The 57,671-nt window shown below is 40.9% G+C and carries 56 protein-coding genes, 5 tRNA genes and 1 pseudogene (1 of these 62 running past the window's edge); 47 read left to right on the top strand and 15 right to left on the bottom strand.

The genetic code is table 11. The annotated features are described in order from the left end of the window. The 7 genes from H5232_RS04970 to H5232_RS04940 form a co-directional block, all read left to right on the top strand. Positions 1–94, top strand: the 3' portion of a protein-coding gene (locus tag H5232_RS04970) for a DUF3450 domain-containing protein (RefSeq protein ID WP_149982892.1). It extends 677 nt beyond the left edge of the window; the window shows 94 of its 771 coding nt (coding positions 678–771); its start codon lies beyond the left edge, outside the window; the stop codon is at positions 92–94. Positions 95–100: 6 nt separating this feature from the next. Beyond that, on the top strand, positions 101–1,465 hold the full coding sequence (locus H5232_RS04965) for a MotA/TolQ/ExbB proton channel family protein (protein WP_149982893.1): 1,365 nt from the start codon (positions 101–103) through the stop codon (positions 1,463–1,465). Further along, positions 1,465–1,989, top strand: coding sequence for a MotA/TolQ/ExbB proton channel family protein (locus tag H5232_RS04960; RefSeq protein ID WP_145241564.1), 525 nt, complete (start codon positions 1,465–1,467; stop codon positions 1,987–1,989). Before H5232_RS04965 ends, H5232_RS04960 begins: the two co-directional genes overlap by 1 nt. 14 nt (positions 1,990–2,003) lie before the next feature. Then, complete coding sequence (locus H5232_RS04955; protein ID WP_054205753.1) at positions 2,004–2,408, top strand: biopolymer transporter ExbD; 405 nt, start codon at positions 2,004–2,006, stop codon at positions 2,406–2,408. Further along, positions 2,408–3,025: an energy transducer TonB gene (locus tag H5232_RS04950; RefSeq protein ID WP_149982894.1), complete on the top strand. Its 618-nt coding sequence runs from the start codon at positions 2,408–2,410 to the stop codon at positions 3,023–3,025. The genes H5232_RS04955 and H5232_RS04950 overlap by 1 nt, the downstream gene beginning before the upstream one ends. Positions 3,026–3,036: 11 nt before the next feature. Continuing rightward, positions 3,037–4,296 carry a hypothetical protein gene (locus tag H5232_RS04945; protein ID WP_182717928.1) on the top strand — a complete coding sequence of 420 codons (1,260 nt, stop codon included), beginning with the start codon at positions 3,037–3,039 and terminating at the stop codon, positions 4,294–4,296. Positions 4,297–4,362: 66 nt separating this feature from the next. After that, positions 4,363–5,412 carry a hypothetical protein gene (locus H5232_RS04940; RefSeq protein WP_182767892.1) on the top strand — a complete coding sequence of 350 codons (1,050 nt, stop codon included), beginning with the start codon at positions 4,363–4,365 and terminating at the stop codon, positions 5,410–5,412. 16 nt (positions 5,413–5,428) lie between these two features. On the opposite strand, the gene H5232_RS04935 is transcribed toward H5232_RS04940, so the two are convergent. Next, on the bottom strand, positions 5,429–5,773 hold the full coding sequence (locus H5232_RS04935) for a TraR/DksA C4-type zinc finger protein (RefSeq protein ID WP_182830599.1): 345 nt from the start codon (positions 5,771–5,773) through the stop codon (positions 5,429–5,431). 71 nt (positions 5,774–5,844) lie between these two features. Continuing rightward, positions 5,845–6,801 carry a tRNA-dihydrouridine synthase gene (locus tag H5232_RS04930; RefSeq protein ID WP_149982898.1) on the bottom strand — a complete coding sequence of 319 codons (957 nt, stop codon included), beginning with the start codon at positions 6,799–6,801 and terminating at the stop codon, positions 5,845–5,847. Positions 6,802–7,015: 214 nt separating this feature from the next. Here H5232_RS04930 and H5232_RS04925 point away from each other — a divergent pair, with 214 nt between their 5' ends. The 9 genes from H5232_RS04925 (at position 7,016) to H5232_RS04890 (ending at position 15,535) form a co-directional block, all read left to right on the top strand. Beyond that, positions 7,016–7,522 (top strand): hypothetical protein, encoded by a 507-nt coding sequence (locus H5232_RS04925; protein WP_182830598.1) that lies wholly within the window; start codon positions 7,016–7,018, stop codon positions 7,520–7,522. A 117-nt stretch (positions 7,523–7,639) separates the two neighbouring features. Next, entirely contained in the window at positions 7,640–8,464 is an 825-nt protein-coding gene (locus tag H5232_RS04920; RefSeq protein ID WP_149982972.1) for a DUF692 domain-containing protein, read from the top strand. A gap of 1 nt (position 8,465) precedes the next feature. Further along, positions 8,466–9,215, top strand: coding sequence for a DUF2063 domain-containing protein (locus H5232_RS04915; protein WP_149982900.1), 750 nt, complete (start codon positions 8,466–8,468; stop codon positions 9,213–9,215). 73 nt (positions 9,216–9,288) lie between these two features. Beyond that, a complete protein-coding gene (locus H5232_RS24125) occupies positions 9,289–9,411 on the top strand; it encodes a hypothetical protein (RefSeq protein WP_257325665.1) in 123 nt (40 codons plus the stop codon). Positions 9,412–9,548: 137 nt separating this feature from the next. Continuing rightward, positions 9,549–10,094, top strand: a complete 546-nt coding sequence (gene apt / locus H5232_RS04910; RefSeq protein ID WP_149982901.1) for an adenine phosphoribosyltransferase — start codon at positions 9,549–9,551, stop codon at positions 10,092–10,094. A gap of 3 nt (positions 10,095–10,097) precedes the next feature. After that, positions 10,098–12,464 carry a DNA polymerase III subunit gamma/tau gene (gene dnaX, locus H5232_RS04905; protein WP_182830597.1) on the top strand — a complete coding sequence of 789 codons (2,367 nt, stop codon included), beginning with the start codon at positions 10,098–10,100 and terminating at the stop codon, positions 12,462–12,464. A gap of 55 nt (positions 12,465–12,519) precedes the next feature. After that, entirely contained in the window at positions 12,520–12,846 is a 327-nt protein-coding gene (locus H5232_RS04900) for a YbaB/EbfC family nucleoid-associated protein (protein ID WP_149982903.1), read from the top strand. 8 nt (positions 12,847–12,854) lie between these two features. Continuing rightward, positions 12,855–13,463, top strand: coding sequence for a recombination mediator RecR (recR, locus tag H5232_RS04895; RefSeq protein ID WP_149982904.1), 609 nt, complete (start codon positions 12,855–12,857; stop codon positions 13,461–13,463). A 170-nt stretch (positions 13,464–13,633) separates the two neighbouring features. Then, positions 13,634–15,535 carry an MFS transporter gene (locus H5232_RS04890; protein WP_182717932.1) on the top strand — a complete coding sequence of 634 codons (1,902 nt, stop codon included), beginning with the start codon at positions 13,634–13,636 and terminating at the stop codon, positions 15,533–15,535. 92 nt (positions 15,536–15,627) lie between these two features. On the opposite strand, the gene H5232_RS04885 is transcribed toward H5232_RS04890, so the two are convergent. Continuing rightward, complete coding sequence (locus H5232_RS04885) at positions 15,628–16,245, bottom strand: LysE family translocator (protein ID WP_182717982.1); 618 nt, start codon at positions 16,243–16,245, stop codon at positions 15,628–15,630. A gap of 306 nt (positions 16,246–16,551) precedes the next feature. On the opposite strand from H5232_RS04885, the gene H5232_RS04880 reads away from it, so the two are divergent. The 5 genes from H5232_RS04880 (at position 16,552) to ihfA (ending at position 22,148) form a co-directional block, all read left to right on the top strand. Beyond that, a complete protein-coding gene (locus H5232_RS04880) occupies positions 16,552–17,607 on the top strand; it encodes a DUF2066 domain-containing protein (protein ID WP_182717933.1) in 1,056 nt (351 codons plus the stop codon). Further along, positions 17,607–18,317: a DnaA inactivator Hda gene (gene hda, locus H5232_RS04875; RefSeq protein ID WP_179959227.1), complete on the top strand. Its 711-nt coding sequence runs from the start codon at positions 17,607–17,609 to the stop codon at positions 18,315–18,317. The genes H5232_RS04880 and hda overlap by 1 nt, the downstream gene beginning before the upstream one ends. 151 nt (positions 18,318–18,468) lie before the next feature. Continuing rightward, complete coding sequence (pheS, locus tag H5232_RS04870) at positions 18,469–19,449, top strand: phenylalanine--tRNA ligase subunit alpha (RefSeq protein ID WP_145241591.1); 981 nt, start codon at positions 18,469–18,471, stop codon at positions 19,447–19,449. Between the two features lie 15 nt (positions 19,450–19,464). After that, on the top strand, positions 19,465–21,852 hold the full coding sequence (pheT, locus tag H5232_RS04865; protein WP_182717934.1) for a phenylalanine--tRNA ligase subunit beta: 2,388 nt from the start codon (positions 19,465–19,467) through the stop codon (positions 21,850–21,852). Positions 21,853–21,854: 2 nt separating this feature from the next. Further along, on the top strand, positions 21,855–22,148 hold the full coding sequence (ihfA, locus tag H5232_RS04860) for an integration host factor subunit alpha (RefSeq protein WP_016707763.1): 294 nt from the start codon (positions 21,855–21,857) through the stop codon (positions 22,146–22,148). 58 nt (positions 22,149–22,206) lie between these two features. On the opposite strand, the gene H5232_RS04855 is transcribed toward ihfA, so the two are convergent. Continuing rightward, the gene (locus H5232_RS04855; RefSeq protein WP_149982909.1) at positions 22,207–23,007 is read right to left on the bottom strand and encodes a DUF2989 domain-containing protein; all 801 of its coding nucleotides are present in this window, start codon (positions 23,005–23,007) and stop codon (positions 22,207–22,209) included. Positions 23,008–23,183: 176 nt separating this feature from the next. On the opposite strand from H5232_RS04855, the gene H5232_RS04850 reads away from it, so the two are divergent. The 10 genes from H5232_RS04850 to H5232_RS04805 all read left to right on the top strand — a co-directional run bounded on the left by H5232_RS04850 (position 23,184) and on the right by H5232_RS04805 (position 35,430). After that, positions 23,184–24,626 (top strand): glyceraldehyde-3-phosphate dehydrogenase, encoded by a 1,443-nt coding sequence (locus H5232_RS04850; RefSeq protein WP_145241596.1) that lies wholly within the window; start codon positions 23,184–23,186, stop codon positions 24,624–24,626. Positions 24,627–24,835: 209 nt separating this feature from the next. Next, entirely contained in the window at positions 24,836–25,966 is a 1,131-nt protein-coding gene (locus H5232_RS04845; protein WP_149982910.1) for a carboxypeptidase family protein, read from the top strand. A 369-nt stretch (positions 25,967–26,335) separates the two neighbouring features. Then, positions 26,336–27,841, top strand: coding sequence for a sodium:alanine symporter family protein (locus H5232_RS04840; protein ID WP_182717936.1), 1,506 nt, complete (start codon positions 26,336–26,338; stop codon positions 27,839–27,841). A 181-nt stretch (positions 27,842–28,022) separates the two neighbouring features. Continuing rightward, positions 28,023–28,349, top strand: a complete 327-nt coding sequence (locus tag H5232_RS04835; RefSeq protein ID WP_149982912.1) for a hypothetical protein — start codon at positions 28,023–28,025, stop codon at positions 28,347–28,349. A 1-nt stretch (position 28,350) separates the two neighbouring features. Then, positions 28,351–28,632, top strand: a complete 282-nt coding sequence (locus H5232_RS04830) for a YeaC family protein (RefSeq protein ID WP_016707757.1) — start codon at positions 28,351–28,353, stop codon at positions 28,630–28,632. Further along, a complete protein-coding gene (locus H5232_RS04825) occupies positions 28,622–31,306 on the top strand; it encodes a DUF349 domain-containing protein (protein ID WP_182717937.1) in 2,685 nt (894 codons plus the stop codon). Before H5232_RS04830 ends, H5232_RS04825 begins: the two co-directional genes overlap by 11 nt. Positions 31,307–31,401: 95 nt before the next feature. Beyond that, on the top strand, positions 31,402–31,956 hold the full coding sequence (locus H5232_RS04820) for a DUF1439 domain-containing protein (RefSeq protein ID WP_182830596.1): 555 nt from the start codon (positions 31,402–31,404) through the stop codon (positions 31,954–31,956). Between the two features lie 253 nt (positions 31,957–32,209). Continuing rightward, on the top strand, positions 32,210–32,980 hold the full coding sequence (locus tag H5232_RS04815) for a hypothetical protein (RefSeq protein ID WP_182784861.1): 771 nt from the start codon (positions 32,210–32,212) through the stop codon (positions 32,978–32,980). 307 nt (positions 32,981–33,287) lie between these two features. Beyond that, positions 33,288–33,590 (top strand): H-NS family nucleoid-associated regulatory protein, encoded by a 303-nt coding sequence (locus tag H5232_RS04810; RefSeq protein ID WP_149982916.1) that lies wholly within the window; start codon positions 33,288–33,290, stop codon positions 33,588–33,590. 82 nt (positions 33,591–33,672) lie between these two features. Next, positions 33,673–35,430, top strand: a complete 1,758-nt coding sequence (locus H5232_RS04805; RefSeq protein WP_182740007.1) for a DEAD/DEAH box helicase — start codon at positions 33,673–33,675, stop codon at positions 35,428–35,430. 21 nt (positions 35,431–35,451) lie between these two features. On the opposite strand, the gene H5232_RS04800 is transcribed toward H5232_RS04805, so the two are convergent. Beyond that, positions 35,452–35,787 (bottom strand): ribonuclease E inhibitor RraB, encoded by a 336-nt coding sequence (locus H5232_RS04800; RefSeq protein ID WP_182717941.1) that lies wholly within the window; start codon positions 35,785–35,787, stop codon positions 35,452–35,454. Positions 35,788–35,961: 174 nt separating this feature from the next. On the opposite strand from H5232_RS04800, the gene H5232_RS04795 reads away from it, so the two are divergent. From H5232_RS04795 to H5232_RS04785, 3 genes are all read left to right on the top strand, one after another. After that, the gene (locus H5232_RS04795; protein ID WP_404936145.1) at positions 35,962–37,677 is read left to right on the top strand and encodes an autotransporter assembly complex family protein; all 1,716 of its coding nucleotides are present in this window, start codon (positions 35,962–35,964) and stop codon (positions 37,675–37,677) included. Next, positions 37,677–41,363, top strand: coding sequence for a translocation/assembly module TamB domain-containing protein (locus H5232_RS04790; protein WP_182830595.1), 3,687 nt, complete (start codon positions 37,677–37,679; stop codon positions 41,361–41,363). Before H5232_RS04795 ends, H5232_RS04790 begins: the two co-directional genes overlap by 1 nt. A 306-nt stretch (positions 41,364–41,669) precedes the next feature. Next, positions 41,670–42,551, top strand: coding sequence for a peptidylprolyl isomerase (locus H5232_RS04785; protein ID WP_182717944.1), 882 nt, complete (start codon positions 41,670–41,672; stop codon positions 42,549–42,551). 54 nt (positions 42,552–42,605) lie between these two features. On the opposite strand, the gene queF is transcribed toward H5232_RS04785, so the two are convergent. Next, positions 42,606–43,451, bottom strand: coding sequence for an NADPH-dependent 7-cyano-7-deazaguanine reductase QueF (gene queF / locus H5232_RS04780; protein ID WP_182717945.1), 846 nt, complete (start codon positions 43,449–43,451; stop codon positions 42,606–42,608). Positions 43,452–43,510: 59 nt separating this feature from the next. On the opposite strand from queF, the gene syd reads away from it, so the two are divergent. After that, a complete protein-coding gene (gene syd / locus H5232_RS04775) occupies positions 43,511–44,050 on the top strand; it encodes a SecY-interacting protein (RefSeq protein WP_182731911.1) in 540 nt (179 codons plus the stop codon). Between the two features lie 39 nt (positions 44,051–44,089). On the opposite strand, the gene H5232_RS04770 is transcribed toward syd, so the two are convergent. From H5232_RS04770 to H5232_RS04760, 3 genes are all read right to left on the bottom strand, one after another. Next, positions 44,090–44,863, bottom strand: coding sequence for a Zn-ribbon-containing protein (locus H5232_RS04770; RefSeq protein ID WP_149982924.1), 774 nt, complete (start codon positions 44,861–44,863; stop codon positions 44,090–44,092). A 17-nt stretch (positions 44,864–44,880) separates the two neighbouring features. Next, positions 44,881–45,144: a hypothetical protein gene (locus H5232_RS04765; protein WP_149982925.1), complete on the bottom strand. Its 264-nt coding sequence runs from the start codon at positions 45,142–45,144 to the stop codon at positions 44,881–44,883. A gap of 89 nt (positions 45,145–45,233) precedes the next feature. Next, positions 45,234–45,467 (bottom strand): DUF2789 domain-containing protein, encoded by a 234-nt coding sequence (locus H5232_RS04760; protein WP_145241632.1) that lies wholly within the window; start codon positions 45,465–45,467, stop codon positions 45,234–45,236. Between the two features lie 153 nt (positions 45,468–45,620). On the opposite strand from H5232_RS04760, the gene H5232_RS04755 reads away from it, so the two are divergent. Further along, positions 45,621–46,262, top strand: a complete 642-nt coding sequence (locus H5232_RS04755; protein WP_182717947.1) for a GNAT family N-acetyltransferase — start codon at positions 45,621–45,623, stop codon at positions 46,260–46,262. 767 nt (positions 46,263–47,029) lie between these two features. Here the strand turns inward: H5232_RS04755 and H5232_RS04750 are convergent. Both H5232_RS04750 and H5232_RS04745 read right to left on the bottom strand, forming a co-directional pair. Next, positions 47,030–47,332 (bottom strand): DUF3301 domain-containing protein, encoded by a 303-nt coding sequence (locus H5232_RS04750; protein ID WP_182830594.1) that lies wholly within the window; start codon positions 47,330–47,332, stop codon positions 47,030–47,032. Further along, on the bottom strand, positions 47,333–48,361 hold the full coding sequence (locus tag H5232_RS04745; protein ID WP_182740028.1) for a DUF3549 family protein: 1,029 nt from the start codon (positions 48,359–48,361) through the stop codon (positions 47,333–47,335). It abuts the gene before it with no gap. Positions 48,362–48,464: 103 nt separating this feature from the next. Here H5232_RS04745 and H5232_RS24120 point away from each other — a divergent pair. From H5232_RS24120 to H5232_RS04735, 3 genes and pseudogenes are all read left to right on the top strand, one after another. Beyond that, positions 48,465–48,752: pseudogene (locus tag H5232_RS24120) on the top strand (YqcC family protein); the annotation flags it as partial. Between the two features lie 30 nt (positions 48,753–48,782). After that, the gene (truC, locus tag H5232_RS04740; protein ID WP_310736236.1) at positions 48,783–49,547 is read left to right on the top strand and encodes a tRNA pseudouridine(65) synthase TruC; all 765 of its coding nucleotides are present in this window, start codon (positions 48,783–48,785) and stop codon (positions 49,545–49,547) included. Continuing rightward, on the top strand, positions 49,547–49,996 hold the full coding sequence (locus tag H5232_RS04735; RefSeq protein ID WP_149982930.1) for a flavodoxin: 450 nt from the start codon (positions 49,547–49,549) through the stop codon (positions 49,994–49,996). The genes truC and H5232_RS04735 overlap by 1 nt, the downstream gene beginning before the upstream one ends. Before the next feature lie 50 nt (positions 49,997–50,046). On the opposite strand, the gene H5232_RS04730 is transcribed toward H5232_RS04735, so the two are convergent. Together H5232_RS04730 and gloB are read right to left on the bottom strand one after the other, a co-directional pair. After that, a complete protein-coding gene (locus H5232_RS04730) occupies positions 50,047–51,630 on the bottom strand; it encodes a LysM peptidoglycan-binding domain-containing protein (RefSeq protein ID WP_182767724.1) in 1,584 nt (527 codons plus the stop codon). 135 nt (positions 51,631–51,765) lie between these two features. Then, the gene (gene gloB / locus H5232_RS04725) at positions 51,766–52,551 is read right to left on the bottom strand and encodes a hydroxyacylglutathione hydrolase (RefSeq protein ID WP_182740030.1); all 786 of its coding nucleotides are present in this window, start codon (positions 52,549–52,551) and stop codon (positions 51,766–51,768) included. Between the two features lie 52 nt (positions 52,552–52,603). On the opposite strand from gloB, the gene H5232_RS04720 reads away from it, so the two are divergent. Continuing rightward, entirely contained in the window at positions 52,604–53,362 is a 759-nt protein-coding gene (locus H5232_RS04720; RefSeq protein WP_145241649.1) for a class I SAM-dependent methyltransferase, read from the top strand. On the opposite strand, the gene H5232_RS04715 is transcribed toward H5232_RS04720, so the two are convergent. Both H5232_RS04715 and rnhA read right to left on the bottom strand, forming a co-directional pair. Further along, positions 53,333–54,196 (bottom strand): MBL fold metallo-hydrolase, encoded by an 864-nt coding sequence (locus H5232_RS04715; RefSeq protein ID WP_182830593.1) that lies wholly within the window; start codon positions 54,194–54,196, stop codon positions 53,333–53,335. The two genes, H5232_RS04720 and H5232_RS04715, sit on opposite strands and share 30 nt — an antisense overlap. Positions 54,197–54,281: 85 nt before the next feature. Beyond that, positions 54,282–54,749 (bottom strand): ribonuclease HI, encoded by a 468-nt coding sequence (rnhA, locus tag H5232_RS04710; protein ID WP_145241653.1) that lies wholly within the window; start codon positions 54,747–54,749, stop codon positions 54,282–54,284. Between the two features lie 68 nt (positions 54,750–54,817). Between rnhA and dnaQ the strand changes: the two genes are divergently transcribed. From dnaQ to H5232_RS04675, 7 genes are all read left to right on the top strand, one after another. Beyond that, complete coding sequence (gene dnaQ / locus H5232_RS04705; RefSeq protein WP_149982934.1) at positions 54,818–55,531, top strand: DNA polymerase III subunit epsilon; 714 nt, start codon at positions 54,818–54,820, stop codon at positions 55,529–55,531. A gap of 41 nt (positions 55,532–55,572) precedes the next feature. After that, positions 55,573–56,916 (top strand): TIGR03503 family protein, encoded by a 1,344-nt coding sequence (locus H5232_RS04700; RefSeq protein ID WP_404675522.1) that lies wholly within the window; start codon positions 55,573–55,575, stop codon positions 56,914–56,916. Positions 56,917–57,014: 98 nt separating this feature from the next. Further along, positions 57,015–57,091, top strand: a tRNA-Asp gene (locus tag H5232_RS04695). A 27-nt stretch (positions 57,092–57,118) separates the two neighbouring features. Then, positions 57,119–57,195 (top strand) — tRNA-Asp (locus H5232_RS04690). Between the two features lie 41 nt (positions 57,196–57,236). Beyond that, positions 57,237–57,313 (top strand) — tRNA-Asp (locus H5232_RS04685). A gap of 31 nt (positions 57,314–57,344) precedes the next feature. Continuing rightward, positions 57,345–57,421 (top strand) — tRNA-Asp (locus H5232_RS04680). A gap of 38 nt (positions 57,422–57,459) precedes the next feature. Then, a tRNA-Asp gene (locus H5232_RS04675) sits at positions 57,460–57,536 on the top strand. The last annotated feature ends 135 nt before the right edge of the window (positions 57,537–57,671 follow it).

Here is a 57,671-nt window from a genome sequence, read left to right as displayed (position 1 = left end):
TGAATACCTAAAACCTGTTAAAGAAGTTATTCGTATGGCGCGTAAGCAAGCGACATTAGAACTTGTTAAACTACCAATCTTTGGCGCGGAGTAATCAATAATGAAGAAACTATTTAAAGGTTTTGCTGTTGCAGCAGTACTATCTGTTTCTGCAGGTACCGCGCTTAATGCACATGCAAATACTTCTGCTTTAGATAAAATTCTTGAGCAAGTAAAGCAAGAGCGTATCTCTGAAGGCAAAATCAATAAGCAACGTGAACAAGAGTTCTTATCAGATCGTGCTGATAAGCAAGCGTTACTTAATAAAGCAAAAAGCCAATTAGCGGCTGAAAAGTCACGTGGTGATAGCTTAACAAAGCAATATGCACAAAACGAAACTACCTTAGCTGAGAAAGAGGCTGCTCTTCAAAGTGCACAAGGTACGTTAGGTGAAATGTTTGGTGTTGTACGTCGTGCTGCGCAAGATGCAATCGGTTCAATCGAAGCATCTCTTGTTTCTGCTGAAAAGCCTGGCCGTGCTGAAATCTTACGTTCATTAGCTGCTGCTAAAGAGTTACCAACAGTTCGTGAACTTGAAGAGCTTTGGATAGCGCTACAAACTGAAATGACTGAGTCAGCTAAAGTTTCTACTTTTGAAACTGAAGTTGCAGGTCTTGACGGTAACGCAACAGTTAAGAAAGTAACCCGTATCGGTAACTTCAACTTAGTAACAGACGATGGCTACTTAATCTATTCGCCTGAAACTAAATCGATTCAGCCTTTAGGTAAACAACCTGATGGTTATATCCTTGCTGGTATTAAAGACTTAGAAAATACGTCTTCTGATAACTATGCTGGTGTATATGTGGATCCGACTCGTGGTGCTATCTTACGTATCAATACACAAAAAGCGACACTTGATGAATACTTCCACCAAGGTGGCGTAGTTGGTTACATCATCACTGCGTTATTAGGTTTAGGTATCTTAATCACACTAGTACGCTTTATTGACCTTACTCTTACTCGTAGTAAGATTAATAGTCAGCTTAAAAACGTGTCTACACCGAATACAAATAACCCATTGGGTCGTATTCTTAAAGTGTACCATGACAACAAAACGCAAGATGTTGAAAACCTTGAGCTTAAACTTGATGAAGCGATTCTTCGTGAAACGCCACGCATTGAAGCTGGTATCAATATCATTAAAATCCTTGCTGCAATCGCGCCGTTACTTGGTCTACTAGGTACGGTAATCGGTATGATCTTAACGTTCCAAACAATCACATTGTTCGGTACAGGTGATCCGAAGATCATGGCAGGTAACATCTCTCTAGCACTTGTAACTACTGCGCTAGGTCTAATAGCTGCATTACCACTTATTCTTCTTCACGCTGTTGTTGCGGGTCGTAGTAAGTCGGTATTACACATCCTCGATGAGCAAAGCGCAGGTATTATTGCTACTCACGCGGAGAAGGAGAAAGCCTAATGCTAGTCCTGATGGAGATCTGGGAATCTATCAGGGATTTTGTTGGCACAGGCGGCCAGGTTTTATACGTGGTCGCGATAGCACTCTTTCTTATGTGGGTTTTAATGATTGAGCGCTATTGGTTCCTACTTGCAGAATTTCCTCGTTTATCGTCGGAAATTGTAGCAAAGTGGGATGCCCGCCAAGACACTACGTCTTGGTACGCACACAGAATCCGTGAAGCATGGATTTCTGAAGCGTCTGAAAAATTAGATCAGCGTATGTTGTTGATTAAAACATTAGTAGCTGTTTGTCCTTTAATTGGCTTACTTGGTACAGTAACAGGCATGATCGCGGTTTTTGAAACCATGGCAAGCCAAGGTACAGGTAATGCACGTTTAATGGCATCAGGTATTTCAATGGCAACAATCCCAACAATGGCTGGAATGGTTGCGGCATTATCTGGAGTATTCTTTAGCTCACGCCTTGAGGCAAGAGCGAGAATGGTGAAAGCCAAGCTTGTTGATAGTATGCCTCATCACTAGAGAGAGAATTAAATATGGCACGTAAACAACGTTTTCGTGAAGAAGAAGATGCAACGGTAGATATGACACCGATGCTTGACATCGTATTTATCATGCTTATTTTCTTTATCGTAACTACATCGTTCGTTAAAGAGGCTGGTATCGAGGTCAATAAACCAAAAGCGGCCCAAGCTACGAAGCAAAAAAATGCTAACATTTTTATTGCAATTCGTGACAACGGCGAAATCTGGATTGATAAACAGCAAGTTGATGTTGAACGTGTTTCAGCAAAAATCGAAAGTTTATTAGCAGAACAACCTACTGAAGTTGTAATTTTGCAAGCTGATAAAGATGCAAAACACGGCGTAGTGGTTAAAGTTATGGACCAGATCAAAGCGACGGGCGACAACCTGAGAATTTCAATAGCTGGAGATCAGTAATGATTCGTTTTCTGTTTTCACTGATTGCAGGTGGGGCAGTTACTTTCGGCTTGTTCTACTTCATGGCCTTCCTCATCTCTGGTGGGGCTGACCGTAATACGGAACAAAAAGAGCAGATCATAGTCGAAATTATGACGAATCCGCCTGAATCTAAGGTGCAGGAACGGAAGCGAGTACCGCCTCCGCCGCCTCCACCGCCAAAGCAGCCGCCTAAACCGCAGCCGCCACAGCCGGAAAATAACAACCCAAATCCAGGTGCTATGTCATTTAACATGCCAAGCATTGATGTGGGAAGTTCGGCAGGTGGTCTAAGTGGTCCAGGGGCATTCGGACGAGACGGTGATGCGACACCAATCGTTCGTATTGAACCAAAATATCCAACACAAGCAGCACGTGATGGCAAAGAAGGTTGGGTACAACTTTCATTCTCAATCGATGAATTGGGTGGGGTTACTGATGTTGAAGTAATTGACGCAGACCCTAAACGTATTTTCGATAGAGAAGCTAAACGCGCCTTGAGCAAGTGGAAATACCGTCCTAAAATTATTGACGGTAAGCCACAAAAGCAAGTTGGTTTACAAGTTCAGCTAGACTTTAAAATTAACCAAGGCAATTAAGGAGGCAAGTAATGAGAAATTTATCTAAAGTAACAGCACTTGCGGTACTTATGTCTTTCTCGGGTGCAGTATTTACTGCACCGGTTCTAGCAGCGCCAGATCCCGCGAAAATTGAAGCGCGGAAGAAAGCAAAAACTAGGATCATGGGTGAGCGCACTGGTAAAAAAGTTATAAAAGCGTTTGACTTGTATAACGAAGAAAAGCTTGATGAAGCTATCGCCATGTTGAAAGAAATCGATGCTTCTGATGATTTCGACAAAGCAACCGTTAACCGCTATTTAGGTAGCATGTATGGCCAGAAAGAGCAGTACAAAACTGCGATTGGTTACTTAAAATTAGCTGTTGCCCCTGATGTGTTAAACTTTGCCGATCAAGAACAAAGTTTAAAAACATTAGGCGATATGTATGCTGGTACTGAGCAGTATGAAAAAGCCAAAGATGCTTATGTTGCATGGATGGACTTTACTGGTGAAGAAGATGCAACGGTTTATACTCGTATAGCCCAAGCTAACTATCAGTTAGGTAAATTCCGTGATGTTTTTACACCCGCTGAGAAAGCAATTAAACTTCAAAAAGAGCCTAACAAAGGCCCTTACCAATTAAAATTAGGTTCTTACTTTGAGCTTAAAGACTATAAAAATATGGTCAAAGTTGGTGAAGAAATTGTTCGTATCTGGCCAGATGATAAAAAAGCATGGGTAAGCTTAGGTAAATACTACCTTCAGACGGAAGACTATAAAACTGGTCTTGCAACGATGGAAGTAGCTTACAAAAATGGTTATTTTGAAACTGAAGTTGATTATAAAGTTTTGTCTAACTTTTATTCATTGAATGAAATTCCTTATAAAGCCGCTAAGGTTTTAGAGAAGTCTATCAATGATAAAATTGTTAAGCGTAATAAACAAAATATCAGCGCAGTAGCCAGTAACTATCATCGCTCAAAAGATATTGAAAAAGCAGCTAAGTACTATGAAGAAGCGGCTAAATTTGATGACGATGCTGAGCTTTATCGCAAAGCAGGTTCATTACTTTTACAATCGCAAAATTATAGTGCTGCCGTTGTTCGTTTGAACAAGGCGCTTGAATTAGGTTCTGATAAGACAGGAACTATTTATTCAGATTTAGCGGAAGCTTATTACTATCAAGAAAAGTATAAGCAAGCTTATGCTGCAATTACTAAAGCAATGGATGACCCTCGCACGCGTAAGTTTGCAAAAGGTTGGTCTGTATTTATTAAAGATAAAGCCGCTCGCAACGGTGTTAAGATTTAACTTTAATTCGCTATAGCAATTTATAAAAAGCCCCTATGGGGCTTTTTTTATTGGATTTAACTCATTATGAAACACCTAATATGGATATGCTTCTCAGCGCTTTTCTTGAGCGCATGTGGTGATACGAATAATCAGTATCAAAGTAAAGAGCAAGCTCAGCAAGCATTGCAAACACTAAATCAATTTTTAAGACCAACAGGTGAAATTAAACAAGTTAACGAGCAACAGTTTCCATTTAGTGATGCATATTTGAAAGAGCGTCACAGCATATATCAAGCCATGCAAACCTTAGACTTCACTCCTGTCGCGCAGAGTTCATTGGATTATCTTATTATTGCAGAGCGCTTTCCGGAGCGCTATTTTACATGGCCGGTGTATATTCCTGTGCTTGATAATATGCTTGCCTATAACCAACAACACGACATTACTGCAAACATAAACAATTGGCTCAGTTTTACTCAGCAGCAGTTGGTGCTTGCTAAAGAGAGTAAACTTAGACTCAACTCAATTGAGCTTAATGCGTTACAAACGCAGGTAACTAAGAATCTTACTCGCGTTGATCTTCCAGCAAACATTAAACACACTCTCAACGAGTTTAATGAGTATTTAGCGCTCTATACACCCCGTGGAAGTGTTGGTTTACATGGCTTATCAAATGGTGGGTCTTGGTATCAAAGTAAGTTAAATTACTTCTCAGGCACTACTAAAGCACCAATAAATTGGCTAGTTGCAGTGCAATCTCAGTTGAAGGAAATGCAGCAAGGGGTATACTCTATGCGTTTTGCAGTTGATCATCAGCACTCAGTCCTTGAGCAGCGTTTTGCATTGTCTAAAGATAAGCAAGTTGGCTTTGATTGGGCGCAAAATTACTTGAGCTTAAGGGGTTATGCAGGGCAAGCTGCAACACAGATAAGTAATCAAGAGCGTACTTTCTGGTTAGCTATGATGGAAACCGATCTTGGCATCCATTACCATGCTTGGACTGTGCAACAAGCGAAAGTTAATTTACTGAAACGATTAAAAATGACGCCACAACAAGTCGATTATTTAGTGGCTGATATCATTTTTTATCCGGCGCAAAGTTTTGCGTTCGCAACACTTTTAACAACTTCGTAAGCTCGCTTGCTGATTTTTATGACCTTGGCTCGCAGTTGCCGCAGCGCTGCGCTGTTGGATCGGCATTTAGCCGTTGCGAGTCAATTTTTTCTTCACAGTCACAGCAATAACCATATTGGCCGATATCGATTTGACAGACTGCCGCTTCAAGTTGTTCTAAGCGTACTATGATATCTTTATATTCAGTGCCAAGTTGCTTCTGCGTAAGCTCTAACCATTGTTCAGGGTTATTTTTGCGCAAGGTTTCAGCTAGCGAGTGATGCAGTAGGTTACATGAACTTGATAGTGTCGTAAGCAAGCACAGCCTTACTTGCTCTAACTCTGTTTTAAGTTGTTGAAGGTGATATTGAGCATTGATCATTGTCATTGTCCTCGTTGAGCAATGCTGCAGTATTCATTAATTTAAAAAAGCCGACTATGATGTGTGTCAAATTAAGGTGCGATAGCGTATTTTTTCAAAACATCGGCAACATCTTCTTTTGTTTTAAGGCGTCTGATCTCATCAAACAAAATATCGGCCTGGCTATATTGGCGTTTTAAATAGCCCAGCCACTGCTTAGTACGAGAAGCAAAATACTTTTCATCTTTCGCGGGGTCATGATGTATGGCTGAATGGATCAGATGATAGAGAATATGCTCCCACTTTAAGCCAACATAGTGCTCATCATTAAAGTGTGCTTTTATTTTGCGTGCTAAATCAGGATGCGACAGTGCACCGCGACCAAGCATTAAGTCTTTACAACTACTACGTTGCTGGCAAAGTAGTGCATCTTCTACTTGCCAAATTTCACCATTTGCGACTACGGCGATGTTTTTATCTTTGATCAGTGGTGGAATTTTCTCCCAATAAGCGGGCGGGTTATAACCGTCTCGCTTTGTACGGGCATGTATAGCAATACTATTGGCACCGGCACTAACAACGGCATCAACAATTTCTTGACTGTTACTGTCATCATCAAAACCTAAACGAATTTTAGCGCTTACTTGATGCTCGCTTGGCACGGCATCACGGACTGCTTTAATGATTTCATACATGTGTTCAGGGTCTTTTAACAGCACAGCGCCACCTTTACTGCGATTGACTGTTTTCGCAGGGCAACCAAAATTAAGATCAACGCCGTGAGAGCCAAGCTCAATTACCCTGACAGCGTTTTCAGCTAATGCGTGTGCGACTTGGCCAAGTAATTGGATACGCACAGGAGTGCCAGAACGCGTTAAACCGTTATTATTTAGCTCTGGGCAATAGCGATGAAATACTTTATCAGGCAAGCAGGCATCGATAACACGTACAAATTCAGTGACGCATAAATCAAAACCACCAATTTCGGTGAGTAGTTGGCGCATTTTAAAATCGACAACCCCTTCCATAGGCGCTAAAACTAATTTCATGATAGGGGCACTTTGACTTGATAAAAGGAGACGTAGTTTACCTGTAAATATAACATTGATAAATGCCAATTTTACTCCCATAGTTAACTTCAATTGTTCACTCTTTTGTAGCGTTATTGTAACTAACAAATAAAAAGTTGCGATTAAGTGAAATATTATTTTTGTAGCAAGGTCTACTTAGTACACCCCTTACATGTTTAGAGAGAGTCATAAAATGAATACACTTAAAAAAAATTCAATTGCGTTAACATTAGGCGCGGTAGTTGTAGGCAGCACAAGTTTTATTTCTGCAGATGTTCAAGCGAATCCATTTGAATTTCAACAAATGGTAACGGGCTACCAAGTCGATGCTACAGAAGGTAAATGTGGCGAAGGTAAATGCGGTGGAGATGCTAAAACTAAAGACGACAAAGCTAAAAAAGAAGGTAAGTGCGGCGAAGGCAAATGTGGTGGCGATGCCAAAGACGACAAAGCTAAAAAAGAAGGTAAGTGCGGCGAAGGCAAATGCGGTGGCGATGTTAAACATGACAAAGCTAACAAAGAAGGCAAGTGCGGCGAAGGCAAATGTGGCGGCGATGCTAAACACGATAAAGCTAAAAAAGAAGGCAAGTGCGGCGAAGGCAAATGTGGTGGCGACGCTAAAAACGACAAAGCTAACAAAGAAGGCAAGTGCGGCGGTGATGCTAAAGCTAACAAAGAAGGCAAATGCGGTAGCCATTAATTAGATAAGTTATGTAACCTGCACTTTAGTTAAGTAGTTTGTTTATAAAAGGGCCGCATTGTGGCCCTTTTAAATGAAGGAGTGGATATGACTGTATCTAGTAACAGTGAATTTGGCATGGTAGGGCTTGGGCTGCGCAGAGAAATGCTCGATGAATTATTGACGCAGATACCAAAGCAAATTGATTTTATGGAAGTGGCGCCTGAGAACTGGTTAAAACTCGGTGGTCGCTTTGCTAAGCAGTTTAAGTCACTGACCGATACAAATAATTTTGTTTGTCATGGCTTGTCATTGTCGATCGGCTCACCTGAACCGTTAGATATTGAATTTGTTAAATCCTTAAAAGTCTTTTTCAAAGCACATAACGTTAAGCTTTTTAGTGAGCACCTTAGTTATTGTTCCGGCAACGGCCACATGTATGATCTGATGCCGATCCCATTTACTGAAGCTGCGATTGCCCATGTTGTTGGGCGGATAAAACAGGTGCAAGATATTCTCGAACAGCAAATAGCTATCGAAAATGTGTCTTATTATGCCGCACCTGGTCAGCAAATGAGCGAGTTAGAATTTACCACTGAAATATTACAGCAAGCTGATTGTAAGTTATTACTCGATGTAAATAATATTTATGTGAATTCGATAAATCATGGTTATGATGCAGAGCATTTTTTAGCTAGCTTGCCATCGCAACGTATAGCGTATGGTCATGTCGCAGGGCATTTCAACGAGGCGGATGATTTACTTATTGATACTCACGGTGCTGACGTGATTGACCCTGTTTGGCAATTACTTGACCGTGCTTATCAACATCATGGGGTGTTTGCGACTTTATTGGAACGTGATTTTAATATTCCAGCTATCGCTGAGCTTACCAAAGAGCTGGATATAATTCATCAACTACAAGCCAAGCACGCAATAATACAGCGAAAAGAAAGTGCCTGATATGAATTTTATTGAAACCCAACAAGCGTTTATGGCGCATATTCGAGCGCCAGATACACAACCAAAGCCCGATGACATTGAAGAACGTCGTATGGCGATCTACCGTGATTTATTTTTCAATAATATCAATGGCTTTATTTCCTCAGCATTTCCGGTTCTGAAAACACTCTACAGCGATAACAATTGGTTAAGATTAGTTCGCCAATTTTTTGCTGAACACGATTGTCAATCACCTTATTTTTTGGATATTGCTGGTGAGTTTATTGCGTATTTAAGTAGTGATTACCAATTGCAAGAAATTGATCCCCCCTTTATGCTTGAGCTTGCTCATTATGAATGGATTGAGCTTGATGTCTCGGTTGCGCATGCGGATCCAACTGATTGCATCATTAATGCACCGCTGAGTAATGTGCCTCTTTATATGGGTAGTTGCGCGCGAAATTTAAGTTATCAGTTTGCTGTACAGCATATTAGTGTTGATTTTCAACCACAGCAGCCTAGTGAACAGCCTCATTATTTTGTGGTGTATCGCGATACCGACGACGAAGTACAATTTCTTGCTACCAATGCAATGACCGCATTATTACTGGCGATTATAGATACAACACCGAGTATCAAATTAGCTTCGTTGGTGGAGCAAGTTGCTTTACAAGCGCCGCAATTTACTACAGAACAGCTTGTGCAAGGTGCTACAGCAACATTACATGCAATGGCAGAGCGTGGCGTTATCGTGACAAAAAATCACCCTTAAAGTCTTTATTGATTATTTTACATCGTCTATTATGTGCGCCTTAACTCGTCGCGCTTAATAAAAGGTAGTACCTATGTCAGAAGATAAAGATTTTAAAGATCCGTTTAATGCAATGTATTTTCTTGCATTCTTAGCTGTGTTTGCAGGAATTGGCTGTTTAAATGCAATCCTAGGCTGGATCACCACAGTCTCTTAATTTAGCACTGCTAAATTATAATAAGGCTGTATATAGTGCAGTCTTATTACTTAATTATTTAACTTCTTACCGACAACTCATTTTTGTGATGTTATAATTGTCTGCTTTGTAATATTACAGATAAAACAGTTTAAATTATGACTCAAGTAACTCCATCTATCATTAAAGATAGCATAACTACTATTGCAGATTACCCTAAAGCAGGCATTATGTTCCGTGATGTAACTACGCTAATGGCTAATCCCGCTGCATTTCAAGCAACAATTAATGCATTTATTTCAGCTTATAAAGATCAAGGTTTTACCAAGATTATAGGTACTGAATCACGTGGTTTTATCTTCGGTGCACCGCTTTCATATGCATTAGGTATTCCTTTTATTCCAGTGCGTAAACCGGGTAAACTGCCACGTGCAGTGATCTCTCAAGATTACCAGCTAGAATATGGTGAAGATGTATTAGAGCTGCATACAGATGCCATTGTCCCAGGTGACAAAGTGCTTTTAGTAGATGACTTGTTGGCAACCGGCGGTACCATTGAAGCGACCGCTAAATTAGTCAATAAGTTGGGTGGTCATGCGACAGATGCAGCATTTGTAGTCTCTTTACCAGAACTAGGTGGCGAGCAACGCATTGCAAAAATGGGGATTAAAATCCTGAAATTGGTTGAATTCGAAGGCGAATAATTAATGAGTTATCAAGTCCTAGCGAGAAAATGGCGTCCACAGACCTTTCATGAATTGGTCGGTCAGTCCCATGTGAAACAAGCGCTTATTAATGCTTTAACACAAAACAGACTGCATCACGCTTATTTGTTCACTGGGACTCGCGGGGTGGGTAAAACCACCATCGCACGTATTTTTGCAAAAAGCTTAAATTGTGATGAAGGCATTTCGGCGCAACCGTGTGGCAAGTGTAGCAGCTGTATAGATATCGAAACTGGTCGTTATATTGACTTACTTGAGATAGATGCCGCATCGCGCACTAAAGTTGAAGATACCCGTGAGATATTGGATAACGTGCAGTACGCGCCAACTCGCGGTCGCTACAAAGTGTACCTGATCGATGAAGTACACATGCTTTCAAAGCATAGTTTTAATGCATTATTAAAAACCTTGGAAGAGCCGCCTGAGCACGTTAAGTTTTTATTAGCGACGACGGATCCACAGAAACTGCCTGTCACCATTTTATCGCGTTGTTTGCAGTTTAATCTTAATGCGTTATCGCAACCTGAAATACTCCAACAACTTGAATATGTGTTAGGTGAAGAAAAATTAAGTTTTGAAACTCAAGCCCTGCAAATTATCGCCAAAGCTGCTGATGGCAGTATGCGTGATGCATTGAGTTTAACTGATCAAGCGATTGCTCAAACGAATGGTGATATTAAGCATCAAGCGGTGCAAGCAATGCTAGGGTTGATGGACAACCATTATAGCCAGCACTTGCTGGTTGCATTATTAGCCCAAGACGGCCATGCATTGATGGCGCAAATCGAGCAAGTTGCCACCCAAAACCCAAATTATATTGCTTTGTTAGATGATCTAATTGGCCTTACACATTTAGCACAATTAACCCAATTAGTGCCCGATGCCGCCAAGTTAGATGAATATAATCGCGAGTTTATTAATGAAGTAGCAAAGAGCTGCGATTCACAACAAATCCAAATTTATTATCAATTACTGCTTAATGGCAAAAAAGACTTACAATGGGCGCCAGAGCCTCGTTTAGGTTTTGAAATGGTTATGCTGCGCTTACTGGCATTTCAACCAGTTGATAGCCAAATGCTTGCAAGTACTGCGGCGCAGGCACCAGCGGCCGATAACAACCGGTCTCGCTCAGCAGCATTGAGAGATATTCTCAATAAAAATAAGCCTGCAACACCACAGCCTGTTGATAACCAAGTATCATTGCCTCAAGCTGCACCGCTAAAAACGGCCGTGAGTGCGCCTGAACAAGTCGTTGCAACAACTGAACACTCTGTAACCGGTGAGCAAACAGCACCTGTCGATACGCAGCCAACTGTTACTACTGCACCACATACAAATTCGGGAATTATGCACGAAGCCGCGCATGGTAATGAGCATGATTCAGATGCTGAGCTTGAGCAACAATTAGTATCCCAATATGATGAGGTAATGAATAACGCAGTGGAGCAGGGCTTTCATAGTGGCTTTGAGCATGCGCCAGAACAATCTTTGCCTGAGCATCAATATAGCGCAGAGCAAACCGCTCCAGCACAAAATAACAGCTCATTCTCTGACTATTCAGATACCACAGATATTAGCCAAAAAGAAGCACAAGCGCAGTCTGCAATTGCACGTATTTTACGAGATAGAAATATTTCCGGTGCAGGTACGCTCTCTGGTGGTAAAACACCTGTGGCGCCATCAACGAATAAACCAGCTGCGGTTGAGCGCGGTACTGCGGTAAAAAAGTCACAGCCCCAGATAACGGGGGCAAGTAGTCAGCCTGAGACTGATGGTTACACGCCGAATATCGCCGCAAATAAGCGTGTGAAACCTGACTTTAAAGAAAAACATCAGACTATTACTGAGAATTTAGCACCGGAATTGCTAGAGCAAATTAATCCACAAAAAGTAGTTGCTGCACCTGAGCCTGAAATAAATATTCAAATACCGGATGATTTTCAAAGCCCGATCAGCGATATTCGTTTTGCACATCAACAAGATGAGTGGGCATACTTAATTAAGCGGATGGGACTTGGCGGGCGGATGCGTCAATTTGCTTTGCATTCAATTTATTCAAAGCAACAACAACAGCTGCACTTAGAAGTGGATGAATCGCAAAAACATCTCGATACCCCGATGTTAAGGCAAAAGCTTAGTGCAGCGCTGGCCAGTATTTACGGGCATAATGTTGAGCTGACAATCAATTTTGCCCCTGGGGTGATAGATTCGCCTTATTTAATTCAGCAAAAGATCGATGCAGGGCGCCATCAGCAAGCAATCGATGTGATCAACGGTGATGAAAATATCGTACAGTTACAGCAGCTATTTTCTGCAATTATCGATGAAAACAGTATTCAGGCATTGTAATTCATTGCAATAGCCCTTATCTTCATGGCAATTAGAAATAGAAAGAGAGAAAGTTATGTTTAAAGGTGGAATGGGTAACATGATGAAGCAAGCGCAGCAAATGCAAGAGCGCATGCAAAAAGCCCAAGACGAAATTGCTCACTTAGAAGTGGTTGGTGAAGCCGGTGCCGGTTTAGTTAAAGTAACCATGCTTGGTAACCACAATGTTCGCCGTGTTGAACTTGACGAAAGTTTGATGGAAGACGAAAAAGACCTTATTGAAGACTTACTTGCCGCTGCGTGTAATGACGCAGTACGCCGTGTAGCAGAAGAAACACAAGAGCGTATGGGTAAAGTAACTGGCGGTATGCAATTACCACCAGGTATGAAAATGCCGTTTTAAGATAAAACATGCAACTTTCAGAGAGTTTAAACCAGCTGATCGAAGCACTACGCTGTCAGCCGGGCATAGGCCCAAAGTCAGCGCAGCGCATCGCGTTTCATCTGCTTGAGCGCGACCGTAAAGGGGGCACTCAACTTGGTAATGCACTTATCAAGGCGATGACTGCAATAGGACACTGTCAATCGTGTCGTACTTTTGCAGAGCAGCCGCAGTGTGAAATCTGTTTAAGCCCCAAACGCCAAGATAGCGGAATTTTATGTGTGGTTGAATCACCTACCGATGTGTTGGCGATTGAACAAACTGGCCAGTATAAAGGTTTGTACTTTGTATTGATGGGACATTTATCACCTATCGATGGTATTGGTCCAAATGAAATTGGCCTTGATATTCTTGAAAGTAAGTTGCAACAAGGTGGGATAAACGAGGTTATATTAGCGACCAACCCTACCGTTGAGGGGGAAACTACAGCGCATTATATTGCCCAGCTTTGTCACCGCTATAAAGTTGATGCATCGCGGATAGCCCATGGTATTCCGGTCGGTGGCGAACTTGATTTGCTCGATGGCATGACATTAATGCATGCATTTAGTGGCCGACGAGTGGTTAGTCAAAATTAGCTCTTAGAAGCGCATTAATTTAAAACCTGCATTAACGTCTGTTATGCAGGTTTTTTGTTTTTATACCTTGGCGGTAAAAGTTTGATCGTAATTTATCCAATAACTGGGTAATCTATTTTTAGTAGCTGGAGTCTTTTTTTCACCAGTTTGGTTAATTTGTAAGGATCACAATGCAAGATAATAAAAAACATCAGCGTGCTTTACTAAAGAGTAAGCGCTTTCTACCGCTTTTTGTCACCCAGTTTTTCTCTGCGTTAAATGATAATATTTATAAACAAGCGGTGCTACTGTTATTGATTTTTCAAACGGCAAATGTTGCCGATGGCGCTTTTTATGCTAACTTAGCGGCAGGCTTATTTATTCTACCGTTCTTTTTATTTTCAGGGATGGCGGGACAAATTGCTGAAAAAAAGGAAAAGTCAAAATTAATCCGCACCGTAAAACTTGCCGAAATTCCGATTATGCTAGTAGGCGCTGTGGCCATTTCAACGCAATCTGTTTGGTTGATGTTAACCACGGTATTCTTAACAGGGTTACAAAGTACCTTTTTTGGCCCGCTAAAATATTCCATTTTACCGCAGCACGTGGCAGCCGATGAATTAACCAAAGCCAATGGCCTTGTTGAATCTGCGACATTTGTGGCTATATTGATTGGCACAACGTTTGGCACGTATTACATTACCCAAACAGTGGGGCCAACGGTCATCTGTGTGGCAATTATAAGCCTGGCGATTATTGGTTATTTGAGTAGTCGCTCTATTCCAATCAGTGCCGCGAATGATCCTAATTTAGTGTTTACTTTTAATATTTTCTCCTCCACCAAAAGCCTATTTAGGGTACTTAATTCACAAACTGAGTCGGTTGGAAAGTCGGTACTTGGTATCAGCTGGTTTTGGTTTATAGGGGCGATTATTTTAACGGCGCTACCAAATTATGTGAAATATGTCATGGTTGGCGATGAGCTGGTCGTCACCAGCGCTTTGGTGGTGTTTTCATTGAGCATCGCAATAGGCTCGCTGTTGTGTGAAAAGTTGTCTCGCTCGCGGATAGAATTAGGTATTGTGCCATTTGGCGCGTTGTTGATCACATTATTTTTGTACTTACTGAGCCAAGAGCCTGCAATGAGCTTTTACCAGCTACCAAGCGAAGAATTATTTACACTTTCACAAATACTGCATACTGGTGACATGTATTGGCATTTTATTTGGATGGCCGGCATTGGCATTGCCTCTGGTTTTTATACTGTGCCATTGTACGCTTTGATCCAACAACGCACCGTCGAATCAAGCCGTTCACGCATCATCGCCGCTAATAATGTGTTAAATGCGTTGTTTATGGTCGCCAGTGCGGTGTTAAGTATTGTAACGCTATCTATATTTGCATGGACGATCCCACAGTTATTCTTGTTACTGGCAGGATTGAATTTACTGATCTCTGTGTATATTTATACCAAGGTGCCAGAGTTCTTCTTACGCTTTGCTGTTTATTTATTGACCATTTGTATGTATCGAGTGCGTACCAAAGGGGATCATAATATTCCTAGTGAAGGCGCAGCAGTATTGGTGAGTAATCACGTCAGCTTTGTTGATTGGATGTTTATTTTAGCGGCATCACCAAGGCCTATTCGATTTATGGTATTTGCCCCCATTTATTATTCTCCCGCGTTGCATTGGTTATTTAAAATGGCCAAAGCTATCCCAATTGACAGTGAAAAATCTAATCCGCAGGCGTTTCAAGAAGCATTTGATGAGGTTGCTAAAGCATTAGATAACGGTGAGTTAGTGGGTATTTTCCCTGAAGGGAGGCTAACTGGCGATGGTTCGATTGATATTTTCCGCCGTGGTATTGAACGTATTATACAGCGTTCACCGGTGGCCGTTATACCTGTCCATCTAGGCGGGTTATGGGGCAGCATGTTTAGTCGTAAAGCAAAATGGCGACTTCCACGACTGAAATGGTCGCTGGTCGCTGTGACTGTTGGCGAGCCTATTGCTGCCAATGCAGTCACTGCAGATGAATTGCGTGAGCGAGTGGTTGCCTTAAAAGAGCAGTATGAAAAAGGTGCTGTTTAATAGCGATTAAACGCTGATGTAACAGAGATATAAATTTAGCGCGCAATATTCAGTCGTGAATATTGCGCGTGAGTCTTGTGCTTAGTTGGCCGCTAACTAACTGCTAACCAAATACCAACCGCGATCATCAAACTACCAGCGATGCGGTTCATCCACTTGATATTGTCACCTTGGTTTAAAAACAGCCGTAAACTTTTACCGCCAGTGGCATAGAGCATCATGCAAGTGAATTCGCTGAGCATAATGATGGCGACTAACATACTCAATTGTGGCGCAATCGCGTAGTCAATATTTATAAACGGCGGTAGCAGGGAAATCATAAACGCCCAGCCTTTAGGGTTAGCAATCGCGGTGATAAAGCCTTGTGAGAATAGCGCTTGGCGAGATACTTTTAATTTACTGTCTGCGCCTAATTTGATGGTTGCTTTTGCTCGCCACATTGAAATGCCAATGTAGACTAAATAACCTGCACCGAGCCATTTTAATACGTTAAATAGTGTCGGGTAGTTGAGCATGATACTTGCCACCCCTGCGACTGCTGCAACAGCCACAATGGCAACGCCAAGTAATTCGCCAATCATCATCCACATAGTTCTGCGCACGCCAATACTCATTCCTAAGGTCATGGCTAAAGTCATACACATCCCAGGTGTAATAGAGACAAAAAAGAAGGTGGGTATAAATACCCCCAGCACTGCGAAGTCGAGCATGTAAGCATCCGTTAGTTGCTGCAATAGAATGCGCAATAGAATACGCAATAGTAATGGTTTTCGAAAGCGTTAGAAACCAATTTGGGATAGTTAAGCGCAATTATGAGATTGTTAGCACCCGCGATAAAGCTCCGGTTTATCGCTTATTCGTAAGCTAATTGCGATCCCTATAGAGGATGCCGCTGTGATCTTCTGTGTATTGATTACAAACACTTATTTGTAAGTGGGTTTTAACAAATATATTTTTGCTTTGTTGGGTGCTTTGAATTAGGATCAAATCAGTTTAAAACCAAGAACTAATGCCCTGTGTCTAGATTATTTATTGCTATTACCACCATTTTCCTAAGTTTCACTGCAACTGCGGTTGAAGTTACTGATCTATATCAGGACGTATTAAAAGTATCTGACAAATCTCGCGATGCTCGACTAAGCGCCAGCCGCGAAGCGTTGCTAAATGTACTGGTTAAGGTCAGTGGCGATCCGAATGCGGACAAAAATCCAACGGCTCAGCGACGTAGTAAAGATATATCAGATTACATGCTCAAATTTGAATACGACGAAAAAGCCAATGGTCAGCTTAATCTCGTGGTTAAATTTGAAGCAAACAAAATCAACGCACTCGTCAAAGAACTTAATTTACCATTGTGGGGGACGCGTCGTCCGCTGGTGGCTATTTGGCTTGCCATAGAAGATAACTGGCGTCGCGAACTTGTTACCCAAGAAAGCTATCCGCAGTTAGAGCAACTAATTTATAGCACCGCAGCGCGACGTGGTTTGCCTGTCGTGGTGCCATTACTTGATTTACAAGACCGTGCATTAGTGGGAATACCTGAAGTGTGGGGAAATTTCTCTACGCCAGTCGAGCAGGCATCAAGCCGCTATAGTGCAGAGCGCAGTATTACCGCGCGTTTATACAAACAACCTGACAGTGAGGTTTGGCTGTTGGATTGGCGTTTTACTAACGATGAGCTGTTTGAAGCAAACAGAGTAACCGGTGATAAACAACAAGCCATAGCCTTAATGATTGACAGTTTAGCGGCAGGCTTGGCCAATGAATATGCGGTTGATCCAAATTCTACAACGCAGCTTGCCCAAGCGGTGTTTAAATTAAAAGGCACCACTAACTTTGTCGATATAGAGCTTGCTAAACGTCAGCTACAGAGCTTAAGCGTGGTTACCCAAGTGACAATTCGTTCTCGTACCGCTGATATGGTTAGTTTTGCGATAAATCATACTGGCAGTATGCATGATTTACAAAAAGCCTTAGAGCTCGACCGCGCTTTTCAACCCTTTGTTGACCCTCGTGCGTTTTATCCTGTGACAGCGCAAGACGATTTAGAATATCAATGGGTTGGTTTGTAATGCCGGCAATGGAGCCGGTGCAAATGGCATTGCCGGTGACGTTACCGGATGATGAAACGTTTGCCTCTTATTTTGGTGGTGAAAATTCACTGGAAGTGAGTCATTTAAAAAATGCCTTTAAAAGTTTAGCAACCACTTTTCAATATACTTATTTGTGTGGCTTAGGGGATTCAGGTAAATCGCATTTACTGTATGCAACCTGTATTCATGCTCAAGAGCATGGTTTATCAACTATGCTGCTATCAATGCGCGAAGTGATTGATTTCGGTCCTATGGTGCTCGATGGCTTAGATGCCCTTGATGTGCTGTGTATTGATGACGTGCACTTAGTAGCAGGTAACGATGCGTGGGAAAAAGCGTTGTTTAATTTTTTTAATCGTTTTAACGAACCGGGTAAGTGCTTGGTAGTGACAGCGGATCTGTTACCAGACATGCTAAATATTAGCCTGCCGGATCTTGAGTCACGATTAAAATGGGGTACGACATTTCAAATCCGTTCTATGAGTGATGATGACAAAGCCGAAGCCTTAGTAAAGCGTGCCAATATGCGCGGCTTAGAGCTCAGTGATGAATGTGCGCGCTTTTTATTAACGCGTTTGAGTCGTGATATGCGTGCGCTACTTGATGTGCTTGATAAACTTGACCATGCATCGATGGCTGCACAACGTAAATTGACAATTCCTTTCATAAAATCCACTCTAAAACTCTAAATTCTTTTACAACATAGCTTAAGTTCCCATTTTACTTAACCAGAATGGGAAAGAATTCAATAAGATTGGTATAAGGTCTGGAATCTAGCCATTGCTTTCAGTTATCATTAGCTATTACTTAAATCACCTTCTGTGACAGATCAGGTATCGAATGAACTTAGAAAATATATTAGCGCAAGCACTTGAGGCGGTCGCCAGTGCCAGTGAAATCGCGCAGCTTGAAGATATCAGGGTTAACTACCTTGGTAAAAAAGGCGAAATCACGAATCTATTAAAAACCCTTGGTAAAATTGCCCCTGAAGAACGCAAAGAAGCAGGCCAAGTAATTAACCAAGCTAAGCAAGATGTACAAGTTGCGATTAACGACAAGCGCGAATTATTAGCAAGCAAAGCCCTTGAAGAGAAATTAGCCGCTGAAACAATCGATGTAACATTACCCGGTCGTGTTATGCCAACAGGTGGTTTACACCCAGTGACGCGTACCATTGAGCGGATTGAGAGCTTTTTTGGCGAATTAGGTTTTGCGGTTAAATCTGGCCCAGAAGTAGAAGATGATTTTCATAACTTCGACGCGCTAAATATTCCTGAGCATCACCCAGCGCGTGCTGATCACGATACCTTTTACTTTAATCCAAAACTGGTGTTGCGTACGCAAACCAGTGGTGTGCAAATTCGCACCATGGAAGCTGAGCAACCGCCGCTGCGTATTATTTCTCCAGGGCGTGTATACCGTAACGATTACGACCAAACACATACGCCGATGTTCCATCAGGTTGAAGGGTTGATGGTTGATACTGATGTAAGCTTTACTGAGCTTAAAGGTATTTTGCACGATTTCTTGCGTAACTTTTTTGAAGAAGATATGGAAATTCGTTTCCGTCCTTCATTTTTCCCATTTACAGAGCCTTCAGCGGAAGTTGATGTGATGGGTAAAGACGGAAAATGGTTAGAAGTATTAGGTTGCGGAATGGTGCACCCTAACGTGCTTAAATCAGTGGGAATTGATCCAGAAAAATACACTGGTTTTGCTTTTGGTATGGGTGTAGAGCGTTTAACCATGCTGCGTTATGGTGTAAATGACTTACGTGCGTTTTTCGAAAACGATTTGAAATTCCTTAATCAGTTCCGTTAAGAGTGAAGAAATAACATGAAATTTAGTGAAAAGTGGTTAAGAGAGTGGGTTAATCCTGCAATTGACACGCAGGCTCTTTCGGAACAGTTATCGATGGCCGGCCTTGAGGTAGATGGCGTAGAGCCCGCTGCGGCAGAATTCTCTGGCGTTGTTGTCGGTGAAGTAGTTGAATGTGGTCAGCATCCTGATGCAGATAAACTACGTGTAACTAAAATCAATGTCGGTGGCGATGAGCTATTAGATATTGTATGTGGTGCGCCAAATTGCCGTTTAGGTATCAAAGTCGCAGTAGCTATGGTTGGCGCTGTATTACCGGGCGATTTTAAAATTAAAAAAGCCAAACTACGTGGTCAACCGTCTCACGGCATGCTGTGTGCATTCGTGGAGCTGGGTATTAGCGAAGAAGGCGACGGTATCATGGAGTTGCCACTTGATGCACCAGTGGGCACAGACTTACGTGAATACTTAAGCCTTGATGACAACATTATTGATGTTGATTTAACCCCGAATCGTGGTGACTGTTTAGGTATTAAAGGCATCGCTCGTGAAGTGGGCGTACTTAACAGTATTGATGTTAAAGCCCTAGAGATACCAGCGGTTGCAGCAACTATTGATGATAAAGTATCAATTGAACTAGTAAACGATGAAGCCTGCCCACGTTATTTAGGGCGTGTGATCAAAGGCATCAACCTTGACGCCACAACACCACTTTGGATGGTTGAGAAGCTTCGTCGTAGTGGCGTGCGCGCAATTGACCCTGTGGTTGATGTAACTAACTATGTGTTACTTGAACTTGGCCATCCAATGCATGCTTTTGATTTAAATGCGATTGAAGGCGGTATCAAAGTACGTAGCGCCCATGCTGGTGAAGAGCTGGTATTACTAGATGGTAATACTGCTAAGTTGAATGAATCTACCTTAGTAATAGCCGACCATAACAAAGCGCTGGCGATTGCCGGTATCTTTGGCGGTGAGCAATCAGGCGTTACCGAGCAAACAACGGATATTCTATTAGAAAGTGCGTTTTTTAATCCAGTTGCTATCGCAGGGCAAGCCCGTAGCTATGGTTTACACACAGATGCATCGCATCGTTATGAACGTGGTGTGGATTTTGCGCTGCAACATGATGCAATAGAACGTGCAACTGCGTTGTTACTTGAGATTGTAGGCGGTCAAGCAGGCCCTGTAGTTGAAGCTGTTGCAAAAGATAAGCTTCCTAAGGTCACTGAAGTGCGTCTTCGTCGTGCGCGTTTAGACCGTGTTATTGGTCATCATATTGAAGATGCGAAAGTAACCGACATTTTAACCCGTTTAGGGCTTGATGTGAAAATTGTCGATGGTGTGTGGAGTGCAGATGTACCAAGCTACCGTTTTGATATTCGTATCGAAGAAGATCTAATTGAAGAAGTTGCTCGCGTATATGGTTACAACAGTATTCCAAACGTAGCTCCGACTGCTAAATTAAAAATGACCACTCATAACGAAGCCAATATTGCAGTGAGCAAATTTCGCAATACGTTAGTGACTCGTGGTTATCAAGAAGCGATCACTTACAGCTTTGTTGATCCTAAAGCACAGGCTATTTTACACCCAGACAGTGACGCGCTTATTTTGCCACATCCAATTTCGATTGAAATGTCGGCAATGCGTGTGAGCCTTATGCCAGGTTTACTTGCATCAGTAATGTATAACCAAAACCGCCAGCAGCCACGTATTCGTTTATTTGAGCATGGCCTTAAATTTCTACGTGATGAAAACGCAGAGAATGGCGTAAACCAAGTTGCAGTTATCGGTGGTGCTATTACTGGTCTGGCACATGGTGAACATTGGGTTGAAGAAAAGCGCACCGTTGATTTTTATGACTTAAAAGGTGACGTTGAAGCATTACTTTCATTAACCAATGATATAACGCGTTTTGAAATCAAAGCAGAGCAATCAGATGGCTTACATCCGGGCCAATCTGCGGTGATTTATGTTGAAGGTAAAAAGGTCGGTTTCTTTGGTGCTATTCATCCTCAAGTACAAAAATCGTTAGATATCAATAATGCGACTTACGTGTTTGAAATTGAAATGACAGCCATTGAAAAAAGAAATTTACCAGAGGCTGTAGGGGTTTCGAAGTTCCCTTCAAACCGCCGCGACATCGCTATTTTAGTGGAAGATCAGGTGAAATCTGGCGACATTTTATCAGTGATAGAAAAAGTTGGCGGAAATCAATTGGTTGACCTAAACTTATTCGATGTGTATAAGGGCAAAGGTATTGAGCCAAATTATAAGAGTTTGGCGATTGCTCTAACACTGCAAGCGGTTGATAGAACACTCGAAGAGAAAGATATCAATCTAGTAGTTGATAACGTGGTGGCCGCACTGGCCGAACAGTTTAATGCATCGTTGAGGGACTAGATATGGCGCTTACTAAAGCCGACATAGCTGAACACCTATTTGAAAAATTGGGGATCAATAAAAAGGATGCCAAAGATTTAGTTGAAGCGTTTTTTGAAGAAATCCGCTCAGCGCTTGAAAAAGGCGAGCAGGTTAAGCTCTCTGGATTTGGTAACTTTGATCTTCGTGACAAGAAAGAAAGGCCTGGCCGTAACCCGAAAACTGGGGAAGATATCCCTATTTCGGCACGACGCGTCGTCACCTTTCGACCTGGTCAAAAGCTCAAAACTCGTGTTGAAGTTGGTACGAGCAAATAAATTAAAAAAGGCAGCGTCAGCTGCCTTTTTCTTTTCTATAAACTAAGTTTGAACGCGATTAAAAATCCCGTGGTGAAACAAACTGCCCAGCTTGAATACTGTCGTAGGTTTGCTGTGCGAGGGTATCTAATCCGCTGAGACTTTTTCCTGTTGCTGTTAGCTGCTGTTCAATTGGGAATATTTCAACATTGGTTATCCCAGAAAGCTGCGCAATTTTTGCAAAAGTATAGGCATGCTTATATTTTTCCTGCTTATAAAACAAACTGGTCAATGTGGTGAATATTTCGGGGTTTGGAGTTTGCTCAGCTTTGTTTAGCTCTAACGTTTTATACAGTAAGTCTATGGTCTTATCTTCATCAAACTTAATATAGTAGCTGGCTAAGAAAAACTGGATTTCAGCGTCCTCAGTGACACTAGGATCGTTTTCAAGCGCAAGTAATTTAGTCAGGGCTGATTGGTCATTATTGCGTGACCAGTGATAATACAACAACCCAGGGTGGTTAGTATTTTTGGTATCTTGAAATAACCGTGTCATTTCCTTGATACTGGTTAAATGCGCTTCAACGCGTGAGGTGGTTTTTTCTTTTAACTTGATATGCTCAATTTTTGCCGCCAGCGATACGCATCTATCGTATTTTTCAAAACCCTTTAATAATAAATATTTGTTATCGTCAGTCGGTTGTTTGTATTCATGGTAACGCGCCATGATCACATCAGCACGCTGTGCTTTACAGTGACTATCGGTATTTAAATCATTACATAAACCTGGGGTTTCTTTACACACCTTTGCAAGTGTCAACGGTTCTTCACACCCAGTTAATGCCAACAAACTCAGTAAAACACTTGCTCTTAGTAACATCCCTTAACCTCACCTTAATAATTACCTTGTTATTCTAGCGTAATGAATTGATCTCTAACAGTGGAGAATAAAGTTAGTTTAAATTAGAATAGCGAAGCCCACTGAGGCGTGTTGCTCTCAAAATTCAATACGTCTTATGGCTATCCGTTCAAAAATTGTTTAATTAGGTAAATAAAATGACCTCATCTCACGAGTTAGAATACACAAATAGTTGGCAAGAACGCCAAGATTACGCAGAAAGTATGCAACCTATCATTGGTAAGCTTTATCGTAATCGTGGTATTGAAATCGCGGTATATGGCCGTCCTCTCGTCAATGCCAGTACAATTGATATCATCAAATCTCACAAAACAGTGGCACAGTTTGAAGGTACTAAACTACGTTTACGCGAAAGCTTTCCGTTTTTAGAAGCTATTAGCAAAATGGATTTAAACTCTGCCCGTATCGATATTGGTAAACTGGCTTATGGTTATTTATTTAACGATGTTGCAAATGGTCGTTCTATCGAAGAATATTTAAACGATGAGTTAGCTGAAATTGTAAACTCACAAGCCAAAGAGCCACGCGATGTGGTGTTATATGGTTTTGGTCGTATCGGTCGTTTACTAGCGCGTTTGTTAATTGAAAAATCAGGTCCTTATGCGGATTTACGCTTACGTGCAATCGTTGTTCGTGGTGGTAAAGACGGCGACCTTGAAAAGCGTGCTAGCCTATTACGTCGTGATTCAATTCATGGTCCTTTTAATGGTTCAATCACCATTGATAAAGAACGTAATGCAATAAAAGCCAATGGTAGCTACATTCAGGTGATCTATGCTAACTCTCCAGATGAAATTGACTACACAGCATATGGTATTGAAAACGCATTGATCGTTGATAATACGGGGATCTGGAAAGACGAAGCTGGCCTTGGCTTACATTTAAAATCAAAAGGCGCTGCAAAAGTACTATTAACAGCACCGGCGAAAGGCAATATCAAAAACATCGTATATGGTGTTAATAACCACGATATCAAACCGGAAGATAAAATTGTTTGTGCAGCAAGCTGTACTACCAACGCAATCACACCAACATTAAAAGCACTTAATGATAAGTTTGGTATTAACAATGGTCACGTTGAAACAGTTCACTCGTACACTAATGACCAAAATTTGATTGATAACTACCACAAAGCAGATCGTCGTGGCCGTGCCGCAGCACTTAATATGGTGATCACTGAGACTGGCGCAGCTAAAGCTGTTTCAAAAGCATTACCAGAACTTGAAGGCAAATTAACGGGTAACGCAATCCGTGTACCTACACCGAATGTGTCTCTGGCTATTTTGAACTTAAACCTTGCGACCAGCACCACGGTTGAGGAGTTAAACTCGTTCTTACGCCATGCTGCTCTGCATTCAGAGTTACGCGACCAAATTGATTACACGGCCTCTACTGAGATTGTGTCTACCGATTTAGTCGGCAGTCGTTATGCGGGTGTAGTTGATTCAACCGCCACTATCGTTGATGACAACCGTATTGTACTTTATGTTTGGTACGATAATGAGTTTGGTTACAGCTGCCAAGTTGTGCGTTGTATGCGCGATATGGCCGAGGTTTCATTCCCAAGCTTGCCACGTTAATCGGTAATAGCTTAAAAATCTTTACAAAAAGCCAGCATTCGCTGGCTTTTTTAGTCATGAATGTTTTTTCAAAACCCAAGCCATGTGGTAGGCTGTATCCAGTTTGCTACATTTTAATAACAATGCGTCCATTATAGTGAGGCGTTATTTAATTTCTAACTAACAAGCGATGAGTTAGCGATTAATTTTTCATATATAGGTTTAATAAAATGAAAATCACCAGTAATTTTGACAGTGGCAATATCAAGGTCATTGCCGCGACCGATCCACTTAATATTCAGCTTGAGATCAATAAAGATCATTTATCTGATTTTTTTCAGTGGTTCCATTTCCGTTTAGAAACAACACCTTTTCAAAGCCATAAATTACATATCAATAACCTTGAAAATTCAGCTTATCCTGACGGCTGGGAAGGTTATCAGGCAGTTGCATCATATGATCGCCAAACCTGGTTTCGTGTTCCTTCAAACTATGCTGATGGCACGTTATCATTTGAGATTGAGCCAGAATGTGGCTGTGTTTATTTTGCTTACTTTGCACCATATAGCTACGAGCGTCACTTAGATCTAATCACATGGGCACAAAGCCAAGAAGCCTGTCAGCTTGAAACCTTAGGTGAAACACTTGATGGCCGTGATATGAGCGTACTGCGCATTGGTGGCGAAAGTGATGAAAATAAGAAAACTATTTGGATAACAGCCCGTCAACATCCAGGCGAAACGATGGCCGAATGGTTTGTTGAAGGTGTATTACATAAGTTATTAGATGATGAAGATCCACATGCAGCAGCATTGTTATCAAAAGCGGTATTTTACATCGTACCGAACATGAACCCTGATGGCAGTGCTCGCGGGCATTTACGTACTAACGCAAAAGGAGTTAACTTAAATCGTGAATGGCAAACTCCCAGCATGGAAAATAGCCCAGAAGTATATTTAGTGCTAAATAAAATGCGTGAGACCGGTGTTGATATGCACCTTGATATTCACGGAGATGAAGCGATTCCATATAACTTTGTAGCCGGTAGTGAAGGTATCCCAAGCTATGATGCACGCTTAAAAGACTTAGAAGACAGTTTTAAAGCGGCATTGCACATAGTGACTCCTGAGTTTCAAGATGTCCACGGTTACCCGAAAGATGAGCCAGGTCAAGCCAATCTAACGGTGGGGTCATCAGCTGTTGCAGAAGAATTTAAAGCGCTTGCTTATACGGTTGAAATGCCATTTAAGGATAACGATGGTTTACCAGATCCTGATTATGGCTGGTCAGATCGCCGTTCATATCAATTTGGCCAAGACACCTTGGCTGCGATTGTTAACGTAGTAGATAAATTAAGATAACGCGTTTGTACTAAGGGCATCATTCATATCGATGCCCTTAGTTTTTTTAATCGCGATGAATGGCATTAGCGACGCTAATAAAGCGATGATATTTGTTTAATGTGTTACTTAAATCTTTTCCAAGCTCTGTTCGAGCCGTATATTTAAGTTACCTGCATAAAACCACGTAGGGTTAATTAAGTTTTACAAGTAGTTGTTTTGAAAAATAAGTGTTAACAAACTTAGATCGTTTAAGTTAATATTCAAAAAGTTGCAGGGGAGGTAGTAATGTTGTTACCTTATTTCCCATAGCCATATGTCGCGCATTCTGATTAGCTACAGCAGAGTATCGTAACTAGAAAATAATAAATATAACTATAGAGGATATCCATGGAAGCTTTTGTAAGCGCTGTTAATGATGTTGTTTGGAGTAATGCACTCATCTATTTATGCCTAGGCGCAGGCTTGTTCTATTCTGTATTAACCCGATTTGCTCAAGTTAGACATTTTAAAGAAATGTGCAAATTACTATTTAGCCCTAACACCTCAGATAAAGGGATCTCATCTTTTCAAGCATTGGCTGTGTCGTTATCTGGACGAGTAGGGGTTGGTAATATAGCCGGTGTAGCGGCAGCAATTGGCTTTGGTGGCCCTGGTGCTATTTTTTGGATGTGGATAGTGGCTTTTCTAGGGGCAAGTACCGCGTACGCCGAATCTACATTAGGGCAAATTTATAAAACAGAAGAAGATGGCCAATATCGCGGCGGCCCAGCATATTATTTTGATCGCTGTTTAGAACAAAAATGGCTGGCGATTTTATTTGCCGTGTCGGCAATTATTGCATGTGGTGTTTTTCTGCCGGGCGTGCAAGCCAATGCAGTTGGCAACGCGTTTACCCAAGTGTTTGGTGATGGCACTATGGTCTCAACGAGTTTTGGTGAAGTTGGTAGCTTTAAATTGGTTGCTTTGGCAATTATTCTTATTGTTTTAGCGTTTATTATCTTCGGTGGTATTAAGCGTATTGCTAACTTTACTCAAATTGTGGTGCCATTTATGGCGTTAGGCTACATAGTATTAGCTTTAATCGTGGTATTTTTAAATATCGATAAAGTACCTGATATCTTCTCTTTAATCATAACAGATGCGTTTACCGCACAGGCCGGTTTTGGTGCCGCTATTGGTTGGGGTGTAAAACGTGGTATTTATTCTAACGAAGCTGGTCAAGGTACCGGACCGCATGCAGCTGCAGCGGCTGAAGTTGATCACCCAGCCCAACAAGGTTTAGTGCAAGCTTTTTCTGTTTATGTTGATACTATTTTTGTTTGTACTGCGACAGCATTAATGATTTTAATTACCCAGCAATACAATGTAGTGGGTGAATTACCTGCAGGGCAATTTATTGTACAAAACGTTGATGCTGCAACTGAAGTTGGTTCAGCTGCTTTCACGCAAATGGCTTTATTCAGCGTGTTTGGTGGTTTTGGTGAAGCATTTGTTGGAATTGCATTGTTCTTCTTCGCTTTTACTACAATACTTGCTTATTATTATATTGCTGAAACCAATATCGCATATTTAAATCGTTATTTTAAAGGTACTATTCCGCTTGTGATGGTGAAATTTGTGATTATGTTTATGGTGTCATATGGCATGGTAAACAGCTCTGGTTATATCTGGAGTATTGGTGACATTGGTGTAGGTTTAATGGCTTGGATAAATATATTGGGCATTTTATCAATATTCTTTGTGGCTAGACCTGCGCTATTATGTTTGCGCGATTACGAAGATCAGAAGAAAAAAGGCGGGGATATCACATTTGACCCTGTTAAGTTAGGGATCAAAAACGCTACTTTTTGGGAAAAGCGTCTCGCAAAACAATCAAAAGACTCTCAGTTATAGGATTGAGTGGTGTAATCAGAGATGTTTTGGTTATTGTAAAAATTAGATACTCGTTGTTTTTCGGATCTCAGCTATTGGCTGCAATTGAAAAAAGACAACGACAAATAAAACACGTACAATAAAGGGCGCCGCAAGGCGCCTTTTTTATGCGTAGATTTTTATGCGAAGTATGGAGAAAGATATGGCAATTGTTCGTTGTCCTAGTTGTAATAAGTCAATATCCGATAAACACCAACAGTGCCCTCACTGTGAGAATAATGTAGCGCAGCTTGATGATGAACAACGTCAACAGCTAGCGCGCGAAAAACGCATTCAAAAACAACAAATGTTTATGAATCATTCTTTTTTTGCTTTACTGATATTTTTAGGTGGATTCTTTAGTTTATACTTTTTACATCCAGAACCTGAAACTCCATCGTGGTACGCATGCTCCGCAGCCATTGCAATCGGTTGTATTTGGTATTTAATAAACCGCGTTATTTTAGTGACTTTAAAAAAGAAAAAATGACATGAACATCGATAATCTCGTAAAAACAATTACCCCAGAATTATTCGAACGCCTCCAGTATGGTGCCGCAACAGGTAAGTGGCCTGATGGCACGGTACTCAGTGACGAGCAAAAGCAGCAGACAGTGCAATTAGTCATGCTTTACCAAGCAAAAGTAGCGCAAACAAATGAGCAATTCACCATCGGTTCTAATGGTGAAATGGTGCAAAAAACCAAAGCACAATTGCAAAAAGAATTTACCGCAGACAACGAAATAGCAAGGTTTAGTGAACATGATCTTTAAACACCTTTTTACCCCGAAGTGGAAGCACCCGAAGCAACAAGTACGTTTAGAGGCAATTGAAAAGCTAGATGTAGAGCGTGATGCGACGATTTTAAATGCATTAGCTCTGGAAGATAGTTCAGCAGAGATCCGTAAAAAAGCGCTTAATAAAGTCAATGATTTAGTGCTGTGGTGGCAGGCGTATAAACAAGATCAAAGTTTAAAAGAATTAGCAGAACAGCATATATCAAATGCCGTACTGAGTGATGAAAGTAACTTATCTAGCCACATTAAAAACGAATACATAGAGCGTTTTGCTCCGGTAAAAACGCTTGAAAAACTTGCATTTGCAGAAAAAGAACTGCAAGTAAGAGCGAAGCTATTAAAACGTTTGGCTAATCCTAAGTTAGTTGAAAAGGCGTTCAAAGAAGGTTCAAGCGAACTACAAGTGCACCTTGTTGAGCAAGTGATCACCCATCAATTAGTGAAAAGCTTAGTTAAGCATGCACATGATGAGGCAAAATTAACCCTTGAGACGCATATAGAAAATGAGCGTTTAGCAATTGAAATGCCATTAAAAGTACAAAATGATACTCGTGTTATTTTGGCAAAACTTAATGCATTACGTGAAAAACAAGACTATGCGCTTGTTACTCAACAATATGGTGAGTTAACCCAGCAATGGCAGGCACTTGATCTAACCTGGTTAAATCCAGAACAACGCGAGACGGTTGCAAATAAATACATCGTACTAACCGAAAAATTAAATGAGTTAGTTAGTCAATTACAAGCTGTTCATGAGCAGCAACAACAACGGTTAGCTCAGCAGCAACGACAATTATTGGCGTTGGCAAATTTAGAAGCGTTAAGTGATGAAATTGAAAATGCGCTACAAGTTGGCTTAGAAACACCAGAGCAAATACAACAAGATTGGTTGGAAGCTAAAGTTGCACAAGCACAGGAAACACTGACACAAAGCGAACTGCAAGACGGCGGGCAAAAAAACCAAGTGACTGGCAGATTAACAAGTTTGTTTAAGCAAGTAGCTAAATTACCAGAGCTTAGTGAAGCGATCAGGGTTTTTAAAACTTCATTAAAAGAATTGAGCAGTATCAACACTGACGATATTGACCAAGCAAATTATGATGAGGCTAATCGCCAATTTAAGCAGACGTATAAAGCGGCGAATGCATCTTTAGCTCAGTTACCTAAGCCGTTACAAGGGCCTTTTAAAGCACAATTAAATGAGCAACAACAACGCTGGAATAAAGCTGTTGCACCTATTAGTGATACATTAACAAAAAATCAGCAACAAGCTACTCGCAAAGGACGCGATGTTCAGCGCCTTATTGAACAAGGCCGTTTTAATGTTGCATTTGGTGTGTTTAAAGGCTTTATTGAGCTGTATGAAACGTTAACTCCAGTTAGTCAGCAAAGTCTTGAAAAAGTCAAAGCAGATCTTGAGCAGCAGTTAGAAAATGCTCGTGATTGGCAAAAGTATGCGTCTGCCCCTAAGCGTGAAGAGCTACTAACTGAAATTACCAGTTTGCTCAATCAACCTTGCACAGATGCCAAGGCGCGCGCAAACGAAGTGAAAACATTACGCCGTCGTTGGAATGAGCTTGGACGTTTAGATACCGAGCAAGAGCAGGCGCAAGGTAAAGAGTTTGATGACAAGATAGAGCTATTATTTGCACCATGTCGTGAACATTTTGCGCAACTTGAACAACAGCGCGAAACGACGAAACTTGAACGCGAAGCGATTATCACTCAGATGAAATCATTGGCTGATACTGATACGACGAGCGATGAGTTTGATTGGAAAGAGTTTGAAAGCCAATACAATCGTATCAATAAAGTATGGCGTAATGCTGGTAATGTAGAGCCAAAAGTATACCGTGCTTTGCAAACACAATATAAAGCGCAGCAACAGCAAGTATTCAATGCGTTGAATGCGTTTCATAAAAGCAACGCGGCAGCAAAAAATGCACTCGTTGAACAAGCACAGCAATTATCAGTAAGTGAAGACTTAGCTGATGCTTGTCAGCAGCTCAAAGAGCTGCAACAGCAGTGGCAGGGAATAGGCTTTGCGGGTGTAAAAGCTGAAAATGCATTATGGCAAAAATTCCGTCAATGCAACGATGTGACATTTGCCAAACGCAGTGAAGAGTTTGCTCAGCATAAGCAGCAACAAGCCGCCGACAACGCAGTTATCGCAGCACAGTTGAGTGAACTTGAAGACGCATTACCAGCGGTTAATCAAAAAGCGCAATTACTAGATTTACGCACTAAGCTAATTGTGCTTGAAGGGAGCAAAGAATTAAATAACCGCATGCAAAAGCTATTAGCTAACATTGATGGTAAATTAGCCGTGCTGACAGAACAAGCAGCACAGGCTGATTTTAGCGCTTTATTTAGTGCGCTTGAAAACCAGCAAGCAATACCTGCACAATGGCAAGGGTGTGCTGATACGCATTTAACCATTACGCAACTGATGTTAAGAATGGAAATTCTAGCTAATGTTGCCAGTCCTGAGGGAGCACCTCGTATGGCTGAGCAGGTTGCAATGCTTGACGATAAGCATCGCGGTGAACAAGCTGATCTACATTATTACTTAAAACAGTTATTGGCTCTGGCTCAAGGTTCAGTTGATGCTGACACACTAGGACGTTTAAAAGCGGTATTTAGCATTTAAATAATCTAGGGCGCCGCAGATTAAATAAAGCCGCCGTTGTGCGGCTTTTGTTTTTATTTGGTTTTTGACGATAATATTATAGTAAAGGAAAAACAATGAAGTATATTTTATTAATTAGCTGTTTATTACTCTCTGCTTGTAACACCACGAACGGCGTATCTGTTTATTCATTTACTAGCAGCGAAATTGAAACAGCACTTAACCAGCAATTACCAAAACTTAGTGAAGAAGTCAGCTTGATGGGGTTACCTGTACAGTTTAATGTGAATGATTTAAGCGTGAATGTCGGCCCTGATAATCGTGATGTAATCGTATTAGGTGCAGATTCGAGTGCTGTTATAAATACTTTCGCACTTAAATACCCAGTGCGTCTGAAGCTGCAAATAGAAGGTGCGCCATTTTATGATAGTGAGAAAAAAGCGGTATTTCTACGGAATGTAAAATTGCTTGATTCAACTATCGACGCGGGCGGTTTTAAGGGAAACCTAGCGGTGCTTGATGATGAAGCAATGAAAGTTATTAACGGATTTTTAGCTGTAAACCCAGTCTATAGATTAAATATGAATGATCCTAAGGTTGCGCTATTAAGTAAATTACCTTTAGATATGAAAGTAGAGCAAGGCGCAATTAAATTAGTACCTAGCATTTAAACTAATATTATTCAGATGGTTGAAGCCCTGCACGTACAGGGCTTTTTTGTATCTGTTTAAATATAAGTAAGGTGGTTGTTGCTTAATTTAAAAGGGGAGGTACACGCTATAAGGGCTGCTATTTATAACCGTCATCGAGATATAAATTAAAAGAATAATTTTATTATATAGGTACAAGGTATGTGTTTAATCGACTATACTGATTGTTAGTTAAACACCCTTAATTGCCTTCTTTATGGATAAAGAGCCTATTATGAAAAAATGTAACGTGATATTCAGTGCAACGATGATAGCTGTATTCTCGGTTGTAGCTTTTGCTAATGAGCCCGATTTAAATTCTAATCCTTTTCTTGCAGAACATGCAGCGCAACCGCAGGGCGCTCAGGTGTTTTCTTTTACAGAAACGCCAATTGAACTGCACGAACATGATAAAATTAATACTGCCCAAGATACAGGCTATTTACGGCTTGCTTTAGAGACTAAAACCAATGGTTTTGCGTTAGTGGACACATCTCAGATCAAAGATATTGAAAAAGTGATTGCAGAGCACAAAAATGGCCATGAACTATTTCTGCGCACCTTAAAACCTGAAATCATGGCGGCGCAATCAACCGCAGACCAAACTAATTTGTCGCAGCAATTTGCAGGAGACACAGTTGCTTTAGATAATATATTGTTGCAACAAGAATTTACTGTTATGAGTAAAACCGTTGGCGGAAATTTTATTGCCGGTAGCGGTTGGGATCAGTTAACTCAGATTGTCAAGAATGATACGTTTGGTACTGTGATTATAAAAATGTTTAGTTTTAGTCAAAGCAGTGGCGTATATATTGATGCGGACGCGGTGAATTATTATGTAAATAGCAACCCTGGGGTCCTTTATGTACTTAAAGACAATAGCGATAATGTGTACACGAGTTTATCTTGGGCTGACCAAAAGCAATCCTATTCTATTGGTCTTGAAAAAAACATTAATGATATTGGTTTAGCGGGGCGGTTTAAAACGCTAATAACGTCGATGTAGTTGTATTATAAAGTGATCAAATGAATTTATGTAATTGCGAAAATATTGAGATGAACGTTCGTTTTAAAATAAAGCGATTACATACTATTTATGTTAATTAAGCATGTTAAGTATATTTTTCAGCGCTGATAAAGTGAATAATAAACCACTTAACTTTAATAAATGACTATACTAATCTTATTGATTAATCTTAGTTTAAATAAAATCCTTAAAAACTGCTTAATCAGCTTGGCCTATTTTAAAGAATAGGCTTATAATTTAGTTGAATCATATCTAATTTATAACTTTACAACTTAGTGAGTAAAAAATGAAAGAAGTTAAAGCTTTTATTAAATCAGCGAGTCTATCAGACTTAGAAAAAGCACAGGCATTACTTGGCGATGCGATTGCAAAATATACGCAGCAGCAGCAAGCGAAACAAGAAGTACTTGATCTGTTAAAAGCAAAAGGTCTTACTCTTGATGATCTTCAAGACGGTGCCAACGATAAACGCACAAAAGTAATGCCTAAATACCGTATTGAGTTTGAGGGTGAAATTGTTGAATGGACTGGCCGTGGTAAACGCCCTAAAGCATTCCAAGGTGTTGAACTTACCGACCACTTAGCTTAATACTGTAGGGGGTATATACCCCCTCTTTATTTATAAAATAGTTATTCCCCCATTATTTGTTGACCCCTTCGAAGTTGCCACTATGACGTATGTACTACGACCCTATCAACAAGAAGCGGTTGATCGCACTGTCGCTCATTTTCGTAAAACCTCAGATCCTGCTTTAATTGTATTACCTACGGGTGCAGGTAAAAGCTTGGTGATCGCTGAGTTAGCGCGAATTGCCAGAAAGAAAATTTTAGTACTTGCCCATGTCAAAGAGCTTGTTGAGCAAAATGCTGAAAAATATAAAAGCTTTGGCCTTCAGGCGAGTATTTTTTCTGCGGGTTTAAAACAAAAGTCATTGCTACATCAAGTAACGTTTGCCAGTATCCAATCGCTGTCACGCAATCTTGAGCAACTTAACGAACATTATTCGTTAGTGATCATAGATGAATGTCACCGTGTCAGTGGTGAGCAAGATAGCCAGTACCAAAAAGTGATCGTTGCGCTAAAAGCATATAATCCGCAGTTAAAAGTACTTGGACTTACCGCTACGCCTTATCGTATGGGAATGGGCTGGGTTTATTATCGCCATTATCATGGTTTTGTTCGAGGCGATAAAGCGAGTCCATTTCGAGAATGTATTTTTGAACTACCCCTGCGTTATATGATCAAGCATCATTATTTGACTGCGCCAAAGGAAGTGGATGCGGCGATCAGTCATTATGATTTTTCTTCTTTACAAAGTGATTCCTTCGGACGCTATACAGCCGATGATATGAACCAGTTGCTAGAAAAGCATAGCAGAGCAACCAAAGCTATTATGCAGCAAGTTATTCAGTACAGCGAGCAACGCCAAGGGATCATGATTTTTGCTGCGACCGTATTGCATGCAAAAGAAGTCTATGGTTATTTGCCTGAACAACAAACGGCTTTGATCACCGGGGATACTCCTAACGCTGAACGTGACCGTATTATTTTGGAATTTAAGCAGCGCCGACTAAAGTATTTAGTCAATGTATCGGTGCTCACCACCGGGTTTGATGCGCCTCATGTTGATTTTATTGCTATTTTACGCCCGACAGAGTCGGTTAGTTTATACCAACAAATTGTTGGTCGAGGCCTGCGTTTAAGCGAAGGGAAAACCGAGTGTTTGGTAATTGATTATGCAGGTAATGGCTTTGACTTATTTTACCCCGAAGTAGGAAGTAAAAAAGGCGATAGTGATAACGAGCCTGTACAAGTACTTTGCCCGGGTTGTGGTTTTGCCAATATATTTTGGGGAAAAACCGATACACAAGGTAAAGTGATTGAGCATTTTGGCCGTCGCTGCCAAGGTTTACTCGAAGATGATGATGGCTCAAAAGAGCAATGTGATTACCGTTTTCGCTTTAAAGAATGTGAAGCGTGTGGTGCGCAAAATGATATTGCCGCACGTCAGTGCCAGTCTTGCCATGAGGTAATGGCTGATCCTGATGATAAACTACGTGCTGCATTAAATTTAAAAGATGCATTGGTATTACGTTGCAGTGGTTTAAGTGTTGTTAGCCTTGCAAATAACGAACATATTATTAAAGTTACTTATTATGATGAAGATGGTGCTAGTTGCGATGAAATTTATGATTTCTCAAAGTCCGGCGCCCGTTATGCGTTTAATAAACAATTTGCTCAGCGTACTGCTAATGGTCAAACACCCACAGAATATAAGTCAGCTGGACAAGTTATTGCTGGACAGATGCAGCTTGTTGCACCGGATTTTGTTATTGCTAGAAAGAGTAAAAAATATGGCTGGAAGGTTGCCGATAAACTATTTGATTATCAAGGTAACTTCAGAAAGGCAAATCAGCTAAGCTATTAATAAGCTTAACTGATTTTAGACTTAGGCGTCGTCGCCATCCATTAATCCCCAGCCATCACCATAACCGTTATAGCCATTTGCAATACTTTCTAAATATTGCTCTGTTTGGCCAAGTAAAGTGTGATCTGGCACCATCTCTACCTGAGTTACCACTTCCCAAATACCGGTGTCTGTGCATTGCACTAATTCGGTGGCAGGGGAGAGTTCATCTTTGGCTATCGCGGTGGCAAACTTTTCGGCATCTACTTTTTGCTCAAATAAAATATAGAAATCAATTTTGTGCATTTGGGCCAAATCTATACCCGCAGCGGCGATTTCAGCTAAAAGTTGGCCATTGTCATCATCAGGAAAGTGCATTTAAAAACTCAATAAAATTATTTCAAATTAGTATCGACTATTGTAACCAAAATAAAGCACATAAGCGTACTAATTTTCACATTTGAGTTACTGCGTGAAGTGACTTCAATATGGTACTATTTCAATAATTATCGGTAAATTGTTTTTAAGTAAGGAAATTACTTGCCTAGTTGGATATTAACTCGCTTTGCGGTTGGTTTATTTTTATTTTTTTCGTTTCATGTATTTGCAGCTGCGCAAGTGGTAACTAGTTATGAAATTAATGGTATTAAGGGCGATCTTGAAAAAAACGTTGCGCTGTACTTAAAACAATTAGAAGGTGACAATGCAACCAGTACTTTGTTAAGTCATGCAAAAAAACAAGTGGCGAGTAGTTTAAAAGCACTTGGTTATTATAAACCGACCATTAAGTTAAATTATAATAATGAAACACAAACCTTAGTGGCCACTATTGAGCGCGGACCTGTAACACGAATTGCAGACGTACGTATTACTGTCCAAGGTGATGGTAAAGATGACCCTCTACTCAAGCATAGCATCAACACTATTAATTTAAATCAAGGGGATATTTTAAATCACAGTAACTATGATGCGGCGCGTAAAAAAATTGAAGGGCAATTGCTTGAGTTAGGATATTTTGATGTTAAATGGCTAGCACACCAACTCGCAATTTCATTAAAGAATAACAGTGCTGAAGTGATCCTAACGATCGACACCGGTGTTCGTTATCAATTTGGTGAGTTAGTTTTAGGTGAAGAAACTCGAGCTGAAAAATACATCCGTTCTATTGCAAAATTTCAGCAAGGTGAAGCTTATAAAGCAACCTTGGTATCTGAGTATAACTTAGCGCTTTCAACCACTCCTTATTTTGCCAGCGTACGTGTTTACGCTGATATTTCTAATCGTGCAAATAAGCAAGTGCCTATTAGGGTTGACGTGCTACACAAACCTGCCAATAGTTATGAAATAGGCGGCGGCTACAGTACAGATCTGGGGCCCAAAGTGCGTTTTAAATGGTCTAAGCCTTGGATCACTGAAAATGGCCACTACCTTGAAAGTAACTTAAATGTGTCACAGCGTCAGCAAGATATTTCACTTGGTTACACTGTCCCTGTTGATGATCCAAATGATGACTTATGGCGTTTTTCTGTTGGTTACAAGTTAGAAGATGAGTTAACTAACGACGTATACAGTAAAATTCTCACAGGGCAACTACAACGGCAATGGTTGACCAATGATAACTGGGTTCGTACCGCTTTTTTACGCCGCGATCGTGAAACATACCGAATTGGCGATACAGAGCAAAGCTCAAAAATGTTAATGCCCGGGCTCAGTTACGCTAAAAAAGTTACCGAGGGAGGCACAACACCATCATCAGGATATCAATGGCTGGTGTCGGCAGAGTTTGGCTTAAAGGACATGTTTTCAACTACTAATATCGTCAGAATGCAGATACAAAATGCTTGGTTGCAAACATACCTTGACCGACATCTGATTTTTTTAAAAGCAAATATTGGTGCAATGTTGGTTGATGATATTGATAACGTACCATTTTCACTGCGTTTTTATGCTGGTGGTGATCAAAGCGTACGTGGTTTTGCATATCAATCAATATCACCTGAAGATGAAGCCGGTCGTTTGATTGGTGGTAAATATCTAATTACAGGTACTGTTGAATATAATTACCAGTTTGCAGAAAGTTGGCGAGCAGCCTTATTTGTAGACAGCGGTACAGCGACCAATGACTTTACTGACCGTGTAGAAGTGGGGGCTGGGTTTGGTATTCGTTATTTAACACCAGTAGGCCCTGTGAGAATTGATCACGCGTGGGGACTCACTAAAGAAAGTAACAGTACACGATTAAGTATTACCATAGGGCCTGAAATTTAATGTCAAGAATGAAAAAAATCATCACCGCACTCACAGTGTTTCTTGCCTCGGTATTCGTGCTGGTATTTTGTTTATTATTTACAGCACCGGGTAATCAGTTGATTGCCTATACCGCAAACAAACTAGTCGATGGCTTACACATAGATATTAACAATGGCCGTTTTTTATATAACGATTCATTTGATGTGCGGTTTCAACAAGGTGGCTTAGATTTTAATGCTAAAAACCTAAAAATCGATCTATATTGGTGGGGATGTGAAGGTATTTGCATCGAAAATATAAGTGCGCAGAGCATGGCACTGGTATTGCCCGATACTTCACAAAATTTAGCTGATGATGAAGCGACTGTTCCAGAGCTGCCAGTTGCCAGTAGTACTGATGAAATCAGTTTACCGATAGCAATTTCGATTAAACGTATCGCAATTGCATCGTTTAAGCTTGCTCATCCCAGCGCTGATGTCACAGTGACAAAATTTGCGCTGTCAGCCTCGGCAGAGCAATCCCTTGTGACGTTAAAATCACTCTCAATTGCTCAAGTTGATGTGCTGCTCAAAGAGACTCAATCACCTCCTAGCGAACCACTAACTGCACTTGCGGCGTTACCTGACATCCATTTTAGCTCGCCGCTTGCAGCAACACTTGAGCAATTATTGGTATCGAAAGTAACGATTGTACAGGGTGAGCAAAGTCATGAAATTACAGATATTAAAGGTGCTTTCTCAATTGCAAAAAATCAACTGATATTACCTTCATTCAGTGCTGACTATTTGCAATGGCATTTGAGTAGCCAATTAAAAGCCTCCTTAGTTGATGATACGCCGGTTACGGCAAAAATAACTCTTAACAATCCAGAGCATCAGCTCAGTTTGGCTGTGGATGGTGATTTACACGATTTGCAATTAGATGTAATCACCCAAGGGCAATATCCGCTAAGTGCAAAAATATACGCAGATTTAAAAACGATAAACTTTCCTTTTTCAGTCAATGCAAATATTACTCAGTGGCAGCTTGAAGTAGATAACAACGCTTTAGAGATTAGTGATGTGCAGTTAACTGGCAAAGGTAATGCTGATGATTATAAGTTACAGCTAATAGCACAAAGTCAGTTGGCGGCATACCCTAAGGTACAGTTAAAGTCCTCTCTTAAAGGTGGCCTAACCCAGATCCACGTCGATGACTTGTCATTGTTAGCGAACGAGAGTAAAGCCACTATTACAGCGTCTGCGCGTTGGGATGAAGGTATCCATAGTGAGTTTTCAGGGCAATTAACTCATTTGAAAGCCCAGTACCTAACAGATGCGCTAACAAGTGATCTTTCAGGGCAATTTAACGGTGTTTTCAGTGCTAAGCAGCAGCAATGGCAGCTGAAAATGACCAATACTCAGCTAGCTGGTACGCTGAACGATATACCATTTAGCTTTGCCTCAGACTTTGATTTAAATAACTCACTGTATGCAAGTATTGATAAGTTTGAGCTTGCCAGTGGTGAAAATAAACTTACATTATCTGGTGATATCACTAAGCAGTGGAATATTAAAGGGCTGTTACATTTAAATAAAGCGCAGCAAAATGAACTCGAATTTACCGGCGTTGGTGAAGGTAAGCTTGCGATAACTGGGCAACGATTGGAGCCGATAGTTAATTTAGATGTTGGCATCAGTCATTTAAGCTTTGCTGATATTGCGATTGAACATTTAGCGCTCAAAACAGACTTTAATTATGCCGCTGATTGGCAAACCAATGTGAGTTTAAAACTCACCGATGCGAGCGTATCTGGTCGTCATATCAACAGTTTTACTATAGCAGCTGCAGGTGATAAAGCTGATCATCAACTGCAACTTAATTTAGATGCCGCTGACGGAGAAGCTCAATTTGAAGTTGCTGGTAAATTTATTAATCAAGTATGGCAAGGCCGTGTCAGTGATGTATTACTTACTGATAATGTTATTCGTGTTAGCACACAACCGGCGGTTGCAATTGAATTTAATATCGACAATGGCGATTTTTCGGTGCAGCAACATTGCTGGAAAAGTGACAATAGCAAACTTTGCGTTGAGCAGCTTAGCCAAACTAACCAACAAGGTCAGTTTAAAGCGCAACTGGATAATTTTGATCTAGCCGAAATAAAACATTTATTACCTGAGAATATTATTACCGAAGGGGGCTTGAACGGCCAACTAAATGCGAATTGGCAAAACACTCAATTACAAACTTTAACAGCAGCAATTAGCTCACATGATTTGGCGGCTACGCTTATAAATGAAGATAAGCGCTATCGTTTACCAATAGAAACGTTTTCGCTTAACGCCACCGCGGGTCAACAAAATGCACAATTGCAGGCTCGCCTAAGCTCTAGTGTGATTGGTGATATCAGTGCTGACCTCAATGCTGAAGATTTAACTGGTCAGCAATTGCTTCGTGGTCAACTTATGATTGATAAGATTTTATTAACCGATTTACAGCCTTTTATGGGTACTCTAGAGCAATTAAAAGGCAGTATTAGCGGGCAAATTGCGTTAGCTGGCACGCTCAGTGCGCCATTGTTAAATGGTGAACTTGAGATTTCCGACGTGAATTTACAAGGCGAGCAACTTCCAGTCGCGATTGTGGATTCAAATATTAGTATCGCATTTGATAAAACCAAAGCGACCTTAGAGGGTCAGTTAAAAGATGCTGAAGGCGGTGACTTAGCACTGACCGGTGATATTGATTGGCAAGGGACTCAACCTGCAGTTAACTTAGCGGTACTTGGTGAGCAGTTTTATGTGCGTGCGCAGCAAGGAGTGATTTTTAAGATCTCCCCAGACTTAAAAATAAGTTTAGTTGATAATGCTTTTAAACTAGCAGGGCAAGTGGTTGTCCCGTATGGTCGAATAGAAATCGAAGAGTTACCAGAAGGCGCTGTGCGAGTCAGTGATGATGAGATTATTATTGATAAGCAGACTAAGCAAACGCAAGCAGTGCCTTTTGATTACGATATAAACTTAAAGCTAATTGTTGAAAACGATGTGCGTATAAAATCTTTTGGTTTGGAGTCAAAAATTGAAGGTGATTTAGCGATTAAAATGGATCAACAAACGCCAATGATCACCACCGGTGAATTGAATTTACGACAAGGGACATATCGTTCATTTGGTCAAGATTTGATAATTCGCACCGGGCAAATTGGTTTTAGTGGCCCAATTGATAAGCCGTACTTAAATATTAAAGCGATCCGTAATCCAGCCAATACAGCTAATGATGTTATTGCCGGGATCACTTTAACAGGCAATATCGACCAGCCTGTATTCAAAGTGTTTTCAGAGCCTGCAATGGATCAAGCACAATCACTCGCTTACTTGTTAAATGGTCAACCATTAGGTGAAGGTGATAGCTCAACCGATGCGATGTTAACTCAGTTGTTGCTATCGCAAGGGGTGAGCCGCAGCGAAGGAATGGTTTCTAAAGTTGGTGAAACGTTTGGTTTATCTGATGTGAGTTTGAGCTCTAAGGGTAGCGGCGAGGAAACCAAAGTTGAAATTTCGGGTTACGTTGCGCCAGGCATTCAAGTGAAATACAGTGTGGGGATTTTTGACTCCCTTAGTGAAGTGGCTGTACGCTATCAGTTACTGTCGCAGTTATACATTGAAATCACCAGTGGCCTGTATCAAAATGTTGATATTCTTTATAAATTCGATTTAGATTAATGGTCATGATGCATTGAGAGCCTATATTTTAGCTTATTTATTTTGTTCTTTTAGTGGCTTAGCTAACACGCAATTAAGTGTTAGCTAAGCCGAAGGTCATCCTTATCCTGCTGAGTTACTCGCACTGGTATTAAGTAAGTCTGCTATCACTATTGCGCAAGCTAATTTAAAAAATCGTCTAATTGTTCAGCTTCGCAATCCCTTATTGCCGCGCAGTGCGCCGATTCAGCAACAACAATTTTGGCTTGATAAAAAAACCTTAACCCAATAATGTAGCACCACTAATAATAAAAAAAGTTGTGGGATATGTTGAAAAAATCATGCTTAGCTGCGGTTGCGTTAATCTTGAGTCAAACAAGCGTGGCAAACACGGTTGAACAACCAACAGTCAGTGATGTAATGAGTAATGTAAGCGCATCAGAATGGCGAATGGTAGACACTGATAATATCATTAAAATTACTCTACCTTCGGGCGCGGCGTATATTGAACTTAATCCATTACTTGCACCAAAACACACACAGAATATAAAAAAACTTGCTCGTGAAGGCTTTTATAGAGGTTTGAGTGTTTACCGTTTTGTGGAAGGTTTTGTAGCCCAAGGCGGTGATGCCAGTGGTAAAAAAGTAATTAACACTGCAAGTAAAGCTGTACCTGCTGAGTTTTATTTAGCGACTAAAATGGCACTTAAAATTACCGAACTGGATAGAGAAGATGGTTACGCTGCAATCACGGGGTTTTTAAATGGCTTTGCAGTGGCACAAAATGAAGCGCAAACCCAAACTTGGCAAGTACATTGTAACGGTATATTTGCGATGGCAAGGGATAATGATATTAACAGCGGTGGCACTGAGTTTTATGTCACATTAGGTCATGGACCTCGTTACTTAGATAGAAATATTACCGTATTTGGCCGGGTGCTAGAAGGCATGGCTCATTTTAATCTGCTCTCACGCATAGAAACAGCAGGAGAGAAATTTAATCCAATAACGGATCTGCAAGTTTTAGCTGATATAAGCAAAGAGGACCTGAGTCAATTTAAGATGCTAAAAACAGATTCTAATAGTTTTAAAATGTTGATTAAAGCGCGTCAAAATCGCAGTGAAGCATGGTTTGTAGAAACGCCTAATTATGTTGATGTATGCGGTATGTCAATACCAACTAAAAGAGTTAGTGAGCTAGAAAGTTAGCGAGTTGAAAATTAACCCCGAGCGGGCTCGGGGTTCTATACAATAAAATGACTATTATTGGCGGTTTATTTTCACGTTAAATGGTATTGTATCGTGATCTGTGGATCGATATGGGTTGATATCAAGGCCACCACGTCGGGTGTAACGGGCATAAACTTCAAGCTTGGTAATCTTCAATTGCGTGATTAAGTCACAATAAATACGCTCAACACATTGCTCATGAAACTCATTATGAGTACGAAAAGAAATCAAATACCGCAATAAAGACTCTTTACATACTTGCTCACCGGTATAGCGAATAATAATACTCGCCCAGTCAGGTTGTGAGGTGATCAAGCAATTAGATTTTAATAAGTGACTGTGCAGTGTTTCAGTCACTGTATTTGTCGCGACCGCTTGTAAAGAGTTAGCATGTAAATGGTAGTTATCAATTTCAATGTCTAAGTCGTCAATGCACTCACCAGGCAACGGCGTACAGGGTAAACAGTTATAATCACTCGGGCTGTACAAAGTAACATTGACGGGCTTTGCTACTGCTGTCGATAGATCCGCAGTTAGAATAGCCTGTACGTCATCAATTGAATCAAAACGGCTTTGATTAAAGCTATTTAAATATAACTTAAAAGACTTTGATTCAATGATATGGCTACTTTGACAAGGAAATTCAAAGGTGGCCACGGCAACCACAGGTTTACCTTTTGCGTTTAACCACGACAGCTCATAGCCAGTCCAAAGATCTTGACCTTTAAAGGGTAAGGCACTTTCATCAATGTTTAAATCATCGCGGTTAAGTTTACGTGCGATCGGAAACAATAAGCTCGGTGTGTAGGTATCTACATACTCGGTTGACTGGCCAAGTACGCTGCCTTTTAGTTCAGGTGAATTGCTGTAATCTGTCATGTTACGTCTTTTATAGTTACAATAGCGCCATTATACCTAAAGCTTATGAGTTTCACAGTATGAGTATTGCTACAGAATTAGAACAACTTCATCAACGATTTGCCCAGCGCCAGTTAGAGCAGACAGATTCATTACCATGTATTGAGCACGACAGTGATTGGTCAAGCCCTTGTGAGGTTGGCAGTGCGGATGCAAATGGTATGATCCAATGGCAGGCGACGCGTCGCAGTCCTACAGGCTCTTTAACTGATTTAGCAGCAGCCCTTGAGGTTGAATTTCCACAAGCACTGAATGAGTATTATGGCGCGTTTTTCGCAGGAGCAATTACTGCCAAAATAAACCAACATAGCGTGGAGTTACTGCAAGCTTGGAATGAAGATGACTTTGATTTACTGCAGCAAAATATAACCGGGCATGTATTGATGAAGCGTAAGCTTAAGCAAGAGCCAACGGTATTTATAGGCTTAACGGATCAAGACGATTTATTAGTATCAGTATTAATTTCTTCAGGTGAAGTATGTTTGGAGTATGTCGGAAAGAAACCGCATCATACCTTAGCGGCTAATCTTGGAGAGTTTATTGCAGCACTTGAAATATAACAATGCTAAAAAAGGGAACTGCAGTTCCCTTTTGTTTTATTACTGAAAATCCCACGATATATTAGACACTAAACCACATGGTTCACATCTAAAATCAAATAAGCCAAACCATGATTCAGGTAACTTCCACTCGTTATTACAGCCTGGGCATTTACGTTCAAGCTCAGATGCTTTGTCTTTGCCACCAACCCGATACAAATAATAATAAACTGGCTTTTTAGTTAAAAAGCTAACACGTTTGGCAATATCTTTACCGCGACGAGAAAGATCGCTATCAATGTTTGATATTTCATCTAATGCAGGAAATTCACAACGCGTTGCACCATTAATTTGAATTTGGTCGCATGCTTGCCAGTCTTCTTGCCATTTTATTAAAGTTTTATAATCACCATTGGCAATCGCGGGTATTTTAAACAACGGAACGGGTAAAAAATCATCACCGCAATACAGCGGACTACATGTATGCACATAGGTTGTATATAAAATATAGCTGGACGGCTCATGACACTCATCTGCACCATTAGAGTGAATATCTTGGCCGATCACTTTTACTTTTGGTGCCAGCAATCCAGCGCTATGTAATTTATCAATGCTGTGTTTTACAAATGGACTGTTGTTGAGCGGGTGCATTGCATCATCAGTGGGACACATAACACGCGTTACAAAGTAGCCATCTTTTAATACTGTTGGGAATTCTTCTCCCATTATTTGCCCATTAAAGCGCAGTGCATTAACTAAGCGGTTTATCGCTTGTTCGGCATTTTCAAGGGTCGTATCTTGGTAACAATCAAACGTTAAATCAACAACAAACATGATGGATCTCTAATTTATTATTTTTCAAGTAGTGCTAGTAAGCGGTCTAGTTTTGCTTCGATGCGATCAAGTTGACTAGAGTTGTCTACAGTCTCACTTTTTTGCTGAGGTTGTTTTGCTAAATTATGGATAGAATCAGGGTTATTTTTATATTGGCTAACAGCAGCAATAATAACAGGCAATGGAATAGGTTGTGTCAGTTTACTTTTAGTTAAAGCTACAGTAGGAATTTTGCCTTCATCAAGAAGGGCTTTAATTGCATCAAAAACAACAGCATTCATTCGATTTTTAAACTCTTTAAAGTAAGGCATAGCACTAACATGTGCTGCGCCGGGTATAATAACAGGTGGTTGGCCGTAGCCAAATACTTTTACTGCTGACGTAAACGTACATCCAGTTCGTCAATCACTTCACTCCAATCACCATCTTCTGCTAATGATTCAGCAATAAAATGTTGTTGTGCTTGATCCCAAAAAGGGGCGTCTTGTAATAATGTTGTGGCGGGTAATGAATGAGCAGCAATGAAAGTGTCAATCTCAGCCTCTGAACTTGGTAAGCCGAGTTGTTTGAATAATGTATTGATATCGTGTTTAGTGGTATCCATGTCATGCCCCTTGATGGTAACGGTAAAACAGTTATAGAACTTTATGATGGGTTGTTAGAGTTTAACACCCGCTGAATTTGCCTTTTAACGCAGATAGGAATATACCTATAGTTGTTGATGTACAAAAAATCAAAATAATAAAAAGGACTAGCTATGACAGTTGAGACTGAAAATGAGACATTTCGAGTTCAATATATCGCTGCAGAAGACATTAGTATTGCTGCGAGCTTAATCTATCAAGCTTATCATGATGATCCGCTATTGCAACCAATGCTCAATTATAGTGAGGCGAATAAAGCCGTTTATGAAAAAAAATTACGTGCTCTGATCCGTGAAGAGCTCAGTACTTTTTGGCAAGAAAAACAGCCGCTGATTGGTTTATATAAAAATGATCGTTTAAAAGCGGTTGCGTGTGTATTCGAATCATCAAGTCAGCTGCAAGCACAGCGCTATTGGCACTGGCGTTTAAAGTTAATGCTTAGTGCTGGCTATTTGCAAACAAATCAATTAATTGAAAAAGAGCAAACGATCCGTAATGCGCTCGCAGCACAAGGAAATTACTATTTTTTAGCCTTTATCGCAGTTGATCCTCATTTTCATGGTGAAGGCCTCGGCCGTCATCTACTGCGTGGCTTGAATGATTTAGTTAGCGGTAATCCAGCTGCATCGGGTATGGCTGTATTTGTAACCCAAGATAAACATACCGCGTTTTTTGCCAGTGAAGGTTTTGTGCACTTACAACAACTGACTTTTAACAATGTACAAGGTGAACTGCTATTTAAATCAGCTCAATAGCATTGATTTAAGATAAAGCGCCATAATGGAAATGTCACTGTAGGAGATGTCTCACATTATCGTGCGCTTAAGCCTTTTATATCGCTGTGATCATGATTGATTTCATCGTAACAAACTGTTTTATAGTAAAAAAATTGTTTTTGCAAATTTGTTACATGAAAATTATTATTATTTATGACTACCGCTGAGTCCACTTTGCTTTAAACTTTACTTTGTCAAGACGACACAGACTCAATGAATGAGCTGCTGCCAAGGAAACGGATTGTGGCAATTAAGCAAGATGCTTAGCAGGAAGCAAATGGACAAGTTAACACGGATGCAAGGATGAGTTAGGACACTGCGAGGATGCGGTACATTAGCGGAGCTAATGATAAGGATAGCCCAAAGGATTATATTACAGGAAGTAATAGGAGCGTTTGGAAACGCAGGATGGCCAGGTAGGCAAAGAGGATAACACTAGGATGTGTAGGATATTGCATAGATGCAATGTGAGGGTGTATTTGGATATATACCCGTTCAGGGGATAGATAAAAATGGTAGCTTCGGCGTAGGTATGGATGCCTTATTATGGACGAAGTCAGATTGGGGCGTAACTATATGTTACGCCTTAGTTTTTTATAGTTAACGTGAAATGATTAAATATCAGTGTGCGCTGCTAACTCGTTCACTTTCTAACGCGCTAACTTGCAATCTTGCAAACTTGCTAACCCGCTAACTTTCAAACTTGCTAACTCGTAAACTTGCTAAATGACTAACTCGCTATCTCACTACTGGAGCATATGTAGCGGAAATAGAACGCTTTTCAGCATTTCATTTTCCATAAATAACACCCCTTGATAAACGCTTTCACCATCACTGGAAAATTCAAAAATAAACTCGCTTTTGATACCAGGTTTGCCGCTTTTTAAAAGGCCAAAGCGGCGTTTAGTGCAGGCGACACTCATTAATTGCACTTGTAGCTGGTCGCTTTGACGTTTTGCATGTGCGTTGGCAGCTTCAGCAACTTTACGATTAAGCCAAAACAAATAAATTACACTACCAATGATAATGAATGTCCATAAACTTGCCATTTACGAGAATAACCTTCCAATTGCTCGCGCGAGGGTTTCGCTGCGATTTTCTTTACGAAGTAAACCTAATAAGTGTGGTCGAATACTCGGTATTGCAACTAAGTCAGCAAAAATACTTGGGAAAAGCTCTTCAATTTGCTGATGATGGGCGCAATTGTCCATAAAAATATGTAACCGCTCAGGATCAGTGAGCAAGTTAAAACAACGTCCTGCTATGGTCAGTAAAACATCCGATTCTGTGGCAATTTCTGAATCTAAAATAGTATCCACTAATTGTGCCGTAAGTGTTTGCGCTTGTGCTTTTGACATTGCACGTAGGGCACAACACAGTGCTAAGGTATCTTTTTGCGCAATGGCTTGCTGGGCGTAGCTTAACAATTGTTGACTAAATATCGACGGTATTTCAACATGTTCAAGCATTGCGCTGAGCGGTTGTAATACTTCAGCTGGCAGTTGCTCCCAGGCTTGTTGTAATGACGCTAGATTTTTATCGCTATCTAAGCGTAATGCAAAATCAGCAATACCCTGTACTGCCACACTTTGCCAATTATCAAACCCTAGTTTGCCACTAAAATACAGTTGGGTGTACTCATAATATTGTGAGGCAGGTTGTTTTAATAACACTTTTAACTGTGCATTAAATGCAGCTAGTTTATTTGCGTTAGGTGTAAACACATACGGGTTATTATCAAGCTTCCCGTCAGCTTGCTCGCCGGTCAAATCATTGCCAAGTGCTTCTATTACCATATTGGCAAAGTGATCGCGACTGGCGCATACCAGTTTGCTTTGCTCATCAACTGGAAACTTTAAAAACCACACGTAGGGCTCGCTACTGGCTTTGCTATCCCAAAACTGAATAGCTAACCATGCATGGCCTGCGAGCGGGAAAGGATAGGGGATCTGTGCTTGCTCAATGGCTAAAAATTGCTTTTTATCTAGCTTGGTAATATGTCTGCCAATATCAAAAACGCGCCAATTTGTGCCTGCGCCATCAAGTAATTGCCCTAAGGTTGCGATCTGCTCGGTCATAATGATCCACTGATTTTTACTGCAAAATTCGTTAAATTATACGCCATAGCAGGCCATGTTGGAACAGGGTATAATCAAGCAATGATAATCAACAAGGGTGGTTATGTACCAACAGACCCAAACTTACTTAACGCAACTCGAAGACTTATTAAAACAGCATCAACTTTGGCAAAATACTCCAATTGATCCGCAAGCGTTAAACTCAACAGTGCCATTTTGTCACGATACTATGGCGTTTGAGCAGTGGTTACAATTTGTATTTATTGAAAAAATGCAAATGTTAGTCGCTCAACAACAGCCGTTACCGAGTAATTTTGCCATCGCGCCAATGGCTGAACTCATGTTAGCGCAAAAAAATGGTGGTGCAGCTGTGATGCAATTATTAGCTCAGCTTGATAAGTTATTAGGAAGAGAAGTAATAGTGAATGAACGTCCAGCCCCCGTTGAGTTTGGCGAGCTTGAAATTTTGTACCGTGATGAAAACTATATCGCAATTAATAAGCCTTCTGGTTTATTAGTACACCGATCATTTTTAGATAAACACGAAACACAATTTGCGATGCAGATGCTGCGCGATCAAATTGGCCAGCATGTGTTCCCTGTGCATCGTTTAGATAGGCCAACATCAGGTGTGTTACTGTTTGCATTGAGCTCTGAAGCTGCACGGGACATTAATCAGTTATTTATTGATAATCAAATCTCGAAACGTTATCTCGCGTTAGTGCGTGGTTTTGCTCCGGAGTCGGTGTTTTTAGATAAACCACTAAAAGAACAGCTGGATAAAATTGCGGATAAGTTTGCTGATCAAAATAAAGCCCCACAAGAGGCACAAACTCAGTTTAACTGCTTGCAGCAAGCAATGTTACCGATACCAATTGATAAATACCCAACAGTGCGCTATTCGCTGGTGGAGTGCTTTCCTAAAACTGGTCGTAAGCATCAAATCCGCCGTCACTTAAAACATTTATCACTGCCTATTATTGGTGATGTTAATCATGGTGATAATCAGCATAACCAATTTTTTAGAGAGCATTTTGCATTACGTCGATTAATGTTATTTGCAACTGAGCTTAATTTTGTGCACCCTTATACTCAACAACAAATCAATATTAAAGCGCCGCTAGGTGAAGCAATGCTCACTATTTGTCAACAGCTTGGCTGGCCACATCAAGAGAAGGATTATTAATGGCAACTATTAGCATATTTGTAGGCAGTGTTTATGGTGGTGCCGAGCGTTTAAGTGACGACGTTATTGACGCAATAGAACAAGCAGGGCACAGCGTAAATTTAGTTGATCAACCAACCATTGCAGATATTCAGCAAGCCACACATATTTTAGTGATCACCTCGACCACCGGACAAGGTGATATTCCTGACAACCTTGCTGGTTTTTTTAACGAGTTGAATAGCACTTTTCCTATGTTAACTGCTAAGCCATACGGTATTATCGCCATGGGCGACCGAAGTTATGGTGATACGTTTTGTGGCGCAGGGCGAAGTTTTGATGAGTTATTTCGTGACTTACAAGCACAACCTATCGGTCATCGTTTAGAAATCGATGCCTGTGAAGATTTTGAACCTTGGCCAGTAACTCAGCCATGGCTCCAAGAGTGGTTAGCTAAGTTACCTCAGTAGATAATAAAAAAGAGCGAAAACGCTCTTTTTTATTATCTGTATAACTTCGTTTAGGTGCTTTTCACATCCACTTTAAGCTTTAACTTTTGTCCTGGTTGTAAGTATTTTTGTCCTGATAAGTCATTCCATTTGATAATATCGTTGACTGTTAAATTAAACTTAGCTGCGATGCGAGCCAGAGAGTCACCACGGCGAACTTTATAGGTGATTGTTCGATTGGTACTGGCTAACGCCGCCTGAGGGGTCTTAGGGCTCTGATAAACCGTTAACTTTTGTCCTAAACGTAACACACTATTCTTTTTAAGTTTATTCCAGCTAGCGAGTTCATTAATGGTTACATCGTACTCTCGACTTATATCCCATAAAGTATCGCCATTTTTAACCGTATGCGAGAGCTTCTTTTGACTATTGTTATTCACCGCCATACGCATTTGCTTTGGTAAGTGTTTACTATTGATTGCACCGTCACTTAACGGCACTAATAATTGCTGACCAATACGAATGGTATTTGACTTTAGTTTATTGAGTGATTTGATAGCACTGGTGCTGGTGGCAAACTTTTTCGCAATCACCGATAAACTGTCACCGCTTGCGACAATATATTGTTGCCAACGCAGACGATCTTTCATCGCTGTTTTAGCTAATAATTGTTGAAACTGCTCAACTTTATCTGTTGGTAATAATAAAAAGTGAGGACCATTTGGATCCGTTGCCCAGCGATTAAAACCTGGATTTAAACGATATAATTCAGTCAGGCTAATATCAGCCATATCCGCGGCCAGTGCTAAATCAATTTGTGAACCTACATCAACCGCTTCAACAACTTGTGCATTGATAATCGGGTTCCACTTTATCCCAAAGTCATCTTGGCGTTTTAATAAGTCTGATAATGCTAATAGTTTTGGTACGTAGGTGGTGGTTTCACTGGGTAAATCAAGAGACCAAAAATCAGTAGGCAAGTGCTTTTTACGGTTCTTTTTTATGGCGCGTAATAAACGCCCTTCACCTGAGTTATAGGCCGCGATGGCGTTGAGCCAATCACCCTCTAAGGTTTTATGTAAATAAGATAGATAATCAAGCGCCGCACGGGTTGATTGTACAATGTCACGACGACCGTCGTACCACCAGTTTTGCTTTAAATCAAAACGCTCACCAGTTTGTGGCATAAATTGCCAAATACCTGATGCACTGCGGTATGAGTAGCCAAATGGATCAAAGGCACTTTCAACAATCGGCAGCAATGCAATTTCGATTGGCATATCGCGTTTTTCAATTTCTTCTACAATAAAATGTAGATAAGGCTCAGCACGTTTTGAAATACGGTCTAAATAAGCTTGGTGTCTTGCGTAGTAATTACGCTCAGTGACGACAGGCCGATTTTGCGGGACTTCAATCGATAGTTGATAACGAATACGCTCCCATACATCATCAAAAATAGGTGCTTCATCTACATCATTTACTTGGTGATATTGCGCATTGATCATCAACGCTTCGCTAATATCATTTGGGCTTGCGCCTTCAAGTTGCGATTGTTCTGGGTGATTAGCAACTAGGTCATCAGATTGTGTTGATGTTAATGTTTGACATCCACTTAGCACTAGTGCTAAGGCTAAAACAAGGGGGGATTTATTCATAAATACCAATGCATCAGGTAAAAAACTCGGCGAATACTACCTGTAATGAGATAACATTGCCACTTTTTGACTATCTAAAATCGTAATAATCAACTATCTAAAAATTTAATTGCTTGATTATTATTAGATTGTTTTTTAAAAATGGTCTTTCCAGATTCTAAGACCTGCAAAGTTTTGCCAAGGTTCATTATTTTGTAAGGTGTTTTTTGTACTCGGATTATATGTTTCAGGTAAGCGCTTTAGTATTCCAGTAATATCAGTTCGCATAAATGGGTTTATTTTTAGCTCTAATGCGAGTGTACTTGGTAAGGTAATTTGATTATTTTGACGCTGAATATCTACCCACTGTGCGTACTCAATTAAATCGCGGTTGCTAGGTTCTACCGCCAGCGCAAAAGCTAAATTTGCCTGCGTGTATTCATGGGTACAATAAATTTCACATTCAGGTGGTAATTTTTTTAATTTATCAAAAGAGTGCTGCATCTGCTCAGCGGTTCCTTCAAATAAACGCCCACAGCCACCGCTAAAAAGAGTGTCGCCAGTAAATGCTAAATTAGGGTTAAGGTAACAAATATGATCTAAGGTATGTCCAGGTGTTGTTATGATGGAAAATTCTGTCCCAAGTACGGTTATCTTATCCGCGTCCATTAATGGTTTTGTGATCCCTTTAAATGGACTATTGTGTGGGCCGTATACATCAATACCCGCAAATTTTTCACATAAAGCGGCTACGCCATCAGTATGATCATAATGATGATGGGTAACTAAAATACCCGCTAAGGTCAAACCTGCTTGGTTTAAATAAGTTAACACTGGTTCAGCTTGACCTGGGTCAACTACCCATGCTTGCGAACTTGTAGGGTCGCTAAGGCACCAAATGTAATTATCAGAAAAGGCTTTAATTGCTTTGACTTGCACCATGTGACATTGCTCTATAAAGTGACGATATCAAACAGTATAACGAGCTCAGCGTATGAAACCAGCCCTTAGTTTTCAAGAAGGACCCAAACCACTGTCGTGGCAAGAGTTTCCTCATGGTGACTATTTACGTAGTGATATAGAACGTAAAATGGCCAAGTGGTTACCGCGAATGTTTGGCTATCACATGTTAAAACTCGGTAATCTCAGTGGCGAACTTAATACCAGTAAAAGCACCATTAAACACCAAGTCTGCGTAGCAGAGTCAGGACCATTTACAGGTGTTGTTGCCGATATAGATGAACTCCCTTTTTACGAGCACAGTGTTGATGCCTGTATATTAAGCCATTGCTTAGAGTATCACACCGATCCGCATCATATATTACGTGAAGCACACCGCACCTTAATACCAGGTGGCTATATGGTGATCACCGGGTTTAACCCATTTAGTTTATGTGGACTGGCGCAATTGTTGCCCTTTAGCGGTCAAAAGTTGCCATGGACGGGACGCTTTTTCACTCCCGCACGAGTAAAAGATTGGCTTAACCTATTAGGTTTTGAAATAGTCAGTGATGAACGTTTTATTTATTCGTCATTAGCACGAGGCAACCGTTTATCGCGGTTTGCGCCATGGCGACGTTTTACCAAGCAATATCTAAAACCCATGGGAAGTGTGTATATGTTGGTCGCTCGTAAACGAGTTGCGCCTTTGACACCCATAAAGCCTAAATGGCACGCTCGTCCACAGTTTGCTCCAGTAAAAGGAGCGGGTTTACGGCAAACCTCAAAGCAACACTGTGAGCGGAAGCGTTAAATAACGCTGACTGTTTTGCTGTGCTTTTGGTAATTGGCCTGCGCGAATATTCATTTGTATTGCTGGGTGCAATAATTTAGGCGCACTGAGTGTTGCATCACGGGCGCTACGGGTTGTTATGTAATCTTGCTCAGAGGCTTGTAGATGAATATTACTGGTGCGCTGCTCGAGTACCGATGTTTTATTGGCAAGTGGGCGGCCACCCGGCTGATAGTCGTGGCACATCCATAAAATAGTTTCATCGGGCAGGGCTAAAATACGTTGCAGTGACTGATAAAGTGTTTTGGCACTGCCACCTGGGAAATCACAGCGTGCAGTACCGCTATCGGGCATAAAAAATGTGTCACCAACAAACAAGTTGCCTTCAATTAAATAACACACACTGTCTGGAGTATGCCCTGGAGTCGCCAATACAGTAACCTTGTGTGCGCCCAGTGCAAAATGCTCGTTATCAGTAAATAGCTGTTCAAATGGGCTACCATCACATGGCATATCAATATTATACAGGCGGCTAAAATGCTCCTGCACTTGTATTATTTTTTTACCGGTTGCTAACTTGCAAGGATGATATGCCGCAAGTTGCTGCTTTATATAACTGGCGGCAGTAATGTGATCTGCATGGGCGTGGCTTTCTAAAACCCACTCAAGAATAAGTTGGTTATCGTTTATATGGGCAATGATCTCGTCGGCGGTTTGAAAACTTAACGTACCGCTAGCAGCATCAAAGTCAGCAGGGACATCGATCAACATGGCAGATTTAGTGGTTTGGCAAGACACTAAATAAGTAAAGGTAGCACTTTGCTGATGAAAAAAAGACTCGATCGAGATAGCCATTTAACAACTCCATTATTTAATATATCCAAATCTTATATCATATAACTAAGTTGTTAAATGGTTTATGATGAATTACCTACTAATATTATTCAGGGTTGTAACCTTCATCGACTAATAAATCTTTACTGCCAGCGGCATCACGCGCCAAATCATCAACAATTTCATTGTATTTATTGCCGCTATGACCTTTTACCCACTTCCAAGTCACATTATGACGGGCGCAGGCTGCATCAAGACGCTGCCATAAATCGACATTTTTAACTGGTTTTTTAGCAGCCGTTTTCCAGCCTCGCTTCTTCCAGTTAGCAAGCCATGATTCAATACCTTGTTTCACGTATTGGCTGTCGGTGGTGAGGTTTATCTCACACGGGCGGTTTAAACTCTCAAGAGCAACAATTGCTGCGAGCATTTCCATTCGGTTATTGGTGGTGAGGGTATAGCCTTGGCTTAATTTTTTTTCGTGGTCATTATAAAACATAAAAATACCATAACCGCCGGGGCCCGGATTACCTAAACATGAGCCATCGGTGTAAATCTCTACGGTTTTTTGCACTGTTTTCCCTTGATCTTATGTACAATAAAGTGATTATAGAAAGATACCAGAGTCAGGCTAAATTCGATATGGCACGTAGACAAATAGTTTTAGATACAGAAACCACCGGCATCGACCCTAAACAAGGGCATCGTATTATTGAAATTGGCTGTGTGGAATTAGTGAATCGTCGTTTAACCGGCAATAACTTTCACGTTTATATCAACCCACAGCGCAAAAGTGACGAAGAAGCCATTGATGTTCATGGTATCACTAATGAGTTTTTACGTGATAAACCGTTATTCCATCAAATAGCTCAAGAGTTTCTCGACTATATTAAAGGGGCGGAGCTGGTAATTCATAATGCGCCGTTCGATGTCGGTCATATGGATAATGAATTTGCGTTGCTCAATCAAGGTTATCAAAAAACCCATGATTACTGCCAAGTTCTCGACACCCTCAAAATGGCGCGTGACTTGCATCCAGGACAGAAGAATAACTTAGATGCGTTATGCCGGCGTTATGATGTAGATAACGCTAAGCGTACCTTACACGGCGCACTACTGGATTCTGAGATCTTAGCTGACGTTTATTTAGCGATGACGGGGGGGCAGGTAAAGCTCAATCTTAATCAAAATAAAAATCAAGGCAGTGAGCAACAACAAAAAGAACTGCGTCGTTTAGATTCAAACCGTCCACCGCTGGTGGTCTTACAAGCCAATAATGATGAGCAACTCGCTCACGAAGAGCGATTAAATATAGTCAACGAAGCCGGTGGTCAATGTATATGGCGCGCCGAATAAGGCAAAACATGAGAAGCATAATGTTAGTTGTGTGTTTGGTTATGATGTTACCAAACACCAGCAGTGCAACAAATGAAGATAAAATAACCTTACTGCAGCGCGATGGGCGGCAAAATGAAATTCCTTTACTGGAAAATCGTTTTCGTATTGATTATAAAGTTGACGAAATCACCTTATTATTTTTTCGCAAGCCCGGTGCACCAGCAGTGGTATTGGTAAAACCCGATGGCAGTAAATATTATGCAACCTCGGCGAGAAAAGATGACAACCTACAATGGTTTGATGAGCTAAGTTATGATCTGATTACTATTAAGCAGCCAATGCCTGGGCCTTGGCAGGTCGTTGGTAGTATTTTGCCGAAAAGCCGGATTGTGGTGTTAGGAGAAGTAGAATTACAAGCCGAACCATTACCCCCATTACTGTTTCGTGGCGAAACAGTTAAAATTACAGGGCAAATACTAAATGATGGTGAGCCGATTCAAGTGGGCTTGTTTCGGGATGTGGTCAGTTTAAATGTTGACTTTATTAGCACCAATAACAGTGACTTTGCAAACTTTGGCGCTGGCACTCAGAATGTTGCTGAATTTAAAGACGATGGCCGTGGTTTCGATGAGCGCCCTAAAGATGGTATTTTTACCGGTGAATTTAAATTAGTTTTCCCAGCCGGACAATGGCGACCAGAGCTATATATTGAAACCCCATTATTAAAGCGCACCGTGGTGCAAGATCTTATCGAAGTTAAAGAACCCCCCTTTAGTTATGAAATCGCCTTAGCCGAAGATGACCTGCAAGAACATCATTTAACTATTACCCTCGATAACCAAATAGTGCAACCAGAGACGGTATTGATCCAAGGTAAAATTTATTATCCCAATAATGAAGAGCAAATGTTTACGCTTGATGCTAAAAACAGTTTGACCCGCCAGCTGACGATTAAAAATTATGATTGGGGGCGATACAGTGTTGAACTGTCTGTTTTTGGCACTAATGTGAATGGCCGTGAATTTATGGCAACTTTACCGACCTATAAATTTGAAATCGAGCGGCCAATTGAAGTGGTGCCTGAATTACCAGCACCAATTATTACCCCAGCACAGCAACAAGAAATAGAAAGAGTTGCTAAGGAAGCCGAATCAATGGCAACAATTACATTTATTAGTTTAATTGTTGGCGGGAATTTACTGGTTTTGCTGTTGGGTTGGTTAGCAATTCGTGTATTTGTGCAGAAAAAATCAATCATGCCGAAAATCAACTTACCATTTTTGAAGAAAAAAACAGCAGTTGAAAATGAGCCGCAAAGTAATGAAAAAAAAGAACTCGACAAAAATGGTTCAAAAAGTGATAGATCCGGTGAAATTTTAAACCTTTCGATGTCAGATGACTAAAAAACCTGTAAAAAAACAAAAAAGCCCTTGACGAAGTAGGGGTTGGTTCGTATTATTCACGCCGCTGTCAGGGGAGACTCAGACAGCAACGAAAATGTGGAGTGGTAGTTCAGTTGGTTAGAATACCGGCCTGTCACGCCGGGGGTCGCGGGTTCGAGTCCCGTCCACTCCGCCAATTTTCGACAATTTGTAAGTACACGCTGGAGTGGTAGTTCAGTTGGTTAGAATACCGGCCTGTCACGCCGGGGGTCGCGGGTTCGAGTCCCGTCCACTCCGCCAACACTTACACAACATATGGTTGTAAAACATATTCTTATTATGGAGTGGTAGTTCAGTTGGTTAGAATACCGGCCTGTCACGCCGGGGGTCGCGGGTTCGAGTCCCGTCCACTCCGCCAATAAGAAAAAATAACAGTTTAAATATGCGCTGGAGTGGTAGTTCAGTTGGTTAGAATACCGGCCTGTCACGCCGGGGGTCGCGGGTTCGAGTCCCGTCCACTCCGCCAACTATTTAAACAATGTTATATTACAAAATTTGTATGCTGGAGTGGTAGTTCAGTTGGTTAGAATACCGGCCTGTCACGCCGGGGGTCGCGGGTTCGAGTCCCGTCCACTCCGCCAACAACTTAAGTAATAACAAGTATAATGATATCTCTCCGGAGTGGTTGTTCAGTTGGTTATAATTCCCTCCCGTCACGACGTGGTTCGCGGGCTCGAGTCACGTCCATTTCGCCACTCGTTTCTATTAATAACATT

This window comes from Pseudoalteromonas sp. SG41-5 (assembly GCF_014164495.1).
Classification (GTDB): domain Bacteria; phylum Pseudomonadota; class Gammaproteobacteria; order Enterobacterales; family Alteromonadaceae; genus Pseudoalteromonas; species Pseudoalteromonas rhizosphaerae.
The sequence above is the reverse complement of the archived record's forward strand: the minus strand, read 5'-3'. Positions and strand labels throughout refer to the sequence as shown.

Bases quoted from the DNA above. Each gene is read 5' to 3' on its own strand.
- H5232_RS04830 (WP_016707757.1), top strand. From the start codon at position 28,351: ATGAACATCGATAATCTCGTAAAAACAATTACCCCAGAATTATTCGAA.
- H5232_RS04900 (WP_149982903.1), top strand. From the start codon at position 12,520: ATGTTTAAAGGTGGAATGGGTAACATGATGAAGCAAGCGCAGCAAATG.
- H5232_RS04790 (WP_182830595.1), top strand. From the start codon at position 37,677: ATGTCAAGAATGAAAAAAATCATCACCGCACTCACAGTGTTTCTTGCC.
- dnaQ (WP_149982934.1), top strand. From the start codon at position 54,818: ATGGCACGTAGACAAATAGTTTTAGATACAGAAACCACCGGCATCGAC.
- H5232_RS04715 (WP_182830593.1), bottom strand. From the start codon at position 54,196: ATGGCTATCTCGATCGAGTCTTTTTTTCATCAGCAAAGTGCTACCTTT.
- H5232_RS04805 (WP_182740007.1), top strand. From the start codon at position 33,673: ATGACGTATGTACTACGACCCTATCAACAAGAAGCGGTTGATCGCACT.
- H5232_RS04835 (WP_149982912.1), top strand. From the start codon at position 28,023: ATGGCAATTGTTCGTTGTCCTAGTTGTAATAAGTCAATATCCGATAAA.
- H5232_RS04730 (WP_182767724.1), bottom strand. From the start codon at position 51,630: ATGAATAAATCCCCCCTTGTTTTAGCCTTAGCACTAGTGCTAAGTGGA.
- H5232_RS04765 (WP_149982925.1), bottom strand. From the start codon at position 45,144: ATGAATGCTGTTGTTTTTGATGCAATTAAAGCCCTTCTTGATGAAGGC.
- hda (WP_179959227.1), top strand. From the start codon at position 17,607: ATGCCGGCAATGGAGCCGGTGCAAATGGCATTGCCGGTGACGTTACCG.
- H5232_RS04720 (WP_145241649.1), top strand. From the start codon at position 52,604: ATGAAACCAGCCCTTAGTTTTCAAGAAGGACCCAAACCACTGTCGTGG.
- H5232_RS04770 (WP_149982924.1), bottom strand. From the start codon at position 44,863: ATGTTTGTTGTTGATTTAACGTTTGATTGTTACCAAGATACGACCCTT.
- H5232_RS04920 (WP_149982972.1), top strand. From the start codon at position 7,640: ATGGTAGGGCTTGGGCTGCGCAGAGAAATGCTCGATGAATTATTGACG.
- H5232_RS04800 (WP_182717941.1), bottom strand. From the start codon at position 35,787: ATGCACTTTCCTGATGATGACAATGGCCAACTTTTAGCTGAAATCGCC.
- pheT (WP_182717934.1), top strand. From the start codon at position 19,465: ATGAAATTTAGTGAAAAGTGGTTAAGAGAGTGGGTTAATCCTGCAATT.
- H5232_RS04855 (WP_149982909.1), bottom strand. From the start codon at position 23,007: ATGTTACTAAGAGCAAGTGTTTTACTGAGTTTGTTGGCATTAACTGGG.
- syd (WP_182731911.1), top strand. From the start codon at position 43,511: ATGAGTATTGCTACAGAATTAGAACAACTTCATCAACGATTTGCCCAG.
- H5232_RS04810 (WP_149982916.1), top strand. From the start codon at position 33,288: ATGAAAGAAGTTAAAGCTTTTATTAAATCAGCGAGTCTATCAGACTTA.
- H5232_RS04700 (WP_404675522.1), top strand. From the start codon at position 55,573: ATGATGTTACCAAACACCAGCAGTGCAACAAATGAAGATAAAATAACC.
- H5232_RS04955 (WP_054205753.1), top strand. From the start codon at position 2,004: ATGGCACGTAAACAACGTTTTCGTGAAGAAGAAGATGCAACGGTAGAT.
- apt (WP_149982901.1), top strand. From the start codon at position 9,549: ATGACTCAAGTAACTCCATCTATCATTAAAGATAGCATAACTACTATT.
- H5232_RS04915 (WP_149982900.1), top strand. From the start codon at position 8,466: ATGAATTTTATTGAAACCCAACAAGCGTTTATGGCGCATATTCGAGCG.
- H5232_RS04825 (WP_182717937.1), top strand. From the start codon at position 28,622: ATGATCTTTAAACACCTTTTTACCCCGAAGTGGAAGCACCCGAAGCAA.
- H5232_RS04735 (WP_149982930.1), top strand. From the start codon at position 49,547: ATGGCAACTATTAGCATATTTGTAGGCAGTGTTTATGGTGGTGCCGAG.
- H5232_RS04845 (WP_149982910.1), top strand. From the start codon at position 24,836: ATGAAAATCACCAGTAATTTTGACAGTGGCAATATCAAGGTCATTGCC.
- H5232_RS24125 (WP_257325665.1), top strand. From the start codon at position 9,289: ATGTCAGAAGATAAAGATTTTAAAGATCCGTTTAATGCAATGTATTTT.
- dnaX (WP_182830597.1), top strand. From the start codon at position 10,098: ATGAGTTATCAAGTCCTAGCGAGAAAATGGCGTCCACAGACCTTTCAT.
- ihfA (WP_016707763.1), top strand. From the start codon at position 21,855: ATGGCGCTTACTAAAGCCGACATAGCTGAACACCTATTTGAAAAATTG.
- H5232_RS04940 (WP_182767892.1), top strand. From the start codon at position 4,363: ATGAAACACCTAATATGGATATGCTTCTCAGCGCTTTTCTTGAGCGCA.
- H5232_RS04925 (WP_182830598.1), top strand. From the start codon at position 7,016: ATGAATACACTTAAAAAAAATTCAATTGCGTTAACATTAGGCGCGGTA.
- H5232_RS04965 (WP_149982893.1), top strand. From the start codon at position 101: ATGAAGAAACTATTTAAAGGTTTTGCTGTTGCAGCAGTACTATCTGTT.
- queF (WP_182717945.1), bottom strand. From the start codon at position 43,451: ATGACAGATTACAGCAATTCACCTGAACTAAAAGGCAGCGTACTTGGC.
- H5232_RS04760 (WP_145241632.1), bottom strand. From the start codon at position 45,467: ATGGATACCACTAAACACGATATCAATACATTATTCAAACAACTCGGC.
- H5232_RS04930 (WP_149982898.1), bottom strand. From the start codon at position 6,801: ATGAAATTAGTTTTAGCGCCTATGGAAGGGGTTGTCGATTTTAAAATG.
- H5232_RS04820 (WP_182830596.1), top strand. From the start codon at position 31,402: ATGAAGTATATTTTATTAATTAGCTGTTTATTACTCTCTGCTTGTAAC.
- pheS (WP_145241591.1), top strand. From the start codon at position 18,469: ATGAACTTAGAAAATATATTAGCGCAAGCACTTGAGGCGGTCGCCAGT.
- H5232_RS04840 (WP_182717936.1), top strand. From the start codon at position 26,336: ATGGAAGCTTTTGTAAGCGCTGTTAATGATGTTGTTTGGAGTAATGCA.
- H5232_RS04750 (WP_182830594.1), bottom strand. From the start codon at position 47,332: ATGGCAAGTTTATGGACATTCATTATCATTGGTAGTGTAATTTATTTG.
- H5232_RS04785 (WP_182717944.1), top strand. From the start codon at position 41,670: ATGTTGAAAAAATCATGCTTAGCTGCGGTTGCGTTAATCTTGAGTCAA.
- H5232_RS04950 (WP_149982894.1), top strand. From the start codon at position 2,408: ATGATTCGTTTTCTGTTTTCACTGATTGCAGGTGGGGCAGTTACTTTC.
- gloB (WP_182740030.1), bottom strand. From the start codon at position 52,551: ATGGTGCAAGTCAAAGCAATTAAAGCCTTTTCTGATAATTACATTTGG.
- H5232_RS04960 (WP_145241564.1), top strand. From the start codon at position 1,465: ATGCTAGTCCTGATGGAGATCTGGGAATCTATCAGGGATTTTGTTGGC.
- H5232_RS04935 (WP_182830599.1), bottom strand. From the start codon at position 5,773: ATGATCAATGCTCAATATCACCTTCAACAACTTAAAACAGAGTTAGAG.
- H5232_RS04815 (WP_182784861.1), top strand. From the start codon at position 32,210: ATGAAAAAATGTAACGTGATATTCAGTGCAACGATGATAGCTGTATTC.
- H5232_RS04890 (WP_182717932.1), top strand. From the start codon at position 13,634: ATGCAAGATAATAAAAAACATCAGCGTGCTTTACTAAAGAGTAAGCGC.
- H5232_RS04885 (WP_182717982.1), bottom strand. From the start codon at position 16,245: ATGCTCGACTTCGCAGTGCTGGGGGTATTTATACCCACCTTCTTTTTT.
- H5232_RS04745 (WP_182740028.1), bottom strand. From the start codon at position 48,361: ATGACCGAGCAGATCGCAACCTTAGGGCAATTACTTGATGGCGCAGGC.
- H5232_RS04850 (WP_145241596.1), top strand. From the start codon at position 23,184: ATGACCTCATCTCACGAGTTAGAATACACAAATAGTTGGCAAGAACGC.
- H5232_RS04945 (WP_182717928.1), top strand. From the start codon at position 3,037: ATGAGAAATTTATCTAAAGTAACAGCACTTGCGGTACTTATGTCTTTC.
- recR (WP_149982904.1), top strand. From the start codon at position 12,855: ATGCAACTTTCAGAGAGTTTAAACCAGCTGATCGAAGCACTACGCTGT.
- H5232_RS04755 (WP_182717947.1), top strand. From the start codon at position 45,621: ATGACAGTTGAGACTGAAAATGAGACATTTCGAGTTCAATATATCGCT.